The organism is Verrucomicrobiota bacterium (assembly GCA_027622555.1).
GTDB lineage: Bacteria > Verrucomicrobiota > Verrucomicrobiia > Opitutales > UBA2995 > UBA2995.
On the sequence record JAQBYJ010000004.1, the window covers coordinates 57,672 to 105,996 of the forward strand.

Consider the following 48,325-nt stretch of genomic DNA (forward strand, 5'->3'; position numbering starts at 1 on the left):
CTTCGGTACCGGTCTTGTCGAAACGTCTTCAGATTTCGGGTACATGGGGGCGGCGCCTTCTCATCCAGCGCTTCTCGACTGGCTTGCGGGAACCTTTGTCGCCGAGGGTTGGTCGCTCAAAAAACTCCACCGGCTTATTCTTAGTTCGAAGACGTTTCGGCAATCCAGTTCACCGCAGACGGAGGCCCTGTCGGTGGACGCTGACTCGCGACTGTTGTGGCGGTTTCCGCCACGGCGTTTGGAAGCCGAAGCTCTGCGTGACTCGATCCTGAGTGTGAGCGGAAAATTGAATTTTGAGATGGGTGGGCAAGGATTCGATTTTTTCAATCAACGCGGCGGACTCTCGGACTACCTGCCGAAGGAAACCTTCGATGAGAGTGGTTGGCGGCGTATGATATACGCCCACAAGGTTCGCATGATATCGGTCGATATTTTCGGAGCCTTCGATTGTCCCGAGGCCGGACAAATGAAACCAAACCGCACTCGCTCCATCACGCCCGTGCAATCACTTGGGTTGCTTAATAGCCCATTTGTTAATCGTCAAGCTGCGTACTTTGCCGAGCGCCTTTATCAGGAAGTTGGCGACAACCTTGACGCTCAAATAGATCGAGCATTTTCACTAGCCCTTTCCCGACCTCCTTCACTCAACGAACGTCAGCAGCTGATTGCCTTGGCTGAAGATCATGGTCTCGAGCAGGTTTGCCGTGCCATTTTCAACACCAGTGAATTTGCTTTTCTTCAATGAAACACTTTACCAAACAAGCCCGACCTCTTCTTGATCGCCGAAAATTTCTATCCGGCGCCGTCCAAGGCCTTGCCGGTATCGCTCTCACGACTTTGTTGGCTGAAGAGCGCGCCCGTGCGGCTTCGCCGATCATAGACCCAACACAGCCCTTCGCCTCCCGCAATCCGCATTTCAAGCCCAAGGCGAAGAACGTGATTGTCGTCTTTTGCTCCGGTGCGCTGAGCCATATCGATACTTTCGATTTCAAGCCTGAGCTTATTCGCCACCACGGTAAGCCCCTGCCAGGTAACGAAAAACTCGTATCCTTCCAGGGGCCGAATGGAAACCTTACTCAGCCGCTTTGGAAATTTCGCCCCCGTGGTCAGTCGGGCAAGATGGTTTCCGATCTTGTTCCGCATATCGGCGATATGGCCGACGAGTTGTGTTTCATTCACTCTCTGACAAATACATCGAACACCCACGGCCCTGCGGAAAATCTCATGAACACGGGTTTCACCTTTGACGGGTTCCCAAGCATGGGAGCCTGGGTGAACTTTGCGCTAGGTACTGAAAATCAGGACCTGCCAGCTTTTGTGGCCATTGAGGATCCTCGTGGAAATCCACAGTCCGGTCCCAATAACTGGGCCAGTGGTTTTCTTCCTCCGGCCTTTCAGGGTACGCCCTTCAGCAGCACAAAACCGATTCGTTATCTCAATCGGCCAACCACAATCAGCTCTGCCTCGGACGAAGCGACGCGGAAGGCCATTGGCTTTCTTGACGAGCAAAACGCACTTAACTACCCCGGTGACTCAGAATTGGCTGCCCGGATATCCAGCTACGAACTGGCTGCCCGCATGCAGCTATCCGTTCCCGAAGCGGTGGATCTTAAGTCTGAGCCAGAATACATCCGAAAGCTCTACGGAGCGGACAGTTCCAATCAACTCAAAGCCGACTTCGCCAATAACTGCATTCTCGCTCGTCGCCTAATCGAACGCGGCGTTCGCTTCGTTCAACTTTTCAACGGTGCCTATGCGTCAGGGGGAGAACTGAATTGGGATGGTCATAGTGAGCTCAAGGATCAGTATGACGTGCACGGAGAGATCCTCGATCAACCGGTTGCAGGACTGCTCAAGGACCTGAAGCAACGGGGTCTCCTGCAAGACACCTTGGTCGTCTTTGCGACTGAGTTCGGACGTATGCCAATGTTCCAAATGGGTACCTACGGGCGCGACCACAATCCTTACGGTTTCACGTGTTGGATGGCTGGCGCAGGGGTGAAGCCAGGCGTTTCCTATGGCGCTACCGACGAATTCGGTTTCAAAGCCACAGAAAATATCTGCACCCCTCACGACTTTCACGCGACCATCCTCCATCTCCTCGGTCTGGATCACGAGAAACTTACTTTCTATCACAATGGAATCGAGCGCCGTTTGACCAATGTTCATGGTCATGTGATTCGAGATATACTGTCATGAATTGCCGGCGGGTAACGGGGGCGATTTGACGAAGTCGCGGTCAAGATCAAACCCTGGATCCGACTACCTTCGATCAACAGTGTCGATGTCGGTTCAGTGAATGGGTTGAATAAATTGCAACGCGGCATACATATACAGCCGTTGGCTTCGGGAAATTACGATTCATCCCGGTCTCCGGACCTCATCGGTTCGAACCTTTTTCGAATTCCGCATAGAGTGGCGTACCCGATCCACTACTACCGGGAGGTATGGCGGCGTTGTGTTTGGGGATCCATCGGCCGAGGTCCCGGATAAGAGCACGATGTTCCGGGCGGGCCGCAAGGTTCACGCGTTCGCGCTGGTCGTTGCGATGATCGTACAATTCCTCCGAGCCATCGTCATAGCGAATGTAACGCCAATGTTCTGAGCGGATACTGTGGTTATTGGGTCCAAACGTGGTTATGGCTGGACGCTCCCAGACAGCATTGGGTCTGGTTAGTAAGGGCCTCAAGCTGACTCCATCCAGACCTTCTTTTGCCGGAAGCGAACAGAGATCCACCAGGGTGGGATAGATGTCGATGAGACCCACTGGCCTGGATAACGCTTGGTCCGTGAGCAGGCCCGGCCCGGCGATCATCATGGGGACGCGGGTTGATTCCTCCCAAAGCGTTCGCTTGGCCCAGTGCATTTTTTCACCCAGGTGAAAGCCGTGATCACTCCAGAGCACAATGAGAGTGTTGTCCCGCGCTCCACTTTGCTCCAGGCCGTCCAGCACTGTGCCCACGCAATGGTCGACAAAAGAAATACAGGCCAGGTACGACTGCACCAGTGGTTTCCATTCATTGGCTCCCACAACCCAGTCATGCTTGGGTGCGACGTGACCCCAGGTCAGTTCTTTGGCATACTCGGAAAGCTGGTCACGATCAGTAGCCAGGACCTCCGGCATTTCAAGCGTTTCAGGAGGATAGAGATCGAACCATTTCTGTGGCACATAAAGCGGGACGTGCGGATTGGAAAAACCGATGGCCATAAAGAAAGGCTGATCTTCATCCGCCAGCTCTTTCAATCGATTGGCTCCCCAAAGCGCGGTCTGAAAATCCTGCGTGTCCTCATCTTTATCAAACCAGGGTCCCCAGTCCCAGGCTCTATTTGTGTTCGAGCTCAATTGCTTTTTCGGCCTGGGCACGGGCAAGGTGGCGGACACGATTTCGTCAAAGGAATTTTTCTCTTCTTGCAGAGATTGCCCATGAAAGATCTTCCCCCGGGTTGTGAGGTAATAGCCCTGTTGTTTGAAATACTGAAACATCGTTTCCGCATCGCCATTTTCGGAAGCCCCTCTCAATCCGGGTTGCAGAAAATAGATCCCGGTGTTCGAAGGAAGTAGCCCCGAGATCATGCTGACCCGGGCCGGATTACAAATTGGTGCCTGGCAATGGGCGTTGGTGAAAAGCGTTCCGCGCTCCGCGAGCTGATCCATGTTTGGAGTCTTAGCCTGAGGGTGTCCTCCATAGGCACCGGTCCAGTCGTTCAGATCGTCGATGGCAATGAACAATACGTTCAATGGCTTGGCTTGAATGGATAAAAAAAGAAATAGCAGGGTAGCTAGAATGATTAAACTTCTCATATAAAAGTGAACCTTACAGGACAGATTAGAATGTACACAATCTCAACCTCTCATCATCCCTTTTGCTGGGTGTAATTTTCCCTGCACCCGAAATAGGTTGGGCGACTGCGTCCTCGCAGTGCCGCTGATTAGGCCCCACCTAGATGGGTCCATGGAGGTACAGTTTGATTTCTCCCTAAAGGGGTGTGATTTCGACCTGCCCTTCGACCCCGTGTAGTCCTTTGTCTCCCGTATCACTGCACTGGGTATGGTAATGAAGAGTGCCCAAAATAGGAGAGGCGTAGCGCACCTTCCACTGCTCTCCACCCGCCCAGAAAGCGGGCACGATCCTTTGCGTTGGACAAAACTTTTCTTCAATCCACCAGACCGATTTAGATTAAAGTCAGCACAGCTTCTGGCAAGCTACATTCCGCCAAACGCGCAATAAATTCAGTGACGATTCGATTTCTGAATTTTGGGTTAGCATCCGTCCCACATTTTTCTTTAATAACAACCTTCTTGGCGATCGATGAACTTTTTCGATAAATCTCAACGGTTATAAATTATGTTTGGTCTTCACATCGTGGATATCGCAGCAATTGCGCTTTATTTCCTGGGCATCACTTCCCTCGGAATATGGTCAGCCAAGGGAGTTAAATCACTATCGGAATTTGTGATGCCCAGGAAGTTCGGCAAACTCATGATGATGATGCACAGCTTCGGCACCGGCACTCATTCGGATCAGGCGGTGAGCGTGGCATCAAAGACTTTCACTAGTGGATTGTCGGGCATCTGGTATCAATGGATGTGGTTGTTCGCCACTCCGTTTTACTGGCTGATTGCGCCGATGATGCGCCGCTTCCGAGCGATGACTACGGCGGATGTGTTTGAAGCGCGGTATGACCAGTCTGTTTCGGTGTTGTTCGTGCTGGTCGGCTTAACGAAATTCATGATGGTGATCGGCATGATGCTGAAAGGCTCGGGAGTGATTATCGAAGCAAGTTCCGGCGGCGAGCTGCCGGAGGATTGGATGATTCTGATCATGACAGTGATGTTCGTAACCTACGGCTTGGCGGGAGGCTTGAGCGCAGCGATCGTAACGGATTTTGTGCAAGGTCTTTTAACGATTTTGTTTTCGTTCATTTTGTTGCCTGTGGTGCTCAATGCAGTAGGCGGCTTGTCCGGTCTGAGAACTGCGCTGCCGGAAGTAACGGGCCGGGACGACATGCTCTCATTGGTAGCACCGGGCGAAATCGGCGTATTTTTCATCCTGGTGATCGCGACAAACAGTCTGCTTGGCGTGGTCGTGCAACCACACAACATGGGAACTTGCGCCGCCGGGAAATCGGAGATTGAAGGAGCCGTTGGGTTCATGGGGGGCAACATGATCAAACGGTTTTGCACGGTGGCGTGGTGCCTGACCGGGTTGGCTGCGATTGTTTATTATAAAGGGGATGTCGGGCATCCGGATCAGGTCTACGGAATGATGGCACGTGAGTTTTTGCCGATTGGAATGCTGGGAGTGTTTATCGCGGCTTTGCTGGCAACGGTTATGGGATCGTGCGACTCGTTTATGATCGCCGCCTCCGGATTGTTTACACGAAACATTTATCAACACTGGAAGCCGGAGAAATCTCAGACCCATTACCTTTGGGTGGCCCGTGTTTCAGCTCTGATCGTAGTAGCCGGCGGCGTCCTTTTGGCATACACCGCCGAAGGTGTTGTTAAAATGCTCGAGCAGATGTGGAAAGTAGATGCCATGATGGCAATGGCCTTCTGGCTGGGCGTGTTCTGGAGAAGAACGACGGTGGCTGGAGCCTGGGCGGCTACGTTGTCCGCGCTGCTGGTCTGGACGATTACGAGTCAAGGGTGGTTCGGACATTGGCTGGGCGGCTTTAACTGGGCGGTCGAAAGCGGGTTTATCAGAGAAAGCATACAAAACGGTATGACGGTGCGGACGCTCTGGTTGCCTTGGCAGATGCTGGCTTATATTTCAGCCGGCTTTGCTGCAGGGATTATCGTGAGCCTGTTTTCCAAACCGGTGGCAGCGGAAAAACTGGAACGGTTTTATAATCTGCTGCGCACGCCTGTATCGCCTAACGAAATCCTTACCGAGCCTTGCCACCTGCCCGAGGACGCGAAGCCCGGGGACCGTAACGTATTTTTTCCACATAGTAGTTTTGAGATTCCGCGGCCAACCTGGCGTTCGATGAGCGGTTTTTTCATCGCGTGGCTGATGGTGGTAGGCATTATCGGCGGCGTTTGGCTATGGGTGGCAAATTAACATTTTTTGGGTGAAAGAAACAGCGTTGAACATGAATAAGCGGCCAAATGTAATACTTTTTATTGCCGATGGTATGCAGTCGTCGACAGTGACAGCAGGCAGCGCATGTTTGACACCTAACTTTGATCGACTGGCGAGCCGCGGGGTTCGATTCGGGCGAGCCTATTGTTCGACACCGACCTGTTCGCCATCGAGGGCCAGTTTGATGACGGGACTCCTTCCTCACAATCACGGAGTGCTGGAGGTTGAGCACGGTCGGGACGCGGATCAGTGTCTATTACGTACAGACAAACTGCATTTTGCGCAGCGCTTGATTGAGAGCGGTTACTCGACAGCTTACTTTGGCAAATGGCACGTAGAACGAACAAACCGGCTGGAGGATTTCGGCTGGCAAGTGAACCGGGTCAAGAGCGATGAGCATGTGAAATTTATGGGAGTTGGTGACGACGGCGGCTTGCCGGTGGATCCCGAACTGTCCCGCTGGATTGAAGGACCGGTTGCCGGTTATAATCGAGTGCTTCACTACGGCGTTACTGACGTGCCACCTGAAAAACGCTTTGCGCACCGGACTGTCGATGAGGCACTGAATTTTCTTTCCGATAAATACGACGCAAGTGATGGCAACCCCTGGTGCGCGTGTGTGAGCTTTTCCGAACCAAACGAAGCGCTGGTAGTGAGCCGCGAGACCTTTGAGAAGTACGACGTGGATGCGACCCTCCTTCCGGAGAATCTACATGACGACTATTCAGGAAAGCCCAACCTCTACAAACGCGAAGGGGCAATCAGCAAGGAAGTGAGTGACGATGAGTGGCGCATGGCGCTGACCTGTTACTACGGAAGGATTACAGAAGTCGACGCCCAATTGGGTAGACTGCTGGATTGGGTGACGAACACGGGTCAGGCAGAGAATACCGTAGTTATCGCAACGGCGGATCACGGACGTTATGTAGGTAGTCACGGTTTTGACGCGCACAACTTTGGCGCTTTCGAAGAAATTTACCGTGTGCCGATGATCATAGCCGGACCAGGTATCGCTGCTGGGTTCGACTCCGGAGCGCTCGTTAGCCTAGCTGATTTATGTCCTACCATATTGGAGATGGCCGGGGCACAGGTCATTGAGAATTTGGACTTTCGATCTTTCGCCAGTGTCTTGCGAAAGCCTACGGAAAAGGAAGAGGCATTTAATTCTGCCTACGGCGAGTACCACGGCACTCGCTTTCCATTGTGTCAGCGTGTATTGTGGGAAGGTGACTGGAAGTTTGTCTTCAACGGTTTTGATTTTGATGAGTTGTATAATCTCAAAAATGATCCGACGGAGATGGACAACCTGGCTGCTCAACCCGAGCACAAGGACCGCGTTGAGAGCATGATGGCCGGAGTCTGGAAGCGAGCCAAAGAAAGTGGAGATCGCGCCATTGTGGAGACGCACTATTATTCAATGCGGTTTGGGGCAGTGGGGCCCAACGCACTCAGCTAATGAACGCTATCAATTTAAATACGCCCATGAAATTTGCCATCTGCAACGAGACGTTTAATATGAAACTACGACCTTGGTTAATAACTTTGTCACTCCTGACAACACCGCTCATCCTGATTTTTTTCTCGGGCTGTTCTTCAAATTCACAAAAAGCCGACCTCATTGTTTATAACGGGAAGGTAGTTTTAGTTAACGCTGATGATACTCTCGCCGAGGCGATGGCAATTCGAGGCGACAAGATTCTGCGAGTTGGCAGCAACGTTGAGGTATTGGCCCTTAAAGATTCTGCTACCGAGGTGATCGATCTTGAGGGCAAAGCAGTGTTGCCGGGATTGATCGACTCCCACACACACCCGACCAGCGCGAGTATGTTCGAATTCGATCATGAATTGCCAGAGATGCACACAATTCAGGATGTCCTGGATTACGTCAGACTCCAGGCTGGGACAGTTGCAGATAAAGGGTGGATCGTTTTGGAGCAGATTTTTATCACGCGGTTAAATGAGCAACGTTATCCCACACGTGCAGAACTTGATCTGGCAGCGCCACACAATCCGGTAATATTTCGCACCGGCCCGGATGCATCGATGAATTCGCTGGCACTTGAGCATTTTGAAATCGACAAAGACTTTGAGGCACCTCCCGGAAGTAAGATCGAGAAACAACCAGGTACGGGTGAACCGACCGGGATTATTCGAGGCTGGGGCAGCATAATTGATATTCCTTCGACAGGCAGAACTCCGACCGACCAGGACCGTTATGACCGGTTTCGTCTGTTGATTGCGGATTACAATTCGGTGGGAATTACAAGTATTGCTGACCGGAGCACATCAAAAGACTCCATGGCATTATACAAGAAGATGAGAGATCAAGGCGATTTAACCGTGCGCGTTTCTATGTCACGGCATGTTGGGTACACAGGATCGATTGAAGACATCGAAGGAGAAATAAAACAAATCGCGCAGGAACCACTTTTCAAGGATGGCGATTCCATGCTGAAAACGGTCGGGGTAAAAATGTTTCTGGACGGTGGTATGTTAACCGGAAGCGCTTACTTGCGGGAACCGTGGGGTGTCAGTCAAATTTATGGTATCGACGATCCCCTATACCGTGGAATCCGCTTTATGACCGACGAAAAGCTTATCCCTGCAGTACGGACTTGCGTGGAGAATGGTCTGCAATTCACTGCTCACAGCGTAGGAGACGGCGCCGTCCATGCGTTGATTGACGCCTACGAAACGGTTGCCAAGGAAACGCCGATTCGTGCAACCCGGCCCAACATCACTCACAGCAATTTCATGAGTCAGGAAGCGGTCGACCGCATGGCTCGTTTAGGAATATCGGCCGATATCCAACCGGCGTGGCTTTATCTGGATACGCGCACGCTCTCCACACAATTTGGTTACGATCGAATGGCCTACTTCCAACCGTTGAGAAGCCTATTCGATGCAGGCGTCATGGTCGGTGGAGGCAGCGACCATATGCAAAAGATCGGATCGTTTCGATCGGTGAATCCCTACAATCCGTTTCTTGGCATGTGGGTTGCGATTACACGCAAGGCGCGCGACTATGAAGGCAAACTTCATCCCGAACAGGCGCTGACCCGCATGGAGGCGATTCGTTTCTACACCATGAATAATGCTTTCCTACTTTTCCAGGAGGAACGTACCGGCTCCCTTGAGGCGGGAAAGCTGGCTGATTTTGTCATTCTCGACCGTGATATTCTGACTTGTCCGGTTGACGAAATAAAAGAGATAACAGTCACGCGGACTTATCTGAACGGCCAAATCGTGCACTCGGCTAATCCATGAATATCCAAATGAATACTAACGACTGCTTTGTCGCACGTATCAAGAAAGGACAGAGAACCAATTATTAACGGACCAGAAGGAAGACGGTCGTTGGTCTTTGTTCCCGCTGTTTATACATCGGAAGCAGCAGGTAAGAAAGAAAAAGCAAATAATCAGGCACCGATGCTGGCCAACCAGAGAAGGATTCCAACCATTACGAAGCAAACGGCAACAGAGGCAAGAAAACCGATGTAGTCTTTCGGGCGCGGTTTAACGAACTCAAATTCTGTACCGGGGAAAAGGAGACGATCATTGAACCGGTCGGGATTCTGGTACGATTTTTCGAGATTTTGCCTGTCCAAATGGTGGTCAGGGTCGACCTCCGTTTTCATTTTTACGTAGTAACGATCAAGCGCCTCCTTCGTGTTTCGAGGAGTGAAAAAACTGGCGATGATAAGCACAAGAAATGGCAGAACCAGCCGGGTCGGCAGGCGTAGCGTTTCAATGGTCGCCTTTGAGGCATTAGCCAGATCGAATCCAAGCCATTGGTAGAAAAGGAAGTCGATGCGGAAGTCGCCAGTGCCGATCATTGGGGAGTCGTTTTGTTGGACAAGAATTTGCTTTCCGTTTTCTTCCCCTTTCGAGATCGTCTTCAGGGATTGCTGGCTCTGGGGGTTCACTCCACCCTGCCAGAAAATTGATTGGCCACCCGATCGGATGGTTATTTCGATGGGCAACCCGGCAACAGCGACTGGGGGCTCATGACCAACATGGTTGGCTTCCCAGGCTTCACGCTGCGCCACATCTGCCGGTGTCGCTTCGCGTGTGAAAGTCGTGGTCACAATGTTTGTTGTAATGGTGAAGTCTGGATTCGTCTTTATTCCAGGAACGTAGGGTATTACGCCAGGTAAGATCAGAAAAAGAACGAACGAAAATCCGATGGTAATCCAGACAGATACCCGATTGGCTCGTCGCCAAAACATTCCAATCCAGAACGGGGCGGCAAAGAGGATCGGAAGCTCGAGTGCCAGCTTGAACTGCCCGAACACATCGGCCATGGTCAATGCGAAGATGGATGCACCCACGATGATCACCAAGCCGGTAATCCGGGCAACAAAAAGGTAAGTTCTTTCCGATGCCTTGGGATTGATGTAGGCCGCGAATACGTTGCGTGAAACCAGGCCGGAGGTAACGATCATATAGGCGTCGGCCGAGCTCATCATGGCAGCCAACAAACAGGCTAACATAAGCCCAACCAGACCCATGTTGAGAGGACCGAGAATCTCTCGAGCCGCAACGCCCCACACCCGATCCGGGTCGGCGGCGATTTCTGCGTTTCCCGCCAACAGTGCCAATGCTATCAACGCTGTAATAGCCCACCCAATAGTGCAGAGGCGCTTGAGGAAATTTCCAGTGACCAGGCCAATCCGCGCTGCGTCTTCACTCTTTGCCGAGCCACCCCCCGTTGCGATAAAGTGGGGCTGAACCACGATACCGATCAACGCCAGCAAGGTCAGCGAAATGATGTATTGGATAGGAAATTCGCCAGCGCTTGGTCCAGAGAAGAGACTGAAGTAATCGCTTGAGACACGCTCGTGCATGATGGTGAATCCGTCCAACAAACCCATCGTCTGAGGGTCACCAAATTCTTTGACCAACGCCCAAAGCCCGAATGGAATCAGCAGAACCGAAAGTATGATAATAAAAATTCCCTGGATAAGGTCCGTCCAATAAGCAGCGGTTAGGCCACCGAGCACGCCGTAGATGATTACTACGACGGCAATCACAGGTATTATGGTATATTGAAGATCGACACCAAACAAAGATTCGACGCCGAGCAACGGGACCGCAAACTTGGCGATTGCGGAGAACATGGTCGAAAGGTAGGTCATGTAGAAAATAATGGCGAAGACCGTGTAAGCAGCTCCCATCGCTTTTGACTCGTAGCGCTCGACGAACCAATCGCCCAAGGTCAAGTGGCGCATTCTCCGGTACCAGACGCCCGTGATCCAATAAATCGGCGTTACGAACAACCACATCAGCGCAGACCACACACCGCTCAATCCGCTCGTCCAACCCGTCCGTCCGACCGTAACCGGCTCATGAGCACCAGTGCCAGCACCGAACGCGGCAAAGGTTTGGAGCAGCTTTCCGAAACCGCGTCCGCCCATGAAATAATCCTCCTGATTTTTGATTCGCCGCATCGCCCAGATGCCGATTCCAACCATGGCGCCGAAGTAGAGAATGAGAACTGCAATGTCGATCCAGGTCATAGTAAAAATAGCGGTTAAAGGAAATTGGGACTCAATAATCCCGAGTATGGATAAGCTTATAAAGGCTTTCGGTTTTCTATGCGATAGCATTTCCAATGCAGATTGTGATTTCATTTTCGTCAGTCGCTACCCCTCCTCCAAGACAAGCCCCGCGCCGGGTACCGTTGCTCGAAGAGCAGAGACCAAATTTTTTAAAAGATTTTTCGATCCTTTTAAACATCTTGATACGCCTTCGATTCCACTAGAGTTTGAACAGGATGGAAATCCGCATTCATTCGGTCGATGTAGAACGACACGACCTATCGACCCGTATGCCCTTCAAATACGGGATAGTCACCCTGACTCATCTTCCTCACCTTTTTATTCGGATTGAGGCAAGTTTTTCGGGGCAACGTGTTCGAGGAATCTCCGCCGATCATTTGCCGCCCAAGTGGTTTACCAAAGACCCTGAAAAGGATCCCATTGAAGAGATCGATGACATGCTGATGGTTATCGAAAAAGCCAGTCAGCATGCCCGAACAATAGCAGACGAAAGCGTTTTTTCATTTTGGTACCAGCTCTATCAACAACAGGCGGTTTGGGCGACTGAGAACCTGATCCCGCCTTTGCTCGCGCATTTCGGGACGTCCCTGATTGAACGAGCGTTAATTGATGCTTTTTGCCGTTTCCGGAAGGAAAACTTTTCTACCTTACTGCACGCAAATCAGTTCGGCATACACTGGGATAAGCTGAGACCGGAGTTGGCGGGCTACCAGGTAAAGGACCTGCTCCCTCCTCCTTTGAAAACAATTATCGTCAGACACACAGTCGGCATGGTGGATTTTTTGTTCGAGAATGAAATTTCAAAGGAAGAACGTATCCACGATGGATTGCCCCAATCTCTGGAGGCCTGCATAGCGTTTTATGGAGTAACCCATTTTAAAATCAAAGTGAATGGCCAGCTTGAGCAGGACATGCAACGCCTGGAATCCATAGAAGCACTCTTCACTCAAATGAAACTGGAGCAGTTCGCTTTTTCCCTCGACGGAAATGAACAATTTAAAGATGTGGATTCACTCGCCGACTTTTGGAAGGGGATCCAAAGCTCCGATCGAATGAAGGCCTTCTTCGATCACCTACTTTTTATTGAACAACCGTTTCACCGGGACATAGCATTGACTGATGAAATTGGACAAGCATTGCACTCCTGGGAAGATGCGCCTCCCATCATCATTGATGAATCAGATGCAACCCTTGATACGATGCCTCGAGCCCTGGAACTTGGCTACCGGGGGACGAGCCACAAAAATTGCAAAGGGGTTTTTAAAGGAATCCTCAATCGGGCAAGCATCAACTTGAGAAACCGTATGGCCGGATACGAACGCTATTTAATGAGCGGAGAGGATTTGGGAAATATTGGTCCCATAGCGAACCACCAGGATTTGGTCGTACAAGCCTGTCTGGGCAACGAAAGCATCGAAAGAAACGGGCATCATTACTTCAAAGGTCTTTCCTTTTTCGATCGGGATATTCAATCCAAAGCCCTGGAAAGTTTTCCTGAAATTTATTCCGAGGATGCAAGCGGCTATGTTCGACTGAACATCAGAAACGGTAATCTAAATATGAAGGACCTGCTGAACACTCCATTTGGCACCGATCAAAGCCACTTCAAAGACTGAAGCAGAGTCGGACGTTTTCAAATTGCCCGAATCACCAATGAATATTACCCGATCTATGAATTGATAATTCCCGGGGCATCCATGATAATCATAACTCTTAAATCCAGCATTTGATATGCAGGTATATTTATTCCCAAAACACTCGATTACCCTATGAGCTATTCAACCACCCTTCCGACAACTCCGGAGATCCTTACCACTACTGTAGGTTCTTACAGCCCTATTGATTGGCTCGCAGCCCTGCCAAGCGAACAGTCTGTCCTGGATGCAACGGCGGTCGTCATTCATACACAACAGCAGTACGGCATCGACTTACCAACGGATGGGGAACTTTACCGCTTTGATGTAAACCATCCCGACACCAACGGCATGATCGAATATTTCATTTCCCGTCTGGGGTGTATTGATACCCAGATTGGACTGACGGATGCTCGCTCATTCAGGTTGAAGCAGGAAATGAACTTCCGCTTCAAACCAGCGGGTGTGGTGCGCGGACCTATCGGAGAAGGCACGCTCGATTTATTGGAAGCCTGCACACGATCAGCCGCGGTGGCAAACGGACCCCTGAAGTTTACCCTCACCAGTCCATACATGCTGGCACGCACACTTCTGGATAATCATTACGGTGATCTGGGTGAGCTTACACTGGCCATTGCGGACGCACTAGCTGACCAGGTAAGTGAACTTCCCTGTGCGTGTGTTCAGGTCGATGAAGCCAACGTGCCCGGCAGTCCTGAGAATGCTCCGATCGCCCAGGAAGCTATCAACCGAATTCTTGACAAGGTGAAGGGACAAAAGGCGGTGCATTTTTGCTTCGGAAACTATGGAGGTCAGACTATTCAGGCAGGCGGCTGGAAACTACTTATTGATTTCCTCAATGGTTTGCACACCGACCACCTGGTATTGGAACTCGCTCATAGACCCGAGAATGACCTGGAGGCATTGAAGGAAGTGGATCCTAAAATAAAACTGGGGATCGGGGTCATCGACATTAAGGTCAACCACGTCGAATCACCGGATGAAGTCGCGGCCCGAATCGAAAAGGCCGCTCAATATGTAGGCGCAGGACGTATTGGTTGGGTTCACCCTGATTGTGGTTTCTGGATGCTTAAACGCTCTATTGCCAATCGTAAGATGGAGTCGCTGGTTAAAGGCCGAGATTTGTATCTAGGCCGATAGCGTTTGGTGTTTTTGCGATTTTAAATCCCGGCGAGGTTCTCACAGCCATATTTTACAATGTCACCTCGGATTGGGGAAACAGGATGTGATTGTTTTTCACTTCGTTGTCGGTCAAGACCTCGGTACAATTGATGTCAGAAACGGGAGGTTTGCCAAAGTGTAGGAGCGACTTGAGGGGGTGATGTATGAGTCGCGACTAAATTTGCTCCTACAAAAAATTAAGGATGACTATTTCTGCGGTGAATCCGCTGGCAAGGATTTTGACATCTTTCAAAATAACACCCATGGGAAGGGTTCTACAATTTGCAATTGCAAATAGGTAATTCCCGGCGTTCTGTTTTCGTACCTCCATTATCCTACAACCACCAGTATTTGATATGAGCAGTAATGCAAAACCCGACCACGAAACCTCGCAGAATAAACGATCATGGATATTTTCTATTGGTCCCGGTTTGGTGACCGCTTGCGTGGTAATTGGTCCTGGGAGTATTTTAACCAGTTCCAAAGTGGGGGCTGCGGATGGTTATTCAAAATCCTGGGTCGTCGTATTGGCAGTAATTTTTATGCTCACCTACACGGCCCTAGGAGCAAAACTGGCAGTCGTTTCACAACAATCAAACGGTGACCTTGTTCGAAAGCACGCGGGAAGCTGGCTGGCGATTCTTATTGGCCTAAGTGTATTTTTCATATCGGCCGGATTCCAATTCGGAAATAATTTAGGCGTACATGCCGCCATCTCCACCTACGTGGAAGGTGACTACTGGGTTATCCTGTTTAACGCTGTTGCGCTGGCGTTTGTGTTTGGATTCCGCAACTTGTATTCGGCACTGGAAAAGTTAATGACCTGTTTCGTAGGCCTCATGTTGGTTTCCTTCGCGGTCAATCTGTTTTTCGCAAAACCGGCCGTCGGTGAGCTGGTTGTTGGCTTTGTCCCATCTGGCCTTTCAGAAATCGGCCTGCCTTTGCTCGGACTTGTCGGTACGACCTTTGTGATATCAGCGGCTTACTATCAGTCCTACCTGGTTCGTTTCAAGGGTTGGCAAATTAAGGACTTGAAAGCTGGCATGGTAGATGCGCGGGTTTCAGCCATCATCATGGCCTTGATCACCCTGATGCTAATGATAACTGCGGCAGCTGTTTTGCGCGGAAAAGAACTTAACTCTCCAGCTGATGTTGCGAATTCCCTTTATCCGTTATTCGGTGAAAAAGGCCGGATCATATTCAGCCTTGGATTATTTTCAGCAGCGTTTTCATCCTTCATCGTAAATTCCATGATTGGAGGATTCATTCTGTCCGACGGATTCAATCTCGGAAGTACTCCACAAGAAAAAATTCCGCGAATTTTGACCGGTGTAGTCCTCCTCACCGGGATGGGCGTTGCGCTTTATGCCATCAAAGCCCAAGTCAGTCCAGTCGCCGCCATCGTAGCCGCTCAAGCGGCGGTCGTGATTGCTTCACCCGTGGTTGCAGGCACTTTACTGTGGCTGACAAATCGTACCGATATCATGGGGGATTACAAAAACAGTAAAGGATTGAACACAGTAGCCGGTATCGGGTTTGTCCTACTCCTTGCCATGGCTTACAATACAGCTGTCTATAAGTTCTATCCCATGCTGCTGGAATTCGTCGGGACAAATTGATTAACCATGGTTAAAGGCTTTAATAATTTGGCCCGACTAAAAGATTTCCTAGTCAACGACCCTTAGGAAAGTGTAAATTTATTTCATCAGTTCTTCTATGCAAAACTCCCCAAACAGTCCAACATCCCATTTAGTCCCCAGGCCTACCGAAGGTTACGGAAAAGGATACACAAAAATAACCGAAGCAGGTGATACAAGCGCAGGCGGATTGGATACCCAGATGGATTTCGGTATTCTGGTTCATGGTCCGGATGAGCCTGTTGAAGAAACACATGCAAAAGAGTCGGTTTGGGTATTGATCAGAGGCGAGGCCCAAGTCAGTGCGGGCGACCAGAATCTGGTATTGAAACGGGAGTCGATTTTCGACGAGGCCCCGACGGCTATCCACGTCGGCCCTGATACTCCTTTATCTATTGTGCCTCTCAGCAAGGAAGTGGAATGGGCTGTAACGCGAACCACCAATGACAGGAAACTTACTCCCCGCATTTATACTCCCGATAATTTATCTCCTGAATACCGTGGTGCCGGCCTGGTTCAGAATGCCTGCCTGAGAAATGTTCGCTTGATTTTCGATTACGACACCAACCCCGAGGCAAACCTCGTTATTGGAGAAGTCGTCAACTACCCAGGGAAATGGTCCAGCTACCCACCCCATCACCACGACCAGCCAGAAATCTACCATTACCGATTTACAGAACCGCAAGGGTATGGACACGCAGAACTGGGCGATGCTGTTTTTAAGGTCCAGCAAAACGACACCATGATTATTCCACCTCAACTGGATCATGCCCAGGTTTCGGCGCCCGGTTATGGCATGTGGTATTTATGGGTGATCCGTCACCTGGAAAATAATCCCTATACCGGATTTGAATTTACGGCTGATCATGCCTGGACCCTGGATGCAGCCAACCAAGGTTGGGAACCCAAAAAAGACAACTAATTATGAAAACCGAACGACTTTCCGTTGGCGCAGCCATCGTCAAATTTCTACAAAACCAATACGTAGCCCGTGATGGCCAGGAACACCGTCTGATTAATGGTGTATTCGGCATTTTTGGACACGGAAATGTGACCGGCCTCGGTCAAGCTTTGGAGGAGTATGGCGGCAACGGACTTCCCTTTTACCAAGGCAAAAACGAACAATGCATGGTTCACTCAGCAACCGCGTTTGCCAAAGCTCGACGTAGATTGGGAACCTTGGCCTGTACTTCATCCATTGGCCCAGGCGCGACTAACATGATTACCGGTGCGGCAACTGCTACGGTCAACCGGCTACCGGTTCTACTCCTGCCTGGAGATATTTTTGCAAGCCGAATTCCTGGACCAGTATTGCAACAACTTGAAAATCCGCACACCCAGGACTCCGGAGTAAATGACTGTTTCAAACCGGTTTCCAAATATTGGGATCGCATTTATCGTCCCGAGCAACTGCTCAGCGCTTTGCCCGAAGCCATGCGAGTGTTGGCGGACCCTGCACAAACCGGAGCAGTAACCCTTTGCTTGCCGCAAGACGTTCAAGCCGAGAGTTTTGATTTTCCAGAACATTTATTTCAGCGCCGGGTATACACCATACAGCGAACGCCCGTAGGGAAAGAAGTCTTACTGGAAGCTTGTCGCCAAATAAAAGAGGCGAAACAACCACTCATTGTTGCAGGCGGCGGCATTCACTATTCCGAAGCAGAAGAAGCACTACGAATTTTTGCTGAACAAACCGGTATTCCAGTGGTGGTATCTCAAGCCGGCAAAGGGTCGTTGCTGGAAAGTCATCCGCAGTGCCTTGGATCCGTGGGAGCCACCGGAAATTCCGCCGGCAATCGAGCAGCTGTTGAAGCAGACCTGGTAATCAATATCGGTACACGTTTGTCAGATTTTACCACCGCCTCGAAATCGCAGTTCCAAAACCCGGACGTCCGGTTTATTGCCATCAATGTTCACGCCATGGATGCTCACAAACACGGTGCCTTTCCAATGGTGGGAGACGCCAGGGCCATCATTGAGGACCTGACAGACGCACTGAATGGTCATTCAATTCCTGAAAGCTACGCCAAGGACATCTCTGCTTGGAAATCGAGCTGGAACACAACACGTGAAGACATTGTTCATCCGAAAAACGAGGAAGGGCTTCTCTACCAGAGTGAAGCCATTCACATCCTTAATGAATTTGGTGATGAAAACTCGACCACCGTTCACGCGTCCGGCGGAGTTCCCGGCGACATTCACAAGCTTTGGAATTGCAAAGACGCCATGGATTATCATTCCGAATACGGTTTCTCCTGCATGGGTTACGAAATTGCCGGAGCCATGGGCGTGAAATTGGCGGACCCCAATCGCGAAGTTTATACGTTGGTCGGTGATGGGAGCTACATGATGCTGAGCCAGGATATTGTAACCTCCATTCAGGAAGGCCTGAAAATTACCATCGTGTTATTGGATAATCACGGATTCCAGTGCATCCGCGGCCTGCAAACCAGTTGTGGTGGAAACGAATTCGGCAACGAGTTCCGTCATCGTGAGAAGGAAAACAATCGATTGGATGGAGAGTTCGTGGAAATTGATTTCTGCGCAAACGCCAAGAGTATGGGAGCGATCGTATTCAGGGCAGAGGACGAAGCATCTTTTATTGAGGCTCTGGCGAAAGCAAAAGAGGAAACCCGGACCACTTTGATTTACGTTCCCATTCGCAGAGAATCCAATGTTCCCGGTTATTCCTGGTGGGAAGTACCCGTCTCCGGATCCTCTAATCTTCCACCGGTTCAAATGGCGCATGAGAACTACAACGAAGCAAAAAAGAAGCAAAGGTTTTACTATTGAACACACATGATAAATTCCGGGAACTAAACAACCCCCTAGGGGTGCATCCCATCAATTGGAGCAATGACGACTTCAGAGACTTGGGCGGAACCACTCCTTTAGAAACTTGTTTTCAGCAGATGCAGGAAGCGGGTTACGTTGGAACCGAGGTTGGTCACAAATATTCCCAAGACCCAGACGAACTCCGGCCAATGATGAACAGGTTTCAATTGCGACTCATTGGTGGCTGGCACAGCACTTATCTCGCAGAGAAAGAGTACGAAGAAGAGGAAAGCAGTTTTTTAAAATACCTTCACTTCCTGAAGTCCATGGATGCTTCTGTGGTCGTTGTGGCCGAAAGCAGTCAGGCGATTCATGGTGATGAATCAGCCCCGCTTAAGTTTGGTCCCGACCTGATAACCATCTCCGAAGACCAATGGGAAAGGGTCTACCAAGGTCTGGACAAATTAAGCGACCTGGCAGCGTCAGAAGGGTTACCAGTCGTTTACCACCATCACATGGGAACCGTGGTTCAATCGGAATCCTCCCTCGATGCGTTGATGTCCAACACGAAAAAACTGAAGCTCCTTTTTGATACCGGGCACCTGACCTTTGCAGGTATCAATCCTGAAACCATTCTGGACCGTTACCTGGACCGTATCGCTCATGTGCATTTAAAAAACGTTCGCCAAAGAGTGGTGCAAGAGGTTCGAGAAAAAGGACTCTCCTTTGGTCAAGCGGTCCGCGCTGGTGTTTATACGGTGCCAGGAGACGAAATCGAAACGGGGGTTGATTATCCACATCTGCTAGCTCGCCTTGCCGAAAACGGTTATAGCGGTTGGTATGTAGTCGAAGCTGAACAAGACCCGCTTATGGCCGATCCTTTTGATTATGCGCGAATGGCACGAAAATACATTCGCGAAACAACTGGTTTATAAATTTAAACAATCCTTATTATGTCCGATACACAGACAACGAGTCAGAACAACATGCAACGCATGAAAGATTTGGGCGCCGATTGGTGGAACGACTCATGCGATATTCAGGAATTGTCCGATGCAGTTCAAACCGGTGCGGTTGGTGCAACCTCCAACCCGGTCATTGTGGCTGCAGCCGTGAAGCAGGATGCGGCTCGCTGGATTCCTGTGCTGAAGGATTTGATAAGAGACAATCCTTCTGACTCAGAGGAGGACATTGCCTGGAAACTCATTGCGCGCGTGGGAATGGACGCATCCAAACTATTGCTCCCGGTATTCGAAAAAACAAACGGCGTAAAAGGACACCTTTGCCTTCAGGTAAATCCGAAGTATTACCGCAATACCGAACGCATGGTCGAACACGGGAAGGAGCTCGCAGCATTGGCACCCAACATTGCAATAAAAGCGCCAGCAACCAAGGCCGGGATCGCTGCATTTGAAGAAATGACCGCGGCAGGTATTCGTGTAAATGTGACGGTTTCTTTTTCTGTAGCTCAGGCTGTGGCAGCAGCAGAAGCCATAGAACGTGGCTTGAAGCGGGCCGAAAACCCGGACGCCAATCATCCGTACATCACCATCATGGTGGGTCGCGTGGACGATCAACTCAAACGTTCAGCCGCAAGTAAGCATATCGATGCCGATCCAGCTGCGCTTGAATGGGGAGGTGTTGCCGTTTTCAAACACGCCGCAGAAATATTTCGCGAACGCGGTTATAAATCAACCCTCCTCGCCGCAGCCTACAGAAACCAGGTACAATGGTCGGAGATCATTGGTCCTGATGTGCTTCAGTCGATTCCTTATGGTTGGTGGAAGAAGTATAACGAGGCGGAAATAACTCCCAGGTTGAGTCTGAACGAACCGATGGACAAAACTATTTTAAGCGAGCTGATGAAGTTTGATGATTTTAAGCAGGCCTATTACGAAGACGGGATGACACCTGACGAGTTCGTCAGTTACGGAGCATCTATCAATACGATTACTCAATTCATTGAAGGGTATGAAGGTCTTCTTAAAGTGGTTCGCAGCCTCATGCTTATTTAATTCATTTTCAAAAAAACATTTTCATGAGCACTTCAACAGAAACATTGTTACCCTGCCCTCTTTTCATAAACGGCGAATGGATCGACCGGTCTGATCTTCCAACCAGTCCGGTACACAACCCATCAACGGGTGCGATCATCGCCGAAACACCGCTGGCGGATACTGCTACGGTTGGACAGGCTATTCAGGCAGCCCAGGATGCATTTCCAGCTTGGTGGGAAACTCCAGCCATGGAACGAGCACGAGTTCTTTTTAGGTACCGGGCATTATTGGAAAAAGATTTTGATGCGATCTGCAGAATCATCAGTATGGAACACGGCAAGACATTCGGTGAATCGCGGGGAGAAATGCAGCGGGGATTGGAGTGTGTTGAGTACGCTTGCGGAATAACCGAACTACTCAAAGGAGAATACCTGGAAAATATCGCACGCGGCATCGATTGTGAAGTGATTCGTCAACCACTCGGCGTATGCGCCGGAATTACTCCATTTAACTTTCCTGCAATGATCGCCATGTGGATGTTCCCCTTGGCAATCGCTTCCGGCAATACCTACATTTTTAAACCAAGTGAAAAAGTTCCGCTGACGGCCATCCGCCTAATAGAACTTCTCGACAAAGCAGGACTTCCGAAGGGAGTCCTCAATCTTGTCCACGGCGGAAAGGAAAGTGTGGATGCCCTACTCACCCACCCAGCCGTACGGGCGATTTCATTTGTCGGCTCAACGCCTGTGGCAAAATACATTTACGAAACCGGCACAAAAAACGGCAAACGGGTACAGGCCAACGGCGGGGCAAAGAATCATGTCATCATCATGCCCGATGCCGAAGTTAAAAACTCGGTCGATGGAATCATGGGAGGAGCTTTTGGTTGTGCAGGTGAGCGTTGCATGGCAATTGCAAATGCGGTCTGCGTTGGAGATGCATCTATAACGGTGCTTCCGGAGCTGGTAGAAGCCGCCCGCAATCTGAAAGTCGGACCCACCGACCGCGACCCTCAACCTCAGATGGGTGCAGTCATAACTCGTGAACATTGCGATCGGGTAACAGAATTGATTACCCAAGGCGGAGATGAAGGCGGCAAGATCTTGAATGATGGACGCTCACTAAAAGTCTCCGAAGCCCCGAACGGCTTTTATCTTGGAGCGACGATTATCGACGATGTTCAACCACAATCCGTTTTGGCCAGGACAGAAATTTTCGGTCCCGTCCTCAGTGTCTTGCGAGCAGGCAACCTGGAAGAAGCATTGGAATTGGCCAACGCTTCCGCATTTGGAAACGGTACCGCAATATTCACTACCTCGGGCAGCGCCGCGCGCGAATTCAAACACCGGGTAAGAGCAGGTATGGTTGGTATTAACGTGGGAGTCCCTGCGCCCATGGCGATGTTCCCGTTTAGTGGATGGGACCAATCCTTTTTTGGTGACCTTCACATTCAAGGGAGTGACGGCGTTCGATTCTTTACCCGCGAAAAAACGGTTACCTCACGATGGTTCGGTGATGAAGACGTATGGAGAAAGTAAGCAGGTTAAACTCATCTCCCTCCAACTCTTTCTCTCGGAATTATGGACAAACCATTTGAAGATCTAAAAAACAAAACCGTGGCGATTACCGGCGGAGCCGGTGTCATAGGTCACGCACTCGCTCACGGGTTAGCATCAGTTGGCATGAATATCGCCATACTGGATCTCGACCTTGAAAAGGCTCAGACTCTGGCGAAAGAGCTATCCGAAACACATGCAATCAAGAGCACAGGCATCGCCTGCAATGTACTCGAAAAATCCTCCATTGAGGAGGCGCGTGATGCTTTGGTTAATCATTTTGGTCAGCTGGATTTCCTGATTAATGGTGCTGGTGGAAATAGCCCTAAAGCGTCTACTGAAATCGAACAGATTGAAAAGGATGCTCCTGATCTAAAAGGGTCCTTTTTCGATATTCCGGAAAATGAATTCCGCCGCACGCTGGATCTAAATCTCATGGGAACCGTTCTCCCTTCTCAAATATTGGGACAGCTATTGGTTCGACAGGGAAAAGGAACCATATTGAATATTTCTTCAATGAATGCCTACCGGCCCTTGACAAAAATACCGGCCTATTCAGCAGGCAAATGTGCTGTGAGTAATTTCACGGAATGGCTGGCAGTGCACTTGGCCAAAACAGGCGTTCGGGTAAACGCCATCGCACCAGGATTTTTCCTGACCGAGCAATTAAAATTTTTGGCCTACGACGAAAGCGGCGAACTAACCGACCGTTATCGTCGCGTACTTCAACTCACCCCCATGCACCGATTTGGACATCAGGATGAGCTCATCGGCCCTACCCTATTTCTGCTATCGGAGTTATCTGCATTTATTACGGGTGTAATTATCCCGGTGGACGGAGGGTTCAACGCATATAGCGGAGTGTAAGGAATTTTAAATGGAATCGATCGAAAATAGACACCTAAGAGAAATCTGGAATTTATGAATAAAAAAGTGAATATCGGAGTGATTGGCCTCGGTCGCCTTGGCAGCCTTTATACCAACTATTGCGCTAACCGGTTACCGCATGCGAATCTCGTGGCTGTTTCAGATGTGCGCGAAGAGGTAGCCAAACAAGTAGCAGAACAATACGGCGCGAAACGTTGGTATCAAAATTATAAAGACCTGTTGGCGGATGATGAGGTAGAGGCAATCGTCATTGTCACACCCACCAACCTCCACAAGCCAGTTGCGATCGACGCTGCTCGCGCAGGTAAAGCAATTTTCTGCGAAAAACCACTCTCCCTTAGCATCGCTGAATGTATTGAAATTAAAAACGTGATGGAAGAAACGAGAGCCTTCTTCCAAATGGGATTTATGCGCCGCTTCGACAGCGCCTATATTGCAGCAAAACAGAAAATCGAAGAAGGTGTCATTGGAAAACGCGTGCAATACAAGGCTACCTCCCGTGACCGTGTCCGACCAGAACTAGACTTCTTGAGACCGGAAAACAGTGGCGGCCTTTTCGTAGATATGGGCATTCACGATTTCGACATTGCCCGCTTTTTGATGGGCGAGGTTAAAAGTGTATTTACGGTTGCCGGTGTGCTTGCTTATCCAGAAATGAAAGAGATTGGCGATGTCGATAACGCGATCGTAACGATGTATTTCGAGGACGGCACACTGGGTGCGGTAGATCTTTCCCGCAACGCGATCTACGGTTACGATATCCAGGCTGAAATTCTTGGAACTGAAGGAACCCTCCAGATGGGATATACCCAAGAGACTCCTATTCGGGTCATGAAAGAAAACAATATCTCTCACGATACAGTGCCTGGATTTTATGAGCGATTTGAAAAAGCCTATGTTAATCAACTAGCAGATTTCGTGGATAACGTCCGGAACAATAAAAATCCATCGATCACGGTCAACGATGGAATTGAAGCTTTGAAAATTGCCCTGGCGGCAGCCAAATCCTACCATGAAAATCGTCAGGTGGATCTCTCTGAGATATAAATCAAAACCCTGTGGCAATACCGAGGCCTTGGCCGACAGCGAAGCGAACAACAACCACAGGGTATGAAAGGCTTAAAACATCCCACCAGATGTTCGCATTCTACTTATCATTTTCATTTTCTCCAAAAGACTGAGCGGACATCGTTGATGGTATGCTCGGCAGCAAGCTACCTCCTACATTTCGTATCGCAAATACAACTGTAGGAGGTAGCTCGCTGCCGATTTCGAATGCTCAAACTTCCTATCAGTCACCGACCCCGCGGCAGAGACCACGGGGAATTACATGTTAAAGTCGGTCTAAAAATCCCAATCTCCACCCCATAAAGTAGGTGGTGCTATTTCCACGCTATTGCCGGAAGGATCGCGGACATACAAGCTATGTGATCCAGCCTCCCAGGGAACTTCTTTTTCGAGCTCGACGCCAAACTTTTCAAAATGATCTTTCCATTTCTGAATCGAATCAGATGAAGCAGCAAATGCGATATGCCCTTCACCGGCCGTACCGTGATGAGGGATACCTCGATCTTTGACCAAACTTTCCTTTGGGTTAAAAATTAGCAGCACACTGCCTGGCAACCGGAAGACAAGAAAGAGCGAAGACTCCTTAATCAGGGTTAAGCCCAACACACCTTCGTAGAATGATTTCACAGATGGCAAATCCTCGGAATAAAGAATGGTTTCAAAAATTCGATCAACTTTCATGAGCTTATAAGTTACTATACTTTATCCCCAACATCTATCGACTCTTAACCATTGAAGGAACTCAATTTTAATAATCTACCGGACATTGACCATTCTCCCAGGAACGTATTTTATTCCACCCTACTTCTCCTCCTACCCACCCCGTTAATGAAAAACGATACTAAAAGAATTCTTAATATACTGGGCATCATTGTCGCCATTTTAAGCGCCAACCTCCCCAAGGTTTCAGCAAGCAGCCACCGTAATGAAGGAAAGCCCAATATCATTCTGATCTTCGCGGATGACTTGGGATACGGCGACGTAGGGATTTTTAACAAGAATTGTCCATTCGAAACTCCAAGACTCGACCGCATGGCAAGGGAGGGTGCCATGCTGACCGACTTTTATGTGCCGACACCTTATTGCGCGCCGTCACGAGGAACGATCCTGACAGGTAGATATCCTTTCAGACATAGTGTCGTTAGAAACCCGGCACCCGATGCTGGACAAAACAATATCGGCCTGCCGTCCTCCGAGATCACCATAGCAGAGGTATTGAAGGAACAAGGATACGGCACAGCGATGTTTGGGAAATGGCACCTGGGGCACCGTGAACAATGGCTACCACGCACTCAGGGATTTGATGAGTATCAAGGCATCCTTTACTCCAACGATATGTTCCCCGTCCAAATGGTTAAGAATGAGGAAGTCATTGAATATCCTGTATTTCAAGGGAAGCTTTCGCAACTATACACCGACCTGACCCTGGATTACATCCGACGCAAAAAAGATGAACCCTTCTTTGTATATTTGCCTATGGCAATGCCGCACAAGCCGCTCGCTGTATCGGATAATTTTTATACACCGGACACACCAGACAACTTGTATGCGGATGTGATTAAGGAGTTGGACTTCTCAGTTGGTCGCATTCTTGACGGGCTGAAGGAGCTCAATTTAGAAAAAAACACCCTCGTCCTTTTCACATCAGACAACGGACCTTTTTACGGAGGTTCGTCCGCTGGATTACGTGGCATGAAAGGGCGAACCTGGGAAGGTGGATTGCGCGTGCCGGTGATCGCTTACATGCCTGGAACGATTCCACAGGGAGTAGTCAATCATCACCCGGCAGCGACGATCGACATTCTTCCGACTATTTGCGATCTAACTCAAATTCCAGTGCCGACGGACCGAACGATTGATGGGATGTCCATTCTAAACATGCTAAAGGACAGCAGTCATCCGAGTCCTCATGAAGCTATTTTCGGAATGAGCGGAGCCAATCTGGCCATGATTCGTTCTGGAAACTGGAAGCTGCATGTTCGCAATCCAGGCTCTGTAAACATGGTCGATCTTCCACCGGAAGAAGCGAGAAAACGGCTCAATCGAAGAGCTCCGGACGGGGTTACGATAATAGCTCCTTTTGAACAACCAGACCCGACCGAATATCCGGGCATATCAACAGGGGTGGAACCCAAGGCGATGATGCTGTTCAATATGGAAACTGATCCCGGCGAACAGATCGACGTAGCTGAAATCTATCCGGATGTTGTGAAACGCTTAAAGAAACTCTTTGACCAAACGGAGGACCAAATTCCTGATTTTCCTGCTCCCGAAGTTGAATTCTTATTAACCGATGAGGCTCAGAAGAGTGGAGAGCTCATGCGACTCATTGGTGGAGAGCTCCGCTATGACCGCATTCCCAATTCCCAAAAGCACCTACTGAAAAAGTGAAGCAAAACATCGGCTACATCTCCCTCATCATTCCGAACTACCAAGAAGCTCGAGACTATTATACGGGAGTGCTCAATTTCGATCTACTTGAGGACACGGACTTGGGAGAAGGAAAACGTTGGTTACTGGTAGCTCCCAAAGGCTCAACAGGGACTGCAATCGTTTTAGCAGAAGCAAAGACAGAGGACGAAAAACAAATGGTCGGTAACCAGGGAGCAGGACGCGTATTTCTTTTTCTCCACACGGATGATTTTTACCGCGACTACAAGGCGTACCGGGAAATGGGAGTTGAATTCCTCGAAGATCCCAGAGTTGAACCCTATGGAACCGTAGCCGTCTTTCAGGATATGTTCGGCAACAAATGGGACCTACTTGAATTGAAGCAGGTGTGGATTACCCTTCTTCGTTTGAGCCTTTGGCATCCAACTTTGCCGCAATCAGATATCCTATTCCAATGAATAGAGGTATTATTCCAATAGCCGAGGATCGCCCGGCTCCGGAAAAGTTATATATACTGCTCCCGGTGAGTATAAAAAGGGTCAATGAAATCCCCAATCCGACTGAACACCAGATCAAGCCCTTACGAATATCCGATACAGGTTGCCAATTCTTTGGTTTGCCGCGATCTGCCAGCAATTCCTCAGGCACTTCTTTTCCTAATTCCAGATATTTCTGAATGGTAGCATGTCGATTCTTGTCCACAATACGCAACCATCCAAAAATAACTAAGAGAGCCACGAGAGAAAACGCCATGCCTGCAAAAGGAATGAATAATGGGATGTTTGAGCCAATACTTCCAAATCCAAACAGCCAGTGAGTCGATGGAGATTCCATCAAATGATTGAGCATATGTTCCATGAGTAACGCCCAACAATGCAGGAAAGACTACTATTTGTTTGATCCATTTTTTCATAATAACAAAGGTGTGTTTATCCTATTGGACGGGATAGATGGGCCGATTGGATTCAACTTTCTAAGAAAACTTAATTTTTCACCATCGACCATCTTTCTCTTACGTATTTCAACACTTTCTATATGAAACTCCTACCCATCCTGTGCTTACTCGCCGCCGGGCTTTCTGCTGCTGATCGAACGAACATCCTATTCCTGTTTATTGACGATCAGGGTTATTACGACCTCGGGTGTTATGGGGCCACCGAAGTTGAGACGCCCCATATCGATAGAATGGCCGCAGAAGGAATTCGATTCACGGATTATTATGCAGCAGCTCCTATTTGTAGTCCCTCCCGCGCCGGACTTTTGACCGGTTGTTATCCAAGACGCATTGGCAATCACATCTGGGTTCATAGAGCAGATTCGAATTCCGGAATTCATCCCTCTGAAATTACGCTTGGTGAGATGTTTAAAAAAGCAGGCTACACAACTGCTTGCATTGGAAAATGGCATTTGGGTTTCAAGGAACCGTTTCTTCCCAAGAACCAGGGCTTCGATTATTACTTCGGCTTACTCCACAATCTGGATCCGGTTGAAATAGTTTATTTCAAAGATGAAGGCGGAGTTCCTCTCATGAGAAACAATCAGGTCGTTAAAAGACCGGCAGACCCGGCGGAGCTCACTGAGATCTACACCGACGAAGCGATAGCTTTTATTGAAAGAAACAAAGAGAATCCATTTTTCCTATATCTGCCACACACCATGCTTCACAATCCCCTGGGAGTGAGCGACCCATTTAAAGGCTCATCTAAATGGGGTGAATACGGAGATGCCATTCAAGAATTGGATCACAATGTTGGGCGTATTTTCAGGACCCTCGAAGATCTGGGTCTTGATGAAAATACCCTGGTGGTCTACGCCTCCGACAACGGCCGTCAGCCAGGTAGAAATGTCAAACAACCGATTAAAGGCTCGAAACTATCCACATACGAAGGAGGCATTCGAGTACCGGCTATTGCTTGGGGACCTGGGGTCGGAATTCGCCAAGGGCACGAATCGAGCGAAGTGGTAACGGCCATGGATTGGTTTCCAAGCCTGGCAACCATGGCCAACATCAAGGTGAATGAAAACCGAACCATTGATGGACGAGATATCACGCCGTTGCTGAAAGGAGAAACCGATGTGGTTCCAGCTGCAGGTTACGGTTCGGCACTCAACACAGGTTCTCCCCTCCGACGCAGATGGGCACCGCTAGGAGAATGGGCGGATCTCATTACGCGAGATGAATATCTTAATGCTTTCTTTTATCACGGAAGCCAGGGTGCCCTGTCCGCAGTCAGGTCTGGTAAATGGAAACTGTATTTGAACCCTTCTCTTACTCTTTTCGACCTGGAAGCAGATCCCGGTGAAAAGAATCCGATACGAGACTCAATAGCCCTCAGGAAACTCCGGGGCATGGCAATTCTCTTTCAAGAAGAAATGCGCCTCGATGTTCGACCTGCCGGTGATATGTAGATTGAGGATTAATTCAAATGATGGATTCCTCCTTTGGAAATATCTTTAAGAACCTCCCCGCCCTTTCAGGAAGTGAAATCGTTGAGGTTTTACACAAATCCAATGGGGTGACGATAGAACGGATTCTTTCAAACAGTCATACTACACCGGAAGAGGAATGGTATAACCAGGATTGGGACGAATGGGTAATCATGGAACAAGGAAAAGGAACTTTGGAGTATGAAGATGGTAGTAAGGTTACCTTAGAAAAAGGCGACTACCTGCTCATCCCAAAAGGCAGAAAACACCGAGTCGTCTACACAGCTGATGAAACGATATGGCTGGCGATTCATCTTGAGGCAGGGAAATAATTTACCTGCCAAAACTTCCGTTTCCAATTCGTCCCGTACCGAAGGACGCATCAAACATTCTATGCGAAAATCCCAGTGAGGTAGCATGAGAGTTAAACATGTCGTCACTCACGCTGAGGTAAATACTCGAATGATCGCCGATTTGCTGGGACAATCCAACAGATACTGATCGGTTATCAAACACGAGATCATCGACAGTGGGACTTTCTTCAGAAGGCGATTTGAGCGGACTACCGGTGTTTACACGGGGCCTCGCTTTGAGCTTTTTATCCTTTGCTTCCAAGGAGAGTTCGGAAAATTCAAAACCGAGGAATAAAGACGTACGACCATTGGTCCATGAAAAGCCCGGAGAAATCCTCGAAATGTCGTAGTCATAGGGTGAGTAATATAATTCTCCTTTTTCGTAGTTTGAAGAAAGGGAGAATAAAATCTCAGTGCCTGGAATCCACTGGGAGGTTTGGAAGGAAGTTCCCATGTATCCATCGGACCCTGCGGAAAAGCTAATGGAGCTTCTTCCGGGGGCCAGAGGACCAAAAACCATCAAAGGGCTATAATAAGGCGAATGGTATCCGGGATAAAGAAAAGCAGCTGGTGAATAATAATAGTTATCCAGAACAACATCATTGTAAGGTCCACGGAAGACACGAGGCCTCTCCTGCAATTCAGATCTGGTCAGAGATTCTCCAAATAAACAGACCGATATACTCAGGAAAGATAGAAGGAAAATTAGCTGTTTAATTCGCGGCATGATAAGGCGGACCTTTGAACCTTTAATGAAGTTCCAATTTAAGAAATCCGCAAGCTCTATAAAATAAGCCCATTCCTCTAAAGGCCTCAATGAGGATAACTTCCCCTATAAATCTCGTCCACGGGGACGTCCCATGAAAGACTGGTATTACCTATCTTTTCCACAATTACCCCAGAAGCTAAATAGCAGACAGAATCGTCCGGAAACAACGTGGCACTTCCTTGTAGGGTCGAGGTTAAATGTGCTTCATCGCCCATTGCCGCTTCAACAAGCTTAAAGCCCGTACTCTGGTTAAATAACGCATGCCAACTCTCGGACGAGTATCTCCAAAAATCGAAGGGTTTGTCGTGCAGCGGCCACGTTTGGTGGGTTAAAAACATAGCCCTGGCTCCCATGCGCATGATGCGGTTTAACTCGATCGCTGCCTTCCAAGGCATAGCGAGATGCTCAAAAACCGAGATTCCAAAAATGCCATCAATCGAGTCGGGCTTGAAATAGTCCGAAAGAGAATGTACGTCTGCGACGATATTTACATTTTCACCCTCCAGCAAGTCCACGCCCGTATAATGATGTCTATCCGAAAATTGACCCCGATTCGTGTTGCCCGACCGTGCTCTTGAACCCAATTCCAAAATTGAAAGCGGTTCTTGGGATTCATCAATCCAATCAAAAAATCTCTGGACAATCTGATAAGGAGCCATCCCTTCCCTGGCATGATTACTAATATCCACCAGGGTTAGTAACGTTCCGTTCTTCAGGTGTATAAAAACGTTAATCCGATCAATCTCCCAGCCTCTTCGAATCTTGGGATTCAAACTCAAAATGGTAGTTTTTTGGTCGAAACTACAGTCCTTTGCCGCCACCGGATAGGCCTCCCCATCATTCAAACCACCCATCGAAATATCTACTCTTTTCACTAGAGCATCCTCCGGGAGCTTAAAACGTCCGAAATATTGTCCGTGGGAAAAATAATGAACCAGAACCTCCACTTGGTCCCGGATATCTTCTCGACTTGAGATGGGTATTAATCGGGTCCCATCTGTTTTAAGTTTCAGGGCAAGATGACCGTAGATTTCCACCTTGGGAACGCGAAACTCAAATCGACAATGATTGGCTCCGTCACCATGAATAGTGGCCACGTCGGGCGAAGCTAACCCATAGCCCTGGAGGCTGATGCGATCTTTCCCATCTACAAACTGGCACTCGGCTATCTGCTTTCCGGGTTCAAACCACCAACCAATGATCACGGTGTCAGAGCCGACTGTCTGGATAGAATCGATACAATGCATATCGGAAGTAACTTAACATACCGCATGGTATCACTTAACCAAGATTATTTATGCCCTCCTCCGCGAATAATATCGAAGATCACCCATACTCCGAAAATAAAGGATATCACGTATCCCACTACTCCCATGGCTGGATACCCCCAAAGCAACGGCTGAACGCCTGTTGTAATAATCATGGAAGAGCCCATAATCAATGAACCGATAATCACAGCCAAAACCAAACGACTTGCACCACGATTTATGGAATTACTCAGGTCATCGATTCCCTGGTGATGAAGATTGATCGAGATATCTTCCTCTTCAATTCTCTTCAAAACGCGTTGAATATTACCCGGCAGTTCAGTCATGCGCCCCAAGCCGTCCGATAAAATCCAATACAAGTTCCTCAATAAATATCTCGGTTGCCAACGTTCACGCATCAGCTCCTCAATAAAGGGTTTGGCAACGGCAGCTATATTGAAATCTGGATCCAGAGAAACGCAGGTTTGGTCGATAGAAATTACCGCTTTCGCCAGCATAACATAATTTTCAGCAACACTGATTCCGTTTACTCCCATCACGTGAAGGAGTTCGAGAACAATTCGCCCCGAGTCGTGCACTTTTATCTCAGGACCAAATCGGTCCAGGGCTTGGCGAATATCCATCTCAAGCTTCGACTCGTCGACTGGACTGATATGGCGCCCCATCCGAATACTTCGGTGAGCAATATGCTCGATATCCCGTTTATTAACCGCCTGGAGTAAATCAGCTAAGTTATACCGCATACCTTGGGTCAACTGACCGACCATTCCCCAATCGATAAGACATATGCGCCCGTCTTCAGTAACCAATACATTACCCGGATGTGGGTCTGCGTGGAAAAAACCGTTACAAATAATCTGGTGAAATACCGACCTACCGCCAATTCGGGCGAGTTCTTTCTTTTCCTCTACCGTGGCCGAAACCTTCTCTGGTGAAATACCTTGTACAAATTCCGTAACCAGTAAACGCTCGGTAGTAAATTGGGTATACACTTTGGGAGCATAGACGGATTCAGGGAAAGGATTTCGAGCTATGAAGATGTCACTGTAGTTGGCTTCATGTGTAAAATCCAACTCGGACATTAAACTACGTTTGAGTTGTTCAACGACACGCGGAAAATTGTAAGGCTGAATTTCCTCCAAGCGCTCATGCGCTTCACGAGCTAACCATCCAAGAATTTCCAGGTCGGCGGTTAATCGTTTCTGAATCCCTTCACGTTGAATCTTTAGTGCTACCACTTCTCCGGAATCCTTTAAAACCGCACGATGAACTTGGGCAATCGATCCACTTCCAACAGGCGTTTCTTCCAGATCATCAAAGCAGTTTGAAGCGTCTTGCCCAAGCTGAGCCTCCAATGTAAGTTTGATTTTCTCAAATGGTTCAGGCTTCACATTGTCCCTAAGCTGTTTCAGCGATTCCAACATAGGTGCTGGAAGGCTATCTGCGCGGGTGCTAATCACTTGACCGATTTTGACGAAAGTCGGCCCAAGTTCTTCCATCGCCATGCGGATCCGATCCCAGGGACTCAGGACGTGGTCCACCTTGTTTACCAGCCGGCCAAGCCAGCTGGCAGGGATGTTCAAACGATTCAGTAGATCGCTAAATCCATAGCGGACCAGGACCGTAAGTATTTCCTTTGCACGAACGGCGTCGCGCAATAGCGAAAAGGGTTTCAAGGGGCCGGCTTAGTCGTCTTGCTTGTCAGCAAGTTTTGCTTCCAATTCATCAATGCGTTTTCCGAGGGCTTCAAGCTGCTCACGGGTCGCCAATTTTGCCTCCTGAAGAAACTTTTCCATTGTTGAAGCGAGCTCCTGACGGGAATTTTCCCATTCTTCTTTGCCCTGCTCAACGACCTTTTTCGCAACATCTTTCGCTTCTTCAGCGCTCAACTTGCCTTTTTCAATTAGATCGCCCATGGCCTTTTCGACCCTTTCGGCTGTGATCACCGTGGCACCAAGCCCGGCGAGAAGTGTTTTTTTGATCGTATCTATCATGAGTTAACTAGGTTCTTTTAAAACTATGGTCACAGTTAAAAAAACCACAACACGGATTTCTAAAAACCTGATAACTAAATTCCCTAACCAGACCTGGGCGTTTACCATTGTTATTAGCAATTAACTTGTTTGAGTGGCGCATCTTTTTATCTGTCTAGGAAACGCTACAAACCATGGATAAGCCATTCACATTCGACACACGAGCAGAGCTCAAGTCCATGCTGTCTTTGGCAACCCCGCTTATAATCATTCATCTAGCGATAACCGGCATGCAATTTGCCGACGCCTTGATGGTGGCAAGAATTGGAGATGAAGCATTGGCGGCGGTAATGCCGGCCGGTTTCGCCTACTTGGTACTCATCAGTTTTGGCTGGGGATTTTTTGTGGTTGTGAGCACATTTGTAGCCCAAAGCCTCGGCCAAAAGAACGAACCAGCATGCGGACAGTATACCTGGAATGCACTTTGGATTGCAGTCATCTACGGCTCCCTACTGATTCCCATATTTTGGAACCTGGCAGTCTTCTTCTTTAAAGTCATGGGGCACGCGCCCCAAGTGCAGGACTATGAGGTCATCTACTTCCGAATCAGCCTCTATGGTGGTATTCCCAATTTAATGCTGCTGGTGGTGAGTAATTTCTTTACGGGCTTGCACCGCACCAAGTATTTGCTGCTCTCAGCCATTACGGGATCGGTATTAAATATCATTTTTAACTACTTCCTTATTTTTGGGATCTGGATAGTTCCGGAATTGGGTGTAGCCGGCTCGGCATGGGGAACCGTATTGGCAACCATCAGCCAATGCTTGATCATTTTTGCTTTGTTTTGGAAAAAAGAATTTAGAGAAAAGTATCAAACAGCTAAACCGAATTATGACTGGGTTAAGATTAAGCGATTAATCCGGGTTGGAGCACCCGGTGGTCTTCAAGGCGTATGGGATCTGGTTACCTGGGGAATCATATTAACCTGGATGATTGGCTTGTTTGGAACTGAGCCGCTAGCAGCGAATACGATAGTCGTACGCTACCTCCATCTTTCCTTTATGCCAGCCATCGCAATGGGGTTTATTGTGACCGCTATTGTCGGAAAATCGATAGGTCAGGGCGAAAAGGAACTTGCAAACAAACAGGTGTTTTTAGCTCTAAAGGTCATGATGAGTTACATGATTTTTATGGGCATCGTATACTTTTTATTCCGAGATCCATTTCTTGGTGTTTTTACGAATAACCCTGAAGTAATTGCGACAGGACGGGTAATGTTGTTGTTCGCAGCAACCTTCCAGGTATTCGATTCCCTGTTCATCACCTTCTCTCACGCATTGAGAGGCGCCGGGGACACCAAGTTTCCCGCATTTGCATTGATGGGCTTTTCAACCGTTATTCTCTGCGGTGGTGGATATTTTATGGTGACATTTTACCCGGAATTCGGGGCATTGGGCCCCTGGTCAATGACAACTTTATACGTGGCATTCCTGGGAATCACACTTTGGGCACGGTGGGTCTGGGGCCCCTGGAAAAAGATCAATATATTTTCCTAAACCTAACCCTCAGGATAAGTACCAGTGAAATAGCTGAGAAGATTTTGAGCTTCATTCTCAAAATTTTTGGATAAATAGCGTGTGATATCTCCAATGGAAACCAATCCGAGAATTCTTTCACCTTCTACCACGGGCACATGACGATGCCGTTCCTTATTCATGTGAGCCATTGCTGCCTCAACAGTAGTATTAGGAGCAAATGTGTCCACATCCTTGGTCATTACATCAGAAACGGGTGTTGAATCTGCCGGTAAAGCTGGAACAACCACTCTACGTAATACATCTCGTTCGGTAAAAATGCCAACCAGCTTTCCTTGGTCGAGGACGATTATTGAACCAACGCCGCGATGATTCATTTCATTTACTGCATCCAAGACCGATGCGGAAGCATCTATTGAATAGATATTGTGAGCTTTTTCAGCGAGAAGAGTTGTAACAGAGACTTTCATGGGACTTTCTTTGAGTTTTGATTGATTAACCAGACGCTAGCTACGAAAAAACCGAATGACAACTCAGAAGATTCCAAACTTCCATTAATTCCCCATGAAATATCGTCGATTTGGTAAAACAGAGCTCTCAATGCCGGTCATTTCCTGCGGTGGCATGCGGTATCACCACAAGTGGGATGATGTACCGTGGGAGGACATACCAAAGGAAGGACAGGAAAATATTGAGCGAATCCTTGCCTACGCTTTGGAAAAGGGAATCAACCATATTGAAACGGCTCGCGGGTATGGCAGTTCTGAAATGCAGCTCGGCCACGCGCTCAAACAGTTTCCAAGAGAATCGTACCTCCTGCAAACGAAGATTCCACCTCAAGATACCGAGGAAGCATTTCTTAAAGTATTCGAGACCTCAATGGACTATCTTCAGCAAGAGTACGTCGACCTCTTTAGTCTTCACGGACTCAATAATCGAGCGTTGATCGAAAAAGCCTTAAAACCAGGAGGTTCCTTAGAAATAGCTCAAAAGCTCAAGGAACAAGGTCGCGTCAAACACATTGGTTTTTCGACACACGCCTCGAATGACGAAATTACTGAAATTATCAATTCCGGTGAATTCGAATATGTAAACCTGCACTGGTATTTTACTAACCAGTTAAACTCCTCATCAATTGAAGCAGCTGCCAAACAGGATATGGGGGTGTTTATTATTAGCCCCAATGACAAGGGTGGACAGTTGTACAAACCGCCTCAAAAACTCCTTGATCTCTGCGATCCCTTAGATCCCATGGTTTTCAACGGCTTGTTTTGCCTGGCCAACCCCCATGTGCATACGCTAAGCTGCGGGGCGGCCAAGCCGGAGGATTTCGATCTCCACATTCAAGGCCTGGAGCACTACGACGTGGCGGAAGAAATCACAAAACCGATCGTAGAAAAATTAGAAGCTGAGGTCGCCTCCCTCATAGATCCTCATTGGCTCGAAGAATGGCATCAAGGTATTCCGGCGTGGCAAAATCTTCCGCAGAAGATCAACGTATTGGATATTCTTCGATTATGGACCTGGGCAAAAGCAATCGACCTATCGGCGTTCGGCAAGTGGCGCTACAATATGCTCAGTGCAGACGATATTTGGATACTGGGGAATCCGGTAAAACCATTTGATGATCAGGAAATGATAGCCGCGTTGAAAGGGAATCGCTTTGCCGAAAAGATACCCAATATCCTACGCGAAGCGCATCATTTATTCGGCGGCGAAAAACTTAAACGGATCAGCCAAAGCTGATTTACAAACATCTTTCTTTCGCCAAACCGAACAATAAAGGCTCGGAAACATCCGGTTCTAAAACCAATGCACCCAGCCCGGGATAGCAATCGCAGATCGTCTTAATTTGTTCGGAAGGCATAAGCATAAAGCTTGTCGAGAGCGCATCTGATACGGCTCCAGTAGGAGCCCACATCCAGGTTCGTCGCTCCGAGTTCAAAACTTCCTGCTTCTCCAAATTTAAAATATGGAAAGATTGCACCGCCAAACTTGAACTGCTCAATGACTCGTTTTTTAGGAGAGTGTTTTTCGAGAAGGCATCCGCGCCCACCACAACGGGCCATCCTTCTTGTGGAATTTTGCTTCCGCGAGCCACAACACTGCTAGTGCCTGAATGAAGCAGGAAATGTTTGAGATCCCAGTCTTCAAGCTGCTTTACCACAAGATCCAATGCATGGCCTTTTCCTATTCCTCCCAAATCAATAGTTATTTCAGGGTATTTGAAAAAAACCGAAGATGAACCGGGATCCATCTCCAACCAGGTCCCAATAGGTCTATTTCCTCCATATGGTGCCAGATCCATAAAGGATTCAAATGCTATTGAAAAAACTCCTTCCGTTAAAATCTCGAGATCCATTGCCAACAAAAGACAATCCCAACATTCTTCGGTTACCCGAACCGGCTCTTTGTGCCCTCTCTTATTGAGAATATCCACATCACTACCTTCGCAAAAACGACTGAGCAATCGCTCCAATCTATCGACTTCGTTAAAGGCAGAAACGGAGGCCTTTCGTGCATAGTCAGGATCAACTCCCGTCATAGAGAGTTCAATCCATGTATTCATCGCTTGATGACGAAAGCTGTGAACGTCTTCAGCCATATATCACTCAGATGGAAACTGCCTCTCCCACAAACCCTTTTCGATAAACATTAACAAAAACACCCCTTCTCGTAATCCACGAAGCTCGGAGATGAATTTATCCTCATCGAACTCCGGCACCTCCTCTTCACCCGAAAAGCTAAGGATTTTTATCGGAGCTGCCGAATTGGATGGAAGTTCCGACCAATAACCAATTCTGGGATAATCACGGAGATACCAGGGCAATGGCCAGTACTCAGTACCGGCCACATCGATACGTATCATGTTTCCATCCAGATGCAATTTCGACAATATCTCAATTCTATCGACCAATTTTATCAAATCGGCGGACGTATGGCTGTAAACAAATGGATTCCGGGAATCCGAAGAAAAACGAAAGCTCAACAACCAGGATTGTCGTACCGAATGAGCCATTGAACCTAACAACAAAATAACGAGAACTCCCCGAATAAGGTTGTTTTGATAACGGGACCAAAGATACACCCATCCAACACCAGCCAATACGACCCACCCCACCAGAAAGTTAATCATCAACCAAGGCGTCTTGTAAGGTATTAATGAATATAGTACAGTGCTTGTTAAAGTATACGCAGCGATAAATCTAAGGAAGGGCAACCGTTGGCTTTCCCAGATTTTATCGAAAAAAGCCTGCCAACAACCAGCCAAAGCAAAAAGCAATACCCACACTTGTCCAAGATACCCGATCCGCGATTTCTCGCCAATGATCAGTCCGAGGTAATAGTACCAAGGCTTCTCGTGGCCTTCCTCCGTTTTATAGGTAAAGAAAGTCAGGATGGAATCAAGCACGCCCTGGAAATGAGTAAAAAATGCCGAATAAAATAAAATAGAAACGACTACCGCGGAAACAAAGAACACCCCTACCCTGGAAACGCCTTCTTTCGAGATCACCCATTTCAAATGTAAACGCCAGTCACGCCCAAACGAAACGAGAAGGCCAATGACCGCAGCGAGGAGAACGAGCACCACCGTTTCACGAACAGCATGCAACAGCCCGGCGAACATTCCGGCCCATACCGCACTTTTCCAACTTTTTTCCTCCCAGAATCTCCATAGCAGAATCAAGAAAGTAAGCGAAAACAGCAGAAAGACGGATTCATGAATAAAATACCGACTGTAGTAGATCAAGGGAGGTGATACGGCCGCCAAAACCAGGGCGATAAAACTGGCGTCAGGTCCGAGGTAATTCCGGTAAAGGAAAATAGAAAGCACGGCTAAACTTCCAGCTAAAGCGGTTAACCAACGAAGGCTTGCTTCAGAGAGACTGACATCGAAGAAAATGTTGCCAGCCCAAACAACCGGGATAGCCAGATAACGCAACAAAGGACCATGGTAGTGAGCTGGATCGAATGCGACCGATTCACCGGCCAGCATTTGATGGATCTTAAGTCCATTTACCGCCTCATCCGTGTGCATAGGCTTTTGCCCAAGGTCAACAAAACGCAGGTAAAAGCCAGCCCAAACAAGGAGACCTAAGATTACCAGCATAACGATTCGCTTCATTGAACGAAAACTAAGCAGCGGTCCGGCTTTTCTTTCAATCATGTAAATTCACCTTCATAGGTTCCATTTTACAACCAACAGAGGTAATATATTGGTCCAACACCCAGTTTTTACCATAAGGGCACTAAGGGAAACGAGTATCAGCTTTTCGCGCACACAGGGAAATTAATAAATAACCCCAAAATCTATACCAGGAATAACTTATGAGATTGACAAGCCCTGAAGTTTTCCCTTCATAGAGCAACACCCTGAATCTCCAATCAGTTCGTAACTATCCCTGTCTTAATATACAAAAATAGATCAGAAATCCAAAAAGGTGATCAGGTACTCCGCCTTCGGCAACGTCCGCAAGGAATCAATCAAAATAAATAACCAAAAAAAACCAACATTCAACTATGAGTAATGGATATGACACTGGCATAGCGCCAAATGCGAAAAGGCTATTATGGGCCGGATTTCTCGCGATCTTAGCAGCCGGAATTGGCTTTGGTGTCCGTGGCGGCATCCTGGCAAATTGGGCGGCCGATTTCGGCTTCACTGGTTCCCAACTTGGTGCCATTGGCGGCGCTGGCTTCACTGGTTTCTGTTTCGGAATTATCATTGGTGGCGTCGTCGTTGATAAAATCGGATATGGTAAACTCGTTTTAGCCGCGTTTATATTCCACGTCGCTTCGGCGCTGGTTACCTTCGGCGCAACGGCAGGACAAGATCAGATGCTCGCCTACAAATTCCTTTATTGGGGCACCTTTATCTTTGCACTGGCAAACGGAACACTCGAAGCGGTTGCCAATCCGTTGGTTTCTACTCTGTTCCCCAAAAACCGCACGCACTACCTCAACATCCTTCACGCCTCCTGGCCTGCTGGTTTGGTTATTGGTGGACTTATCGGTTGGACGATGGGCGGAGAAGGTGGCTTTAGCTGGAAGATCCAACTCGGTCTTTTCCTCATCCCAACCGTTCTTTACGGTGTAGCATTCATGGGCCAAAAGTTTCCACAATCTGCAGCAGCAGCCAAGGGACTCAAATTGGGCGAAATGTTCAAAGAAGTGGGTATCCTCGGTTCAGCCGTTGCGGTTTACTTACTGGTTCTATTTTGCGAAGGAGCACTCGGTTTACCGACTGCGGTCTCGTGGATCATCGGGGGCATCCTATTGGTAGCCGTTGGTGTGATCACCCAATTCTCCATTGGTTCGATACTCCTGTTTGTTCTCTTCATCACTCACGCACTGGTAGGTGCAGTTGAATTAGGAACGGATGGATGGATTCAGAATATCACGGGAAACATTCTGACTCCTGCTCAAGGAAAAATCCTTTTCGTATTCACATCCCTGCTTATGTTCGCCCTGCGATTCTCAGCACACTTCATTGAGAAGACGCTGAAAATTTCGCCCATTGGAATCCTCCTCATCTGCTCTGTTTTGGCGGTAGTAGGACTTCAGATGGTAAGCGGCATTACAACCTTTATCGGAGCGATGGTAGCGCTGGCTGTTTACGCGGTTGGCAAAACTTTCTTCTGGCCAACCATGCTTGCGGTCGTGGGCGACCGGTTCCCGAGCACGGGCGCCATCGCCATGTCGATTATGGGCGGTATCGGGATGATGTCCGCTGGTATGCTTGGGGGACCGGGATTGGGTTACGCCAAAGACCGTTATACGGCCGAGCATCTGGAACAAAACAATCCCGCAATCTATCAAGCTTACAAAGCAGAAACATCCAGCTCATTTACTGTTTTCAAAGAAGTGACCGGACTGGACGGAACCAAGCTCTCGAATGCCCAAACAGCTGAGAATCCAACACCCGACCAAATATTGGTTGCGGAAGCGAGTATCGTAGGCGATCAAAAGACACTCAAAGCGGATGCCTTTATTCCGGCCGCGATGGCTCTGATCTATCTGCTCTTGATGCTCTACTTCAAATCGATTGGCGGTTATAAACCGAAAAACATAGATACCGAAAGAATCACCGGAGGTGTTAACGCCCCCATGGAAGCCTGACGGTACAATCACGCCTTCTTGAAGGCGGTAGTGAAACAAATTTTCCTACCTAAACAAATAAGGGATCCGCCCGAAAAGGCGGGTCCTTTTTTTGTTGGCGACAATTAGCGATTTTTGGTTGCTCGCAGAAGTAATGCAGCCTCACCCTATTTACCTATGCCATCATTGCTAATTCTCCAGAAACCTAAGGCAGTTAACCAGGACCAAGCCAATGCCATTCGAGAAATGGCACCTGATCTCGACCTGTGGATGACAGCGGATCCAATGAATGAAGATCCGGAAAGAATAAATGACGTCGAAATAGGTACTGGTTTCAAACCTCCCCGAGAACTGATTCTAAATGGTCGTCTAAAATGGTACCACGCCTATTCGGCTGGTTTGGATTGGATGTTCGAATTCGAAGATCACCAGAATCTTCCCATGACCTTAACGAACTCCTCAGGTATTCATGGAGTGCCTATGAGCGAACACGCATTTGCCATGATTTTGGCCCACAATAGAAAGTTACCGGAGTTTATCCGAAATCAATCACACAAACACTGGAAAGGCTTACCTGGAGATGGTCGACTCGATACACTCGAAGGAAAAACCATGCTTATTCTCGGTGTTGGGGCCATTGGAACACGGATGGCCAAACTAGCACAGGCTCACGACATGCAGGTGATGGGCATTCGCCGTCAGCCTGAGCGAGGCTGTCAATTTGTGGACGAAATGCACGGTCCGGATAAGCTCAACTCCCTGTTACCAAGGGCAGATATTATAGTATGCCTTCTTCCCAACACTCCCGATTCAAGGCACATACTTGGACCGGCTCAATTTGCACTCATGAAACGAGGTGTCTTCATAGCAAATCTGGGAAGAGGAATCCACATCGATGAAAATGCCATGATTGCAGCACTTCAGGATGGTATTGTAGCAGGTGCCGGACTCGATACCTTTGAAACGGAGCCTTTGCCTTCGGACTCCCCTCTGTGGGCGATGGAAAACGTCATCATTTCCCCACATTGCTCAGGATTCCAACCGGACTATGGCTACGAAGCCCGTCGTTTATTTATTAGGAACCTGAAACATTTTGCGAGTAATGAAACCATGTTCAACGTCGTCGACAAAGAGCTGGGGTATTCGTTGAGTCATTAATAAGTTCGAATTCTTGGTATCCCAAGCTGTAGGAGCGGGTTTATCCCGCGATCTCCCAACAGAAGCGAACAATCGCGGGATAAACCCGCTCCTACAGTTAAAATCAATGATCAAACGAAAACTCACCATTTGCTCAATGTATTCGACAAGGAGTTTTCCGATTCCTTAAATCACCGGAATTCGTTTAATTTTCTCAACAGCATCTTATGTACGTCAAAACACTGATTTCCAATTTAATCCTTATATCAATTCTTTTATCTGGCACCGCTTTAGCAGGATCGAAAGCAACCATCACGATGCAATCCTTTGGGAAGACAAAGGAAGGTGTGGATACCTCACTCTATACGCTAACCAACGCGAATGGTTTAAAAACGGACATCACTAACTACGGTGGGATAGTAGTGCGAATGTTCGTTCCTGACCGAGAAGGCAATATGCACGACGTCATGCTGGGTTACAATACCGTGGCAGAGTACATTCTGGATACACCCTACTTCGGAGCCATAATTGGCCGGATAGGAAACCGGGTTGCCGATGGCAAATTTTCACTCAATGGTAAAACTTACCATTTGGTCACCAATAATTTTCCAGCCGACATCCCTTGTCATCTTCACGGTGGCACTGTCGGATATGATAAGGTCGTCTGGGATGCAGAACCCTTCATAGAAAACAATACTCCTGGATTGAAACTTCATTACCTAAGTGTCGATGGAGAAGAAGGTTATCCCGGCAATCTGGATATCACCGTGTGGTACCGTTTGACCAACGACAATTCCCTCAAGATCGACTACCTGGCTACCACTGACAAAGCAACGCCCGTCAACCTGACCAACCACTCCTACTTCAATTTAAAAGGTGAAGGGAATGGGGACATCCTCAGTCACGTGCTCATGTTTAACGCTGCCAATTATACACCGGTAAATGCGGGTCTTATCCCAACGGGTAAGATAGCGTCGGTTAAAGGAACTCCCTTTGATTTCACTTCACCACATACCATCGGTGAGCGAGTAAATGCAGACAATGAACAAATGAAATTCGGTGGCGGCTATGACCACAACTGGGTCCTAGACAATCAGGATGGGGACCTGGCCTTGGCGGCGACCGCCTTTGAACCTACCTCTGGCCGGTTCATGGAGGTATGGACGGAAGAGCCGGGCGTGCAGTTCTACTGCGGCAATTTCCTTAACGGATCGAATATCGGAAAATCCGGCAAAGCCTACAACTTCCGCAACGGTTTCTGCCTCGAAACGCAGCACTACCCGGACTCACCTAATCAGAAAAGCTTCCCTTCCATTATCCTGAAACCAGGCGAGGAATATAAAACCACTACGATCTATAGATTCAGCACTCGCTAAGATTCGCAATGCTTCAGAAAGGAATCCTGGATCTCATTCCAACCTTCGCGCCGAGTATGATTCAAAATTTTCGCGGTAGGCCCAGTTGCTTGCAACTCGGCCCCCGTAGCGCATAAGGTCTCAGGACAAGGCGTCGATGCAAGCATCGAGCCCTACTAAGGAGAAATGGGAATGAACCGATGTTTCCCTGACAGTTCTGTCGATATGTCTCCTTACTCTCTAAATCGAGGCTGTTACGCCAAACGAGTTTGGAGGTTTGAAACTATGGCTTGATGCTCAAGCCCCGGACACGGTTACTCAGACGGGAGGATCCGTCAGCCAATGGGTTAACAAAGCGGGGGGATCGGCTACCCGGACCGCTGAGGAATTTTCTAACCTTTCCAGAAAAGCCCGGCTCCTTCGTGTCGGGCTTTTTTGTGAGCCGAACAACTCCTTGGATAAGCTTCTCAATAGGGTAATCAAATCGTTTAGTTGGCATGGCGTCGAGGCGACGGAGCGAGGACACTTTTGCCTTACAACTTCCAAAAGTTGGGATGGAAGATTCAGATCGACGATTGCGTGATTTGTTGTCTGCTTCAATAGGTCGGATTGACATGGATCCATCGAAATGGAATGGAGCTGCCTTTGGGTTTATTAAAGCCTCTAAATATGCCTGGAATAAAAAAAGTGATTCTATCCAGCACACTCTTCGTGATGCTGATTATTCGGGAGCCCTGTCATGTCTGGGCGGAGTCAAAAAAATCCCAGCGTAATCCTAGTCGGCAGGTTGTTTTTCATTCCGCCCAAGCGAATTTCAAGGTGAATACGGAGTTGGATGGCATCACTGCGGCCAGTAGCGAGGTAAACCTTATACTGTTGGAAGGGTTTGATGCTCTCAATGGAGTCGTTGGTGAAGCGGTAGATATCAAATTTTTCTCCAAAGAATTTATAGCGGGAGCTTTCACTGTAAGCGGGAATCTTCCTCCGGGCCTTCGATTATCGCCAATCATAACCGAGTTTGGCGTAGGGACGATCAGTGGTACACCGACTCAAGATGGTCTTTTTCTGGTAAATCTGACCGGCTGGGAAAATGCGAATGCCCAGGGACCTTCCTCTCAACCGCTAACTCTACTGTTTGAAATTATTTCGAGAGGACCCAAAATAGTGCAGCAACCGGGTAACACCATTGTGGATTGGGGAAGCCCGGCAATCATGAGTGTGGTCGTTGAGGATTCTGGAAACGCCAGCTATAAGTGGTTTAAGGATTTGGTGGAACTGGAAGGACAAAAGACCTCATCCCTCCAATTCGACCATGCGGGTTATGCACTTAACGGCACGTACCGGGTGGAAGTCGTGGGACCCGAAGGAAGCTCTTTCAGCAAGGATGCGTTCTTCTTTGTCCGCACTTCTCCCTATCAACGCTGGTTGGAAGAGGGACAAGCAGATCCATTTGCCTCGGAGCTTTCCGAAAACGCAGACGCCGATTTTGATGGGTTCGCCAATATTGTGGAATACGCATTGGGAACGGAAATGCTGGATACCTCAAGCCAACCCCGGATCTACATAACCACCATTCAAGAAAACGGTCAGCTCATTGGCTCCTTTCAGCATTCCATTCCGACAAATTCAAATCCTTACACTTTGGTTCTCGAAGGATCAGAAAACCTTTCCTCAACCGGTTGGAAGAAACTGGAAGTTCAAGGAGTCGACGAGGGAAACCTGCGCAGGTATCAGTGGTTTATGGACGGTACAAAGTTCGTACGCCTAACTCTGGAAAACTGACAAAAATCTTTTTGCTTCCGCTCATCATGCCGCTTGACTACGAATTTTTTACAAATTACAGATTCAGGAGTATTCATCTCCGATTTTTCCTCTTCCCACTTCCTCTTAATCCATGAAAACGCCAACACGCGCTTTTCTTTTCGCTGTCACATTGTTTCTCGCAAATACTTCCCGTGGGGTGCAGGACAAATTCTTTCCGTATCGCTGAAACCCTTTATTTTGGGCTTGAAAGTGTCTAGCTACTCGTCATTTTCATGTCCCATGAATGATTACGAAACAAAACGGCGGGAAATTCTTGAGGAAATGGGCACTATCAAGCAGATGGAACACGGACGCTTGAGCGAGGAGTATCGGGAGCGGGAAGTCGATGGGAGGATTCATCGAACGGGCCCTTATTATAAACATCAGGTCTGGCGGGATGGGAAAAATGTAACCACTCGTGTGAAAGTCGATCAGGTGGCTTCTCTGAGAGAAGGCATTGAGGGGATGGATCGTTTTAAGCAACTGTCGAACGATTTTGTCGCAACCACCGTGGCGATGACCCATTCGCCAGGCGAAGAGATGCCGGGTAAAAAAAACGACAGATAGTTCTTGAGGAATGTCTGCGCGAAACCGAAGTTTTTTTGAAACTGGTTGAGCAGCACTTGTGCTGCGAAGGGTTGGGCAACCTGGAGTGGATTGAGGTGGGGCTGAGGAGCGCTTTGCATGCGGATGCCACAAGGATGCTGGAGGGGTTGCTCAATGATCCGCAATTAAAGGTAGCCGGGGATGAAAAGCGTCCCGGAGAAAAACGCATGGGCGCACAAAGCAAAGAAGTGCAGTGCTTGTTCGGGAAGTTGCGACTATGCCGCAATTACTATTACGATGCCCCAAGTGGCAGGGGGCGTTACCCGTTGGACGAAGTGCTCGGCTTGCACAACGGCTATACGCCGGGCGTGGCGCGGCTGATCTGCCGAGCTGCGGGAAGGGATTCCTACGGGGCGGGCAGTGGGGATCTCAAAGCGTATGCCGGGCTGGAAGTGAGCGCACGTCAGCTCAACCGAATGGTCGAGCGGATTGGTCCTCAGATGCGCGCCGAGTTGGAGGCACAAGGTGTTGAGGCCGGGACTAAGGCGGTGCCTCGTCTTTACGTCAGTTGCGACGGCACGGGTGTGCCAATGCGAAGAGAGGAATTGGAGGGCGTGGCCGGTAAGCAGCCCGACGGCACGGCCAAAACCAAGGAAGTGAAAACCGGGTGTGTCTTTACCCAGCATCCAGTCGATGGCGAGGAACCCTTCCGCGATTGTGACTCGACCTCTTATGTCGCTACGCTACGTCGCTGTGGAGAGTTTGGAACGCTTCTGCGCAAAGAAGCCTTTCGTCGCGGGATGGGACGTGCCGAGGAAATCGTCTTCATCGCCGATGGGGCGGTGTGGATATGGGAAGTGGTCCGCATCAACTTCCCGGGCGCGGTGGAAATCCTCGATTATTACCATGCCCGCGAATACCTCACCGAAATCGTTGAAATACTTTTCGGCAAAAAAAGCGAACAAGGCGCGCGACAACTCGAACGGTGGAAGGACATGTTTTTCGAAGACGAAATTGAACAAGTTATCTGGCAGGCGCGGGTTCTCTCTGCGGCAATGACTGGGGATGCAAAACTGGTGAACGCTAAAATCAATTACTTCGAAAACAACAAGCACCGTATGAAATACGGAACCTATCGCCAAAAAGGTTACTTCTATGGTTCCGGTGTCATTGAAGCCGGATGCAAAAGCGTTATCGGAAAGCGAGCCAAGCAATCCGGAATGTTCTGGTCCTCGCCGGGCGTGGAAAACGTTCTAGCCATCCGCACCGCCCTGCACAGTAACCGCTTCGATTCCTACTGGGACCAGAAAAACGCCGCATGAGGCATCTAAGGAAAAAATTTGTCCTGCACCCTCCGGAGTCGTGTTTTCGAGGACACCTTGCGCATCTCCACAGATAAAGTACCAAAACCACGGGCTATTGAATCTGGCATCTTTTACCCGACTCAGTATGGACTCGGGAGCTTCGCCAGACAGGTAGTCGGCTGACAATTCGTCCATCCTGATCCCACTTCTTAGTTCTTCGCTGTCTCCAAATACCATGGAGAAGGCGTTGGCCCGTTGTTTCAGGTAGTAACTGGCTTTCTCCCAGTTGTGCATCCTTATATTGATCAGCGCGAGGCTGCGGAAGGTTTGTGCCTGGATCGGGTCCTTGCGCAGCGTGGCTTCCGCGTAGTGTTCCGCTTCCAAATAACGTCCCTGGTCCTCATAACGATTGCTGAGGGTGTAGTTGGCATCCACAAAATCGGGATCGATAGCCAATACATCCAAGAGCCGTTTGATGGCTGCTTGGGGATCGTCTTGTTCCGCTAATAAAAATTGGGATTGGGCAAAGAGGACTTCAGGGGTGTCTGGCAGCAAACGCTCCGCCTCCCGCATGGCCTTGTGAGCGAATGCTAGCCTTTCTTCCTTGGTGTCGAAGGTGGGGTCTCCTCTTATAAAGTTAGGGCCTCCCAAAGCCAGGCTTTCAACCGCCAACAAGTACCAGGCCAAGCCAAAATCGGGATCCAGCTCCACCGCTTTCTCAAGCAGGCCCACTCGCTGAGGTCTAGCGCCTCGTCCGCGAGTATTTCGCAGTTGCCGGGCCTGAACATAGGCGTCGTAAGCTTCCTGGTTTTCCGTCGGACGGTATTCGATCTTCTCGATTTCCTCGGGAGAGAGGACCGCCTGCAACTGTCCGGCAATGGCTTTTGCCACCTCGGCCTGGATGGCGAAGATGTCGTCCAGCTCCCGGCTGTAGTTCTCGGCCCAGAGGTGGCCCTCGGTTTGGGCATCAATGAGCTGCAC

At 48.7% G+C, this 48,325-nt stretch carries 41 protein-coding genes (1 of these 41 running past the window's edge); 27 read left to right on the forward strand and 14 right to left on the reverse strand.

The window, feature by feature from the left end; genetic code table 11:
* A protein-coding gene (locus O3C43_02085) for a PSD1 and planctomycete cytochrome C domain-containing protein (GenBank protein MDA1065272.1) crosses the window boundary here: on the forward strand, positions 1-745 show its end. It extends 2,030 nt beyond the left edge of the window; the window shows 745 of its 2,775 coding nt (coding positions 2,031-2,775); the start codon falls outside the window, past its left edge; its stop codon occupies positions 743-745.
* The gene (locus O3C43_02090; GenBank protein MDA1065273.1) at positions 742-2,199 is read left to right on the forward strand and encodes a DUF1501 domain-containing protein; all 1,458 of its coding nucleotides are present in this window, start codon (positions 742-744) and stop codon (positions 2,197-2,199) included. Before O3C43_02085 ends, O3C43_02090 begins: the two co-directional genes overlap by 4 nt.
* Before the next feature lie 181 nt (positions 2,200-2,380).
* Here O3C43_02090 and O3C43_02095 read toward each other — a convergent pair whose 3' ends face one another.
* Together O3C43_02095 and O3C43_02100 are read right to left on the reverse strand one after the other, a co-directional pair.
* A complete protein-coding gene (locus O3C43_02095) occupies positions 2,381-3,802 on the reverse strand; it encodes a sulfatase (protein MDA1065274.1) in 1,422 nt (473 codons plus the stop codon).
* A gap of 175 nt (positions 3,803-3,977) precedes the next feature.
* Complete coding sequence (locus O3C43_02100; GenBank protein MDA1065275.1) at positions 3,978-4,127, reverse strand: hypothetical protein; 150 nt, start codon at positions 4,125-4,127, stop codon at positions 3,978-3,980.
* Positions 4,128-4,346: 219 nt separating this feature from the next.
* On the opposite strand from O3C43_02100, the gene O3C43_02105 reads away from it, so the two are divergent.
* From O3C43_02105 to O3C43_02115, 3 genes are read left to right on the forward strand one after another with little or no spacing between them, the layout of a single operon-like run.
* Positions 4,347-6,065, forward strand: a complete 1,719-nt coding sequence (locus tag O3C43_02105) for a sodium:solute symporter family protein (protein ID MDA1065276.1) — start codon at positions 4,347-4,349, stop codon at positions 6,063-6,065.
* A gap of 10 nt (positions 6,066-6,075) precedes the next feature.
* A complete protein-coding gene (locus O3C43_02110) occupies positions 6,076-7,542 on the forward strand; it encodes a sulfatase-like hydrolase/transferase (protein MDA1065277.1) in 1,467 nt (488 codons plus the stop codon).
* Positions 7,542-9,353 carry an amidohydrolase gene (locus O3C43_02115; GenBank protein ID MDA1065278.1) on the forward strand — a complete coding sequence of 604 codons (1,812 nt, stop codon included), beginning with the start codon at positions 7,542-7,544 and terminating at the stop codon, positions 9,351-9,353. Before O3C43_02110 ends, O3C43_02115 begins: the two co-directional genes overlap by 1 nt.
* Before the next feature lie 152 nt (positions 9,354-9,505).
* On the opposite strand, the gene O3C43_02120 is transcribed toward O3C43_02115, so the two are convergent.
* Entirely contained in the window at positions 9,506-11,605 is a 2,100-nt protein-coding gene (locus O3C43_02120) for a sodium:solute symporter family protein (protein ID MDA1065279.1), read from the reverse strand.
* Between the two features lie 257 nt (positions 11,606-11,862).
* Between O3C43_02120 and O3C43_02125 the strand changes: the two genes are divergently transcribed.
* From O3C43_02125 to iolG, 10 genes are all read left to right on the forward strand, one after another.
* Positions 11,863-13,263, forward strand: a complete 1,401-nt coding sequence (locus O3C43_02125) for a hypothetical protein (protein MDA1065280.1) — start codon at positions 11,863-11,865, stop codon at positions 13,261-13,263.
* A 153-nt stretch (positions 13,264-13,416) separates the two neighbouring features.
* Positions 13,417-14,442: a cobalamin-independent methionine synthase II family protein gene (locus tag O3C43_02130; protein ID MDA1065281.1), complete on the forward strand. Its 1,026-nt coding sequence runs from the start codon at positions 13,417-13,419 to the stop codon at positions 14,440-14,442.
* Positions 14,443-14,819: 377 nt separating this feature from the next.
* Positions 14,820-16,082: a divalent metal cation transporter gene (locus O3C43_02135; protein MDA1065282.1), complete on the forward strand. Its 1,263-nt coding sequence runs from the start codon at positions 14,820-14,822 to the stop codon at positions 16,080-16,082.
* Between the two features lie 97 nt (positions 16,083-16,179).
* Positions 16,180-17,022 (forward strand): 5-deoxy-glucuronate isomerase, encoded by an 843-nt coding sequence (locus O3C43_02140; protein ID MDA1065283.1) that lies wholly within the window; start codon positions 16,180-16,182, stop codon positions 17,020-17,022.
* Positions 17,023-17,024: 2 nt separating this feature from the next.
* Entirely contained in the window at positions 17,025-18,893 is a 1,869-nt protein-coding gene (gene iolD, locus O3C43_02145; GenBank protein MDA1065284.1) for a 3D-(3,5/4)-trihydroxycyclohexane-1,2-dione acylhydrolase (decyclizing), read from the forward strand.
* A gap of 41 nt (positions 18,894-18,934) precedes the next feature.
* Entirely contained in the window at positions 18,935-19,810 is an 876-nt protein-coding gene (iolE, locus tag O3C43_02150; protein MDA1065285.1) for a myo-inosose-2 dehydratase, read from the forward strand.
* Between the two features lie 18 nt (positions 19,811-19,828).
* Entirely contained in the window at positions 19,829-20,890 is a 1,062-nt protein-coding gene (locus tag O3C43_02155; GenBank protein MDA1065286.1) for a transaldolase, read from the forward strand.
* Positions 20,891-20,913: 23 nt separating this feature from the next.
* Entirely contained in the window at positions 20,914-22,410 is a 1,497-nt protein-coding gene (locus O3C43_02160; protein MDA1065287.1) for a CoA-acylating methylmalonate-semialdehyde dehydrogenase, read from the forward strand.
* Between the two features lie 42 nt (positions 22,411-22,452).
* Positions 22,453-23,295 carry an SDR family oxidoreductase gene (locus O3C43_02165; protein ID MDA1065288.1) on the forward strand — a complete coding sequence of 281 codons (843 nt, stop codon included), beginning with the start codon at positions 22,453-22,455 and terminating at the stop codon, positions 23,293-23,295.
* A 54-nt stretch (positions 23,296-23,349) separates the two neighbouring features.
* Positions 23,350-24,363, forward strand: a complete 1,014-nt coding sequence (iolG, locus tag O3C43_02170) for an inositol 2-dehydrogenase (GenBank protein ID MDA1065289.1) — start codon at positions 23,350-23,352, stop codon at positions 24,361-24,363.
* A gap of 297 nt (positions 24,364-24,660) precedes the next feature.
* Here iolG and O3C43_02175 read toward each other — a convergent pair whose 3' ends face one another.
* Positions 24,661-25,065, reverse strand: a complete 405-nt coding sequence (locus O3C43_02175) for a VOC family protein (protein MDA1065290.1) — start codon at positions 25,063-25,065, stop codon at positions 24,661-24,663.
* A gap of 147 nt (positions 25,066-25,212) precedes the next feature.
* Here O3C43_02175 and O3C43_02180 point away from each other — a divergent pair, with 147 nt between their 5' ends.
* Both O3C43_02180 and O3C43_02185 read left to right on the forward strand, forming a co-directional pair.
* On the forward strand, positions 25,213-26,775 hold the full coding sequence (locus O3C43_02180) for a sulfatase (protein MDA1065291.1): 1,563 nt from the start codon (positions 25,213-25,215) through the stop codon (positions 26,773-26,775).
* Positions 26,772-27,233 (forward strand): VOC family protein, encoded by a 462-nt coding sequence (locus O3C43_02185; GenBank protein MDA1065292.1) that lies wholly within the window; start codon positions 26,772-26,774, stop codon positions 27,231-27,233. The genes O3C43_02180 and O3C43_02185 overlap by 4 nt, the downstream gene beginning before the upstream one ends.
* Here the strand turns inward: O3C43_02185 and O3C43_02190 are convergent.
* Positions 27,169-27,624, reverse strand: coding sequence for a DUF6249 domain-containing protein (locus O3C43_02190; GenBank protein ID MDA1065293.1), 456 nt, complete (start codon positions 27,622-27,624; stop codon positions 27,169-27,171). The genes O3C43_02185 and O3C43_02190 overlap by 65 nt on opposite strands.
* A gap of 186 nt (positions 27,625-27,810) precedes the next feature.
* On the opposite strand from O3C43_02190, the gene O3C43_02195 reads away from it, so the two are divergent.
* Entirely contained in the window at positions 27,811-29,184 is a 1,374-nt protein-coding gene (locus tag O3C43_02195) for a sulfatase (protein MDA1065294.1), read from the forward strand.
* Positions 29,185-29,201: 17 nt separating this feature from the next.
* Positions 29,202-29,534: a cupin domain-containing protein gene (locus O3C43_02200; protein ID MDA1065295.1), complete on the forward strand. Its 333-nt coding sequence runs from the start codon at positions 29,202-29,204 to the stop codon at positions 29,532-29,534.
* A 1-nt stretch (position 29,535) separates the two neighbouring features.
* Here the strand turns inward: O3C43_02200 and O3C43_02205 are convergent, their stop codons facing one another.
* From O3C43_02205 to O3C43_02220, 4 genes are all read right to left on the reverse strand, one after another.
* On the reverse strand, positions 29,536-30,282 hold the full coding sequence (locus O3C43_02205) for a hypothetical protein (protein MDA1065296.1): 747 nt from the start codon (positions 30,280-30,282) through the stop codon (positions 29,536-29,538).
* An 86-nt stretch (positions 30,283-30,368) separates the two neighbouring features.
* Positions 30,369-31,571, reverse strand: a complete 1,203-nt coding sequence (locus tag O3C43_02210) for a hypothetical protein (protein MDA1065297.1) — start codon at positions 31,569-31,571, stop codon at positions 30,369-30,371.
* Positions 31,572-31,615: 44 nt separating this feature from the next.
* Positions 31,616-33,268, reverse strand: coding sequence for an AarF/UbiB family protein (locus O3C43_02215; protein MDA1065298.1), 1,653 nt, complete (start codon positions 33,266-33,268; stop codon positions 31,616-31,618).
* 9 nt (positions 33,269-33,277) lie between these two features.
* Positions 33,278-33,586, reverse strand: coding sequence for a hypothetical protein (locus tag O3C43_02220; protein ID MDA1065299.1), 309 nt, complete (start codon positions 33,584-33,586; stop codon positions 33,278-33,280).
* Positions 33,587-33,759: 173 nt separating this feature from the next.
* On the opposite strand from O3C43_02220, the gene O3C43_02225 reads away from it, so the two are divergent.
* Positions 33,760-35,121, forward strand: a complete 1,362-nt coding sequence (locus O3C43_02225) for an MATE family efflux transporter (protein MDA1065300.1) — start codon at positions 33,760-33,762, stop codon at positions 35,119-35,121.
* Between the two features lie 2 nt (positions 35,122-35,123).
* Here O3C43_02225 and O3C43_02230 read toward each other — a convergent pair whose 3' ends face one another.
* The gene (locus O3C43_02230; protein ID MDA1065301.1) at positions 35,124-35,570 is read right to left on the reverse strand and encodes a CBS domain-containing protein; all 447 of its coding nucleotides are present in this window, start codon (positions 35,568-35,570) and stop codon (positions 35,124-35,126) included.
* Between the two features lie 94 nt (positions 35,571-35,664).
* On the opposite strand from O3C43_02230, the gene O3C43_02235 reads away from it, so the two are divergent.
* Positions 35,665-36,846 carry an aldo/keto reductase gene (locus tag O3C43_02235; GenBank protein ID MDA1065302.1) on the forward strand — a complete coding sequence of 394 codons (1,182 nt, stop codon included), beginning with the start codon at positions 35,665-35,667 and terminating at the stop codon, positions 36,844-36,846.
* Between the two features lies 1 nt (position 36,847).
* On the opposite strand, the gene O3C43_02240 is transcribed toward O3C43_02235, so the two are convergent.
* Both O3C43_02240 and O3C43_02245 read right to left on the reverse strand, forming a co-directional pair.
* A complete protein-coding gene (locus O3C43_02240; GenBank protein ID MDA1065303.1) occupies positions 36,848-37,705 on the reverse strand; it encodes an FAD:protein FMN transferase in 858 nt (285 codons plus the stop codon).
* 3 nt (positions 37,706-37,708) lie between these two features.
* Positions 37,709-39,226, reverse strand: a complete 1,518-nt coding sequence (locus tag O3C43_02245; protein MDA1065304.1) for a TIGR03663 family protein — start codon at positions 39,224-39,226, stop codon at positions 37,709-37,711.
* Positions 39,227-39,621: 395 nt separating this feature from the next.
* On the opposite strand from O3C43_02245, the gene O3C43_02250 reads away from it, so the two are divergent.
* The 3 genes from O3C43_02250 (at position 39,622) to O3C43_02260 (ending at position 43,712) form a co-directional block, all read left to right on the forward strand.
* Positions 39,622-41,220 carry an MFS transporter gene (locus tag O3C43_02250; GenBank protein MDA1065305.1) on the forward strand — a complete coding sequence of 533 codons (1,599 nt, stop codon included), beginning with the start codon at positions 39,622-39,624 and terminating at the stop codon, positions 41,218-41,220.
* Positions 41,221-41,376: 156 nt separating this feature from the next.
* Positions 41,377-42,357, forward strand: coding sequence for a D-2-hydroxyacid dehydrogenase (locus tag O3C43_02255; protein ID MDA1065306.1), 981 nt, complete (start codon positions 41,377-41,379; stop codon positions 42,355-42,357).
* Between the two features lie 296 nt (positions 42,358-42,653).
* On the forward strand, positions 42,654-43,712 hold the full coding sequence (locus O3C43_02260) for a galactose mutarotase (protein ID MDA1065307.1): 1,059 nt from the start codon (positions 42,654-42,656) through the stop codon (positions 43,710-43,712).
* Between the two features lie 262 nt (positions 43,713-43,974).
* Here the strand turns inward: O3C43_02260 and O3C43_02265 are convergent, their stop codons facing one another.
* Positions 43,975-44,307 (reverse strand): hypothetical protein, encoded by a 333-nt coding sequence (locus O3C43_02265; protein ID MDA1065308.1) that lies wholly within the window; start codon positions 44,305-44,307, stop codon positions 43,975-43,977.
* A 53-nt stretch (positions 44,308-44,360) separates the two neighbouring features.
* Here O3C43_02265 and O3C43_02270 point away from each other — a divergent pair, with 53 nt between their 5' ends.
* The 3 genes from O3C43_02270 (at position 44,361) to O3C43_02280 (ending at position 47,362) form a co-directional block, all read left to right on the forward strand.
* Positions 44,361-45,473: an immunoglobulin domain-containing protein gene (locus tag O3C43_02270; GenBank protein ID MDA1065309.1), complete on the forward strand. Its 1,113-nt coding sequence runs from the start codon at positions 44,361-44,363 to the stop codon at positions 45,471-45,473.
* Between the two features lie 261 nt (positions 45,474-45,734).
* Positions 45,735-46,061 carry a hypothetical protein gene (locus O3C43_02275; GenBank protein ID MDA1065310.1) on the forward strand — a complete coding sequence of 109 codons (327 nt, stop codon included), beginning with the start codon at positions 45,735-45,737 and terminating at the stop codon, positions 46,059-46,061.
* Positions 46,062-46,096: 35 nt separating this feature from the next.
* Entirely contained in the window at positions 46,097-47,362 is a 1,266-nt protein-coding gene (locus tag O3C43_02280; GenBank protein ID MDA1065311.1) for an ISKra4 family transposase, read from the forward strand.
* Here the strand turns inward: O3C43_02280 and O3C43_02285 are convergent.
* Positions 47,294-48,325: hypothetical protein (locus O3C43_02285; protein MDA1065312.1), on the reverse strand; the 1,032-nt coding region annotated here is incomplete at its 5' end. The two genes, O3C43_02280 and O3C43_02285, sit on opposite strands and share 69 nt — an antisense overlap.

What these genes read in the sequence shown, in the direction of transcription:
- O3C43_02090 (MDA1065273.1), top strand. Translation starts at nt 742, where the DNA reads ATGAAACACTTTACCAAACAAGCCCGACCTCTTCTTGATCGCCGAAAA.
- O3C43_02095 (MDA1065274.1), bottom strand. Translation starts at nt 3,802, where the DNA reads ATGAGAAGTTTAATCATTCTAGCTACCCTGCTATTTCTTTTTTTATCC.
- O3C43_02105 (MDA1065276.1), top strand. Translation starts at nt 4,347, where the DNA reads ATGTTTGGTCTTCACATCGTGGATATCGCAGCAATTGCGCTTTATTTC.
- O3C43_02115 (MDA1065278.1), top strand. Translation starts at nt 7,542, where the DNA reads ATGAACGCTATCAATTTAAATACGCCCATGAAATTTGCCATCTGCAAC.
- O3C43_02120 (MDA1065279.1), bottom strand. Translation starts at nt 11,605, where the DNA reads ATGACCTGGATCGACATTGCAGTTCTCATTCTCTACTTCGGCGCCATG.
- O3C43_02125 (MDA1065280.1), top strand. Translation starts at nt 11,863, where the DNA reads ATGGAAATCCGCATTCATTCGGTCGATGTAGAACGACACGACCTATCG.
- O3C43_02130 (MDA1065281.1), top strand. Translation starts at nt 13,417, where the DNA reads ATGAGCTATTCAACCACCCTTCCGACAACTCCGGAGATCCTTACCACT.
- O3C43_02135 (MDA1065282.1), top strand. Translation starts at nt 14,820, where the DNA reads ATGAGCAGTAATGCAAAACCCGACCACGAAACCTCGCAGAATAAACGA.
- O3C43_02140 (MDA1065283.1), top strand. Translation starts at nt 16,180, where the DNA reads ATGCAAAACTCCCCAAACAGTCCAACATCCCATTTAGTCCCCAGGCCT.
- iolD (MDA1065284.1), top strand. Translation starts at nt 17,025, where the DNA reads ATGAAAACCGAACGACTTTCCGTTGGCGCAGCCATCGTCAAATTTCTA.
- O3C43_02155 (MDA1065286.1), top strand. Translation starts at nt 19,829, where the DNA reads ATGTCCGATACACAGACAACGAGTCAGAACAACATGCAACGCATGAAA.
- O3C43_02160 (MDA1065287.1), top strand. Translation starts at nt 20,914, where the DNA reads ATGAGCACTTCAACAGAAACATTGTTACCCTGCCCTCTTTTCATAAAC.
- O3C43_02165 (MDA1065288.1), top strand. Translation starts at nt 22,453, where the DNA reads ATGGACAAACCATTTGAAGATCTAAAAAACAAAACCGTGGCGATTACC.
- iolG (MDA1065289.1), top strand. Translation starts at nt 23,350, where the DNA reads ATGAATAAAAAAGTGAATATCGGAGTGATTGGCCTCGGTCGCCTTGGC.
- O3C43_02175 (MDA1065290.1), bottom strand. Translation starts at nt 25,065, where the DNA reads ATGAAAGTTGATCGAATTTTTGAAACCATTCTTTATTCCGAGGATTTG.
- O3C43_02180 (MDA1065291.1), top strand. Translation starts at nt 25,213, where the DNA reads ATGAAAAACGATACTAAAAGAATTCTTAATATACTGGGCATCATTGTC.
- O3C43_02190 (MDA1065293.1), bottom strand. Translation starts at nt 27,624, where the DNA reads ATGCTCAATCATTTGATGGAATCTCCATCGACTCACTGGCTGTTTGGA.
- O3C43_02195 (MDA1065294.1), top strand. Translation starts at nt 27,811, where the DNA reads ATGAAACTCCTACCCATCCTGTGCTTACTCGCCGCCGGGCTTTCTGCT.
- O3C43_02200 (MDA1065295.1), top strand. Translation starts at nt 29,202, where the DNA reads ATGATGGATTCCTCCTTTGGAAATATCTTTAAGAACCTCCCCGCCCTT.
- O3C43_02205 (MDA1065296.1), bottom strand. Translation starts at nt 30,282, where the DNA reads ATGCCGCGAATTAAACAGCTAATTTTCCTTCTATCTTTCCTGAGTATA.
- O3C43_02210 (MDA1065297.1), bottom strand. Translation starts at nt 31,571, where the DNA reads ATGCATTGTATCGATTCTATCCAGACAGTCGGCTCTGACACCGTGATC.
- O3C43_02220 (MDA1065299.1), bottom strand. Translation starts at nt 33,586, where the DNA reads ATGATAGATACGATCAAAAAAACACTTCTCGCCGGGCTTGGTGCCACG.
- O3C43_02225 (MDA1065300.1), top strand. Translation starts at nt 33,760, where the DNA reads ATGGATAAGCCATTCACATTCGACACACGAGCAGAGCTCAAGTCCATG.
- O3C43_02230 (MDA1065301.1), bottom strand. Translation starts at nt 35,570, where the DNA reads ATGAAAGTCTCTGTTACAACTCTTCTCGCTGAAAAAGCTCACAATATC.
- O3C43_02235 (MDA1065302.1), top strand. Translation starts at nt 35,665, where the DNA reads ATGAAATATCGTCGATTTGGTAAAACAGAGCTCTCAATGCCGGTCATT.
- O3C43_02240 (MDA1065303.1), bottom strand. Translation starts at nt 37,705, where the DNA reads ATGGCTGAAGACGTTCACAGCTTTCGTCATCAAGCGATGAATACATGG.
- O3C43_02245 (MDA1065304.1), bottom strand. Translation starts at nt 39,226, where the DNA reads ATGAAGCGAATCGTTATGCTGGTAATCTTAGGTCTCCTTGTTTGGGCT.
- O3C43_02250 (MDA1065305.1), top strand. Translation starts at nt 39,622, where the DNA reads ATGAGTAATGGATATGACACTGGCATAGCGCCAAATGCGAAAAGGCTA.
- O3C43_02255 (MDA1065306.1), top strand. Translation starts at nt 41,377, where the DNA reads ATGCCATCATTGCTAATTCTCCAGAAACCTAAGGCAGTTAACCAGGAC.
- O3C43_02260 (MDA1065307.1), top strand. Translation starts at nt 42,654, where the DNA reads ATGCAATCCTTTGGGAAGACAAAGGAAGGTGTGGATACCTCACTCTAT.
- O3C43_02265 (MDA1065308.1), bottom strand. Translation starts at nt 44,307, where the DNA reads ATGTCAATCCGACCTATTGAAGCAGACAACAAATCACGCAATCGTCGA.
- O3C43_02270 (MDA1065309.1), top strand. Translation starts at nt 44,361, where the DNA reads ATGCCTGGAATAAAAAAAGTGATTCTATCCAGCACACTCTTCGTGATG.
- O3C43_02275 (MDA1065310.1), top strand. Translation starts at nt 45,735, where the DNA reads ATGAATGATTACGAAACAAAACGGCGGGAAATTCTTGAGGAAATGGGC.